The sequence below is a fragment of the Variovorax sp. GW821-FHT06D12 genome (assembly GCF_059419205.1).
In genome coordinates this window covers 1-57,393 of sequence record NZ_JBWKRI010000005.1, presented here as the reverse complement: position 1 = coordinate 57,393, position 57,393 = coordinate 1, and the positions used below count along the sequence as shown (strand labels likewise).

The following is a 57,393-nucleotide window of genomic DNA, read 5'->3' as shown; positions in this document are numbered from 1 at the left end:
CATGCGGAGGTGGTGGACTGGGTGCATATGGAGCGTCACCGTGTGCGTGACCGTGCTCTGCCGATCGCAGCGGCAGTCGGCGCCGCGCAGGTGGGTGAGGCCAACCAGCCAGCCGCGCCGAACCAGATTGCCGTGGCAATCTGATTCGATAGAGCTGCTTCATTTTTTCCCGCCCCGACTCACTGGGGGTGATGCTGAGACCAAGAGCCCCGGATCGGGGCTCTTTTGTTTTCAGGCCTGTGGCGCCTACTGCGCCCGCTTGAAGTCGAGGATGTTGTCCCCCGCCTTGGGTGCTTTGTCGTCGGGCGGCGAGAAGCTGAAAGCCTTCGGATCCCGTATCGACGTCATCTCGAACAGCGGGTTGATCCGTCCCAGCTTGGCGCCACCATCCCGCACCAGCGGAGCCCAGGCAAAGTTCGCAGTGAACTTGCTCGAGCGCGGCAGCAATGCGTCGAAGGGAATGGAAACGTAGATGCCCTTGTCGAAACTGCCTTCGCCGAACTGTGCGGCGGACACGTTGGTCTTGGTGGCCCACGCGCCGATCGTCACGCCGTTGTCGAAGCGGCGGCTGATGTCGAGGGTGACGCCACGATCGCCCGCCAAGTATTGGCCCGCACTGATCCTGGCCTGCACGCCGTTCCAGCCCGTGTCCCAATAGAGCGTGGCGTGGCCGGTGTTGACCTTGTAGTCGCGCAGGCCGAGGTCTTGGGCAAAGTCGCGCTGGCGCACGTGGTTGAGGTCGATGCCGAAAGCGAACTTGCTGCGCCACGGACGATAGAGCCACTCGGCACCCACGCCGGCGAACATCGACTCGAGGGCGCCGCCGTAGACGCTGTAGTACTGGTCTTCGTTCAGGCGGCCCACGTGGGTCAGCTGAAACACCGGCATCGTCAACCGCTTGGTCGTTGCGTACTCGCGTTGGTAGGTTCGCACGCGGGGAAGGTTGCTGGGCGCCGTGTAGGTGAACTTGTCGAAGTTGTCGAGCAGGCGCCAGTTCAGCGCGGCGTTCACCCAGGTGCTCGGCGTGAAGCGGTACTCCGCAGTGGCAGAGACGCCGAGCTGATAGAGCAGGAAGGCATCAGGGCCGCCGAGGATCTGCGAGAAGCTCGGAGTCAGGCCGAAAGTGAGTCTTTCCGTGCGCCGCTCCCATGGCGCCATGGCCGGCGTCTCGCCGGACGATGCGGTGGCGGTTGCATCAGTGGGTGTGCGCTGCGGCGATGTCGGCACGTAGAGCCCGTCTTCGGTCCGGCCGCGAGGCGGGGCGTAGTCGCGCTGGTCCGTGGCGCGCAGTTCTGCGGGGGTCTGTGCCTGGTAGTGCGCCGTCACCCACTCGCTGCGATCGACGACTTGCGTGTGCAGTGCCAGTCCGCGCTCGTTGTAGTGAAGCACGAAGTGCTTGATCGACGCCGGGGCATCGCGATGCATGACGGCAATGACCTGCTGCACGCGGGCCTCGCGGTACACCGTGTGGCTCTCGGTGATCCAGACGTGCGCGCTGTCGCCTTGCGGCGCGATGCGCTGCACGGTCCATTCGGTGCGTGCCTGGATCTCCGCAGCGGTGGAGGCCCATCCAGGTGGATTGGCTGGAGCCTCCGGCGTGAAGCGGGGCGGCGGCGGATCTGCGGGCTTGCTGGCTCGCATGCTCGCCATGTTGGTGGACAGGGTCAGGCCCACCATCACCTTGTTGCCGCGTTCCAGGCCGGCGGTGAAGGCGACGCCGGGTGAGTAGCGATATTCCAGTCCAATGTTGAAAGGTGAGCGCTGAACTTGGTTGTTCTGCTGGGGCTCGTTCTTGTAGTTGTTGCCTTCGTACTCGAGCTTGACGGTCAGGGGATCCCAGGGCGTGCGCCATTCGACGCCGCCGAATAAGGAAGCTGGCCCTCGAAAGAAGGCCTTGAAATTTGCTTCGCCGCCCGTTGCTGAGCTCACCGTACGCGTTCTGAAGCGATTGCTTAGGGCGAGCAAGGGGTTGCGGATGTTTCCGCTGTTGCCCAGGTATCCCCAGCCGATGCCGAGGCTGAAGTCGAGATCGCCGTAGCGCTTGTTGGCGACCAGGTATTCGGCCGAAAAGAGGCCGGTACCGCCAAGGTCGCGAAAGCCCAGTGCAACCTGAGGCACATACGCGGATTCGCGCAGCAGCCGCAGCTTCACGTCGATGCTCTTGTCCTTATTGCTCTGGCCCGTGGTGCTGGCGGCATACGCGCGGTTGCTGATGGAGGTGTAGCGAAAGCCTGCCTCCATCCAGTCCAGTGGCTGGAACATCACGTTCAGTCGCGTATAGGGCGACACGTGGCTGATCGAGGTGCGGAAATCACCGGCCTCGCCCATGCGTGCCGTCGGCGTCTGGAGCAGGCCGGTTTCGCCCCAGTCGTTGCTGCTTGTGCGAGGCGCCTTGTATTGCGGGGCCGAGGCATCGGGGCGCACCGAGATGACGCTCTCCGGCGGAACTGACGGCGGAATGGGCGTATTGATTGTGGCGGCCGGCTTGGCAACTGCAAGCGCGGCAGTGGTGGTGCCCAGAGCCGCTGTCTGCGGCGAAGGGCCCTGGGTCGCCAGGAACTTGATGATGCCTTCCGATGCGTCGACCAGTTCGGTCATGCCGCGCGGCGCTGCCCAGATCCATGCACCGGGCGCCGGCTCATCGGAGGGGTGGCCGTTCCAGGGGGCGATGCCCACGCGGGACGTTCGGCCGTCGGGCTGCGCCACCCATGCCCAATCGTGAGTCGTGTTGGGGGCGCAGGCGATGACGTAGTCCCAAGCGGTCCGGCCGGCCTCGTGCGCCACGTGGCACAACTCGCCATTGGGGCGGACAACCGCGATGGTTTTCAATTGCGGGGAGGGCGCAATGAGCTGCTGGCCGGCCGACAGCACGGGGTCTTGATCCGGGTGCGCCTGCAGCCAGCGGGGGTCCACGATGCCCAGCGCCACGCGGCCGGTGATCGGCAGGTTCTGCAGCCATGTGATGAGCTTCAGCCGATCGAGTTGCTCGGGGCGCGGTGCGCGCCTGCTGGCTGCTTCAAGTCGCACGAGCAGGGTGTTCTTCAGAAACTGTTGAGCCAACCGTTCCTGCGGCACGCGCCATGCCAGTCCGGGCGTTGCGGCGCCTTCCGGCTGACGCAGCAACCAAGTGCTCAGTCGCTCACCGGGGCGCACCTCGGCATCATTTGCGGGCTCGACGGTCGCCGTGTTCTGAGACGGCTCCGCCAACGCACCAAGACTCGCCATCAACGCGCAGGCAAGGGCCGTTCGACGGGGCCAATGCGGGGGGCTGATGGCTCGCAGGAGGAGGGGGCTCATGTACCAGCGCGCGCCGCGGTGCCGGCTGCTGGTGCGGGGGGTGTCCACTGTTCGAAGCTCATGCAGAGGTCGCGGGAAATACATTGCTCCGAATACACGACCTGAGGGGCGCCAGAAGCAAATGAAACGCCGAAGCGGGCGGGAGGAACGGAGGCTGTCGCAGGGCGAGACACGCTGCGTTCTTCATACCAGCGCAAGGCGCTTGCGGGCACGCCGGCGAGAGCGCTGTCGGTGGGCGGCGCGATCGATGTGCGCGCGATGTCGTCGCGAATGCCGAAGCGATAGCCCGGCATCAGGTCGCGTTCGCGCGCGTAGGTCTGCGTGGTGTTGGCAGTGTGGGCTTGCCAGGGGGGTGGGTTGGCAAGTCGAACGTCGCGCCAGTCCATGGACAGCCCGGTCGTGCCGACCAGTTGACCATTCAGAAGTCGGACGACTTCGCCCGTGCCGCTGTACCAAACCTCGACGGGCCCTTCGGCGCGCTGATCGATATAGCCGAGCACCATGTACAGGACGCGCCCATCGACGGTGGCCCGCAGGTACCGATAGCTGGGATTGAAATTGGGCTGGGTTGCTGCAGACTCGCCGCGATACAGCAGTCGAGCTGAATCCAGCATGGCTGAAGTTCCGGAGGAGCAACCGCCAACGCCCAAGAAAAACGTTGCCAAAAGGCAACGTTCTAAGAGTCGCGTGGCGGAAGCAACGCGCGGACTTTTCAGCGAATGCCCTCCTTTCAGGAGGGCAACCAGCATTAACGCGTGCCGGTGGTGCCCGTGCCGGTGGTGCCCGTGCCAGGGACGAAGAAGCCGCCGCCGCCGTTGCCGTTGTTGCTGCTGCCGAGGGTCAGCATCAGTGCGCCGGTGCCTGCAACAGCGCCCCATTGAACGGGGGTCAGGCCGCCAAGGCCAGCAGCGGTTGCACTCGGAGCGCCGGCGGGGCCCGGCGTAAATGCGCGATTGTTGCTTGCGGGCGCAGGGGTAACCTGCGTTTGGGCAAAAGCCGACGAGATTGCCAGGGTGGCAAGGGCGACGGTAGCAACCAGTTTGTTCGTCTTCACAGTGATCCTCTCAAAGGGTTTTTATGCTCTTGACTTGAGGTTAGCAGCATCAGAAGTGTGCCGCAACTAATTTGGCCCGGAGGATGAGGCGTTTGCCACGGCATCCTTGTAACTGCGTATTGCCCCGATTCTTACGGGTGAGTGTGACGGGGACATGTGTATCTCAATGCTACGTAACGTTCCGCCCAAGATGGCCGTAACGACGGCGACTGACGCGAAGCTCCAGCGGCAAGGCCCCAGTCGCTACTGCTGCATTTTTCAATGAAATCAACGCACTGACCGAGCCATCGTTGCGATGGGCCGCCGGGCCGACTCCCAGGCATTGTTCCTGCAGTACCCCGAAACGAAAGTTGACATTCAAGGTAGGCCGCGGGGCACAACAAGGGGATATGCGTGGTTCGATTGTCTGAAGGTGGGGTATCGAAGGGTGTGCGAGTGTGCGGGCGCGCGGCCGGTGGCGTGATCGGAGGCGTCTGCTCATGATGAATCACCTGTCCGCCAGCAGCGCACACTCGGCGCCGGCACTCACCGGCCGGTACGCCGCCTTGGGCTGTGCCTTCTTCGGTGCCCTGATCGTCGAGGGCGACCTGGCCCTGGCCGATCGCATGCGACGCCTCCTTTGCGACCTGGCCCCGGGACGCCGCGTCGTGATCGCCTCCACGCACGCGGAGGCGATCCGCCTGCTGGCCGCGCTGCCCTACGACCTGGTGCTGGTCGACATGCACCTCACTGATGACGGCGGTGTCGCGCTCCTGTCGCACCTGCGGCGTACCTACCCGCAGATCGACGCCATCGCCATGTCGAAGGACGACGACCGCCTGCTGGTCGAGGCCGCGATCTCGTCAGGAGCCTCCGGCTATCTGCTGACGAGCGCCGACGATGCCGAACTCTCTTTCTTGCTGCGCTCGATCGAGCGCGGCGGTTCGCCGATGGACGCACGCGTCGCGCGTCGCGTCCTCGGCCTGATTGCGGCGTCCGCGAAACCGGAGGGTGTCGAGTCCGCGCTGCGCGACGGCGACACGGTCTCGCCCCCGATGCCTGCTCCCGGGCTGCTGTCACCTCGGGAGCTCAATGTGCTGCGCCTGATCGCGCAAGGCTGGAGCAATCGGCAGATTGCCGAAGCGATCTGCCTCTCGATCAACACGGTCGAGTTCCACGCCAAGCGGATCTACCGCAAGCTGGCCGTCAAGTCGCGCACCCAGGCCGTTCGGCAGGCAACCCAGTACGGACTGCTGAGCTGAGCGCCGAGGGCCGTCGCGTGCTGTCGCGCACGTGCTGCGGCGCCGTGCGCACGCGCGGCAATCATTGAAAAACCCTTTTGCGCCCCGCTACAATCTCGGGTTGACCTTGCTGTGGCAAAGGTCAGCCCCTGCTCCAGCGAAGAAGACTTAGAGGATCCCCATGAGTGACATGACCTCCGGCTCGCCCCGGATCGACACAAGCAAGCGGACGTGGTTGATCGCATCCAGCTGTGCCGGCGTAGCGGGCGGCGTGGCCACCGCAATCCCTTTTGTGAGCACATTCCAGCCGTCCGAAAAGGCCAAGGCCGCGGGCGCCGCGGTCGAAGTGGACATCTCGGCCCTCAAGGTCGGCGAAAAGATCACCGTCGAATGGCGCGGCAAGCCCGTCTGGATCCTCAAGCGCAGCCCTGATCAGGTTGCCGAACTCGCCAAGCTCGATGGCCAGCTCGCCGATCCGCTCTCCAAGCGTCACCCCGACGAATTCACGCCCAAGTACGCACAGAACGGCCATCGTTCGATCAAGCCCGATGTGCTGGTCGTGGTCGGCATCTGCACCCACCTCGGCTGCTCGCCGGTCGACCGCCTGCAGGCCGGTCCGCAACCCTCGCTGCCGAACGACTGGGAGGGCGGCTTCCTCTGCCCTTGCCACGGTTCCACGTTCGACCTCGCCGGTCGCGTCTTCAAGAACAAGCCCGCTCCTGACAACCTCCCTGTGCCTCCGCACATGTACCTGTCCGACACGCGCCTGCTCATCGGCGACGACAGCAAGAAGGCCTGAGGGAGACCACGAACATGGCTGAATTTCACGAAGTTTCCCCCAACGCTCCCGCCGGCGAGAAGCTGCTCAACTGGGTCGACAACCGCTTCCCGCTGACCAAGCTCTGGAACGACCAGTGGGGCAAGTACTACGCACCGAAGAATTTCAACTTCTGGTACATCTTCGGCTCGCTCGCGATGCTGGTCCTCGTGATCCAGATCGTGACCGGCATCTTCCTCGTCATGCACTACAAGCCCGACGCGAACCAGGCGTTCGCATCGGTCGAGTACATCATGCGCGACGTGCCCTGGGGCTGGTTGATCCGCTACATCCACTCGACGGGCGCCTCGGCGTTCTTCATCGTGGTGTACCTGCACATGTTCCGCGGCCTCATGTACGGCAGCTACCGCAAGCCGCGCGAGCTGATCTGGGTGTTCGGTTGCGCGATCTTCCTGTGCCTGATGGCCGAAGCCTTCATGGGCTACCTGCTGCCCTGGGGCCAGATGTCCTACTGGGGCGCTCAGGTGATCGTGAACCTGTTCGCTGCCATCCCGTTCATCGGTCCTGACCTGGCCCTGTTGATCCGCGGCGACTACGTCGTGAGCGACGCCACGCTGAACCGCTTCTTCAGCTTCCACGTCATCGCCGTGCCGCTGGTGCTGCTCGGCCTCGTGGTGGCCCACCTGATCGCGCTGCACGAAGTGGGTTCGAACAACCCCGACGGCATCGAGATCAAGGCCAAGCGCGGTCCCGACGGCCATCCGCTCGACGGCATCCCGTCGCACCCGTACTACACGGTGCACGACATCTTCGGCGTGGTGGTGTTCCTCACGATCTTCTCGGCCGTGATCTTCTTCGCGCCCGAAGCCGGTGGGTACTTCCTGGAATACAACAACTTCATCCCGGCCGACTCGCTGAAGACGCCGAACCACATCGCTCCGGTCTGGTACTTCACGCCGTTCTATTCGATGCTGCGCGCCACCACCGACGACATGGTCAACGTGTTCGCGCTGATCATCGCGGCCGCTGCCGTCTGGAACTTCATCAAGGGCAAGTCGGGCATGGGCCTCAAGATCGCCGCCGTGGTCGTGGCCGCCGTCGTGATCTTCCTGCTCAAGACCTTCGACGCCAAGTTCTGGGGCGTGGTCATCATGGGCGGCTCGGTCATCATCCTGTTCTTCCTGCCGTGGCTCGACCACAGCGAAGTCAAGTCGATCCGCTACCGCCCGAGCTGGCACAAGTATGTCTACGGCGTGTTCGTGTTCCTGTTCCTGATCCTGGGTTACCTCGGCATCCAGGCGCCCGGCGTCTGGGGCAACCTGGTCATCGGCTCGTTCGCCCTGGACATCGCCCAGACCATCTCGCAGATCGGCACGCTCTTCTACTTCGGCTTCTTCCTGCTGATGCCGTGGTGGAGCCGCAAGGGCGAATTCAAGACCGTGCCCGAGCGCGTGGTCTTCGCCGCCCATTGATGCGCGCGCAAGTGCAAGAGAGCTTGAGAGAAACACGATGAAGAAAAGAATTTCCGGCTGGCTCGCTGTCATGGGTCTGGCACTGGGCCTGACCTTCTCCGCGGCCGCATCCGCCGAATCGGGCGGTCTGGCGTGGGACAAGTCGCCCAACAAGACCACCGACGTGGCGGCCCTGCAGAACGGCGCCAAGCTGTTCGTCAACTACTGCCTCAACTGCCACTCGGCCGCCTTCATGCGCTACAACCGCCTGCAGGACATCGGCATCAGCGAGCAGCAGATCAAGGACAACCTTCTGTTCACGACCGACAAGGTCGGCGAGACCATGAAGGCCAACATCGACGCGCGCCAGGCCAAGGAATGGTTCGGCACCACGCCGCCCGACCTGACGCTGGTCGCCCGTTCGCGCGCCGGCCACGGCGGCACGGGCCCCGACTACCTGTACACCTTCCTGCGCAGCTTCTACCGCGACGACACCAAGGCCACCGGCTGGAACAACCTGCTGTTCCCGAGCGTCGCCATGCCGAACCCGCTGTGGGAACTGCAGGGCGAGCGCCTGCCGGTGCACGCCAAGGTCGAGCAGCACGGTCATGCCACCGACGTGTTCACGGGCAAGTGGGAGCAAGTGACCCCCGGCACGCTGACCCCGGTGCAGTTCGACAGCGCAGTGGGCGACCTCGTCGGCTACCTGCAGTGGATGGCCGAGCCGGCACAGAACACCCGCGTGCGTATCGGCGTGTGGGTGCTGCTGTTCCTGGCCATGTCGGTGGTTTTCGTATGGCGACTGAACGCCTCGTACTGGAAAGACGTCAAGTAATTCCGTTCACGCCGATCGGGCGCCTCGTGCGTCCGGTCCCACAGAGTGGGTTGCCCAGGCGACCCACTCTTTTTGATTTTTAGGAGTCTCTCGCCATGATGGTCTTGTATTCAGGAACGACCTGCCCCTTCTCCCACCGCTGCCGCTTCGTGTTGTTCGAAAAGGGCATGGACTTCGAGATCCGTGACGTCGATCTCTACAACAAGCCCGAAGACATCAGCGTGATGAACCCGTACGGCCAGGTGCCGATCCTGGTCGAGCGCGACCTGATCCTGTACGAGTCGAACATCATCAACGAGTACATCGACGAGCGCTTCCCGCATCCGCAACTGATGCCCGGCGACCCGGTCGACCGCGCCCGCGTGCGCCTGTTCCTGCTCAACTTCGAGAAGGAACTGTTCGTGCACGTCGCCACGCTCGAGAACCGCACCGCCAAGGGTAACGAGAAGGCGCTCGAAAAGGCCCGCTCGCACATCCGCGACCGCCTCACGCAGCTCGCGCCCGTGTTCCTCAAGAACAAGTACATGCTGGGCGACAACTTCTCGATGCTCGACGTGGCCATCGCGCCGCTGCTCTGGCGCCTCGACTACTACGGCATCGACCTGAGCAAGAACGCGGCACCGCTGCTGAAGTACGCCGAGCGCATCTTCTCGCGCCCGGCCTACATCGAAGCACTGACGCCTTCCGAAAAGGTCATGCGAAAGTAAGTAAGCTGCGTGCTTGCTTCCTTCGTTCTTCGCCGCCTTTCATGATCAACGCGCTCGAGTCCTCTTCCACCCGCCCGTACCTCATCCGGGCGCTGTACGAGTGGTGCACCGACAACGGGTTCACGCCCTATGTCGCGGTGCTGGTCGACGACACCGTCCAGGTGCCGCGCGAGTACGTGAAGAACGGCGAGATCGTGCTGAACATCAGCTTCGACGCGACCAGCTCGCTGAAGCTGGGCAACGACTTCATCGAGTTCAAGGCCCGCTTCGCCGGCACGGCGCGCGAGATCAGCGTGCCGGTCGGCCGCGTGATCGCGATCTACGCCCGTGAGAACGGACAGGGCATGGCGTTCCCGGCCCCCGTGCCGACCGCCACCACGTCCGACGATGGCGATGACGCCACCACGGCCGCTGCTTCGCCGAACAGCGCGCCGCGCATGCCGCTGCGCGATGCCTCGCGCGGCACCGAGGGCGACGCCAGCAAGGTGTTCCACCTGGTGACGGGCGAAGAGGGCGACGAGACGGTCGACGCCGGCTCGGCGCCTTCCGACCCGACCGACGAGCCACCGCGCCCGCCGGCCGGTGGCGGTGCCCGGCCGTCGCTCAAGCGCGTCAAGTGACGACGCGGTCGGCCCCAAAGCCGGCCGCTTAGAATCGTCGCCAGCACTGCTTTCTTTCAGCCGCTTTAGCTCAATTGGTAGAGCACCCGCCTTGTAAGCGGAAGGTCGTCAGTTCGATTCCGACAAGCGGCACCAATCAAAAAAGCCCGACAACGTCCTGCGTTGCCGGGCTTTTTCTTTGTCTCCCTCGACCTGTCCGGCGGTCCGGGCCGGCCGCAGAAGGCGACGGAACGCCGCGGATCAGCCCACGTCCACCGTCACCCGCAGGAACGTCGCGGCGATCAGGCAGGTGTTGGGGTACTGGCTCTGGTTCTGGCTCTGGAACAGCGTCACCAGCTCCGTGCGCAGTTCGTCGGTGCGCCCCGCCTGGGCTGCCGCGTCGAAGGCGTTCATGGTCGGGCCATAGAACTGCCGGAACGTGTCGACGAATTCCGCCGCCGAGCCTTTGAAGTCGAAGATGTAGCTGTCGCGTTCCCAGCTGATGGCCTCCGAGGCAACGCCCGCCGCGCCGAAGCGCTCGATGATGTTCGGGGTCGAGCCCCAGCCCATCGGGCTCACGAAACCCTCGGGCGGCGGGGGCGCATACGACGAACTGATCCTCAGAATCTGCGCCACCAGCGTCGGGTCGTTCGGGATCCAGTTGCCCATGAGGATGCGCCCGCCCGGGCGCGTGACACGCACCATCTCCCGTGCGACGTCGAAGGGCTTGGGCGCGAACATGGCGCCGAACATGCTGATGACGAGGTCGAAGGACTTGTTCTCCAGCCGCAGCTCGCAGGCGTCCCCTTCCTCGAACCGGCAGCTGGCCGACAGCCCGGCCTGGGCCGCCCGCCGGTTGCCCGCGGCGACCAGGTTGGCTGCGATGTCGACGCCCAGCACCTGCGCGCCGAGCTTGGCGGCCGGGATGGCGGTGTTGCCGTCGCCGCAGCCGAGGTCCAGCACCTTCATGCCGGGCGTGATGCGGGCGTGCCGCACGACGTCTTCCCCGCTCTCGCGCATGCTCTCGGCGATGCGGGTGAAGTCGCCCTTTTCCCAGAGGGCCTTGTTCGGGTTCATGACTTCACCTTCTCGATCATGTGGTCGATCACGTGCGTGTGCTCGTGTTGCGGGCTGAACATCACGATCTCCGCGTCGGCGTCGACCTTGACGTTGTGGCCGGGCGGCCAATAGAACAGGTCGTTGGTCTTCACGGTCTCCTGTTCCCCGGCGTCGTCGGTGGTGGTGATCTGGCCCTTGAGCACGAACCCCCAGTGCGGGCACTGGCAGGAGTTGTGGTTGTTCAGGCCCTGGAAGAGCGGCGTCGTGTCGACGCCCGCTGACAGCGTGAAGTACTCGCCGCTGATCCTGCTGTAGCCGGTCGCGTCGCCGAAATTCAAACGCTGCCGGATCAGGGCACCGGGAATTTCCATCTTCACGTCGACGGCGTCTTTTGCGATATGCATGAGGTACTCCTTGAGGGTCCGCGGGCGCGAGGGTGATGCGTCTATTCGTTGCACCCGCCAGATTCGATAGACGGCATACTGATGCTCCACGCTTGGCGTTCCTGAAACGTTCCCGGCCCGTGCCGGGGGAAAGGAATCGCGATGTCGCCCCCACCGACTCCGCCGTCCGAAGCCGTGTCCATCCGGCTGCTGGGCCCGTTCCACCTGAGCGTGGCCGGCGATGACCCGCAGATTCCACCAGTGCCGCTGACCCGGCGCGCCGCCGAGCTGCTGCAGCTGCTGGCGCTGCAGCCCGGACGCAGCCTGGCGAACGAGCAGGTGGTGGAGGCCCTGTGGCCGCACCTGGACCCCGACGCGGGCAGCGCCAACCTGCGCAAGGCCGCACACCACGCGCGCCAGTTCATCGGCCAGCCCGACGCCCTGGTGCTGCGAGGCGGCCGCGTTTTCCTGCTGCCCGACCATGCGGTGGCGTGCGACGCCGACCAGTTCGAGCGCGCAGCGGACGAGGCCCTGCACGGCGGCGATCCGCAGGCCTGCAAGGCGGCCGCGCAGCTCTATGGTGGCGAGCTCCTGCCGGACGCCCGCTACGAAGCCTGGACCGAGGCGCCGCGCCAGCGGTTGCGCGACAAGTTCCTGCGGCTGCTGCGCCAGACCGGCGACCTGGAACGGCTGGTGCGCGAAGACCCCACCGACGAGGCGGCGCATGTGCAGCTGATGCGCGAGGAACTGGCGGCCGGGCGACGCTCTTCGGCGCTGCGCTGGTACGGCCACCTGCGCGACCATCTGCAGCAGACCCTCGACCTGCGCCCCGGTCCGCCGGCCGAGGCGCTGTACCGCGAATGCGTGGCGGGCCTGGAAGGCGCCGCGCCGCGTTTCGTCGGCCGTGCCATGGAGCTGGTGCGTGTCCTGGGGTGGCTGCGCGCCAGCCTCGCGGGCCGTCCGGGGGGCGCGGTGGTGCGCGCGCCGGCGGGCATGGGCAAGACCGCGTTCTGCCGCCGCGTCGCCGAAGAAGCGCGGGGCCTGGGCTGGCAGGTGCGCTCGTTGCAGGCCGGCGACTGGACCCGGCCCTACGGCATCGCGGCCGACCTGGTGGAGCCCTTGCTCGGCGAACTGCCCGACGCGGCGCAGGCCATCGGTGCGCACGCCCAGGCCGTGCTGGTGCAGATGACCGCCTCGGGTGACGTGAAGCCGCTGGCCCTGCCGCTCGGGCGCCACCAGATGGTGGGCGCCGTGCGCCGGCTGCTGCTGGCCACCGCCGCGCAAAAGCCGGTGCTGCTCATCGTCGACGACGCGCACGCGGCGGACGACGCGAGCGCCCAGGCGCTGACGCAACTGGCGGCAAGCGGCCCCCCGGTGTTCGTGCTGCTTGCATGCCGGCACGCGCTGCCGCCCCTGCTGGACCGGAACACCTCGCGCCTGCAGCGTGCCGGCCAGCTGGAAGCCCTTGAACTGGGCCCACTGTCCGAGGAGGAAGCGGCACTGCTCGCGGCCCGCTCGGCCGACGCACCGATGACGGCCGAGGCCGCCACCGCCATCGCGCGTCGTGCCGAAGGCCTGCCGTTTGCCGTGGTCGAGCTCGCGCGCGGTGCGGCCGCGTCGGACGGCGCCACGGCGGTGATGTCCCGCAGCCTGTCGTCGGCCCTGGCCGAACGCCTGTGCGACCTGGACCCCGGCACGACGGAGGCCCTGCGCCGGTTGGCGCTGTCGGCCGAAGATTTCGACGTGGCCACGGCCGTGGCGCTGGCTGCCGATGAAGGCCACGACGCCTTGGCGCGGCTCGACCAGGCGTTGGCCGCGGGCGTGCTGGTGGTGGCCGACGGCCGCTACCGCTTCCGCCATGCCCTCGTGCGGGACGCGCTGGCCGAAGGCATCCCGCCGCACCGGCGTGTGCTGCTGCATCGCGACGTGGCGGCGCGGCTCGCGCAAGGCGGTGCGGCACCGGGCTTGGTGGGCCATCACTGGCTCGCCGCGGGCGATGCCGAGCAGGCCATGCCGTGTGCGCTGGCGGCTGCACGCCAGGCCTTTCGCCTCGGCGCCTACGAGGACGTGTTGCGCCATGTCGAGCCGCTGCTCGCGCACCGGGCGACGCAGCCGGAAGCCCTGGCGCTGCGTGCCGAGTCCCTGGACGCCCTGGGCCGGCCGGGCACGCTGGCCGCCTACGATGCGGCCGCCGCCGTCGCGCCAGACGCGCTGTCCCACGAACTGCGCGCCAAGCGGGCCTTGGCCCAAGTGAAGATGAGCGACCCGCCCGGTGCCCTGCAGTACCTGAAGGATGTGCACCCCACCACGGTGGCGGGGCGCCTCGCCGAAGCGCTGGCTTACAGCGGCGCGGCGGCCCTGGGCTTCGGGGACCCCGCCGAAGGCACGCGCCGGTCGGCCGAAGTGCGCCGGATCGCCCTGGAGACGGGCGACGAAGGCACGCTCGTGATCGCCTCCTGGTCGCAGGCCGCGGCGGCGCACGCGCGCGGCGACCTGCACGGCAGCGTGTGGGCCGACCTGAAGGAGACGAGCCACCTGCCGCAGCTGGCGGTGCGCGTGTTCGACGGCCACCTGTGCATCACGCAGCGCTTCCTGTACGGCTCGCGGCCGTATGCCGAAGTCATCGCGTTCGCCGATGCGCTGGCCACGGAAGCGCAGCGGCTGGGCGCGGCGCGCGGACATGCGTTCGCGGTCACGCTGCGCGGCGAGGCCTGGCTGCTCAGCGGCCAGCTCGACGCCGCCGAGCAGGACCTGGTGGCCGGCGGGCGCATGCACCGCGCGATCGGCGGCGCGACCGGCGAAGCGCTGTCGCTGCAGCGCCGCTCCGAACTGGCGATCTACCGTGGGCAGATGGACCGGGCGCGCGGCCTGCTCGACGAAGCGCTCGATGTCGCGCGCCAGTCCGACGTCGGCTTCCACCTGCTGGACCGCATCTACGGCACCCGCATCGCGATGGCCACGCAGCCCGATGCCGCGCTGGGCGTGCTGGAGGAGGCCGAGGCCAACGTGCGCGGCCCGCTGGAAAGCTGCCCCGGCTGCCGCATCACCTTCGCCATCCCGGCCACCATCGCGGCCGCGAGAGCGCACGAACTGGACCTGGCGGCCAGCCACCAGCAGCAATCCGAATACCTGGCCAACGTGGTGATGAAACTGCCGGCTTGGTACGCGTCGCTGCACGAGGCGCAGGCTCACATCGAACGGGCCTCGGGCCGTGTCGCTGCCGCGCGCGAAGGCTTCGCCGCGGCGGCGCGGGAGTTCCACGCCTGCGGCCATGCGCTGGACGCCGCACGCTGCCGGGAGTTGGCCAGCTAGGAAGTCCGCGCGGCACCGGCGTGACGAGCGGACAGCGAGACGCTGCACCGCATGAGCCAGGCCGGTCTCACGCCTTGCGCACGAATTCCGACTTCAGCTTCATCGCGCCAATGCCATCGATCTTGCAGTCGATGTCGTGATCGCCATCGATCAGGCGGATGTTCTTCGCCTTGGTGCCGACCTTCACGACCAGCGACGAGCCCTTGACCTTGAGGTCCTTGATGACGGTGACGGTGTCGCCGTCGTTCAGCACGTTGCCGACCGAATCCTTGATGACCCGCTCCTCATCGGCCGCGCTTTCGGCGGCAGCGCCCGAGGCGGACCATTCGTGAGCGCATTCGGGGCAGACAAGGTTGAGGCCGTCTTCGTAGGTGAATTCCGAATGGCATTGGGGGCAAGGGGGCAGGGTGCTCACGGCGGTAGGTAGGGTCCGTATCGGTTGAAGGACGTGGATACTAGCCTGCCCTCATGGACGCAGGTCCTGTTCCTGTTGGCCGCAGCGGCTCAATCCAAGGTGTCGAAGAGCCGGAAGATCCACGACAGCTGGTACGCCAGCGTGCCCGCAACAAAGGCCGTGTGAAAGCGCGGTTTGGCGGAGCGCGCCGCCGCGATGCACAGGCCCACGAGGATGGGCGTGCGGATGAGGTACTCCATCGCAAAGCGGGCGAAGTGCGCCTCGCCCTTGATCAGCGTGTCGACCACGTCGAGCAGGTAGGTGGCGGCCAGCAAGCCGAAGAACCACGCGCGGCGGGCGTAGAAGTAGTCGCGGTAGCTCGCGTAGTCCTGCATGCTGTCGGGAAAGAGCAGCGCGCACAGCAAGAAGAGCAGGATCGCGTAGCTGACGATGAAGGCGTAGGTGCCGAAGGTCCAGCTGTCGATCTGGTACAGCCCGAACTCCCACCACCAGAAATGCACCAGCGCCAGCAGCACTGAGGCGACCCAGGCCAGGTGCACGGCGTAGAGCCGGTACTGCGTCGGGTGCTGCACGATGCGCGCGACGCCCGACAGCAACCGGGTCACGCCCAAGCCGATGACCATGCCCATCACGACACGGATGTGCGGAAAGATGTCGTGGGCCGAGATGGCTTCTTGCTGCATGCGAGAGTGCCCGGTCGAATGGATGGACGCCCAGTCTAGGCCGCCCGCGTCACACCTCTGCGCCTTCGACCAGAAAGCGCAACCGTCGCACCCCTTGCCACTCGTCCGCATCGAGCCGGAACGCCAGCTTCACGCGCGGTGGCAGCGGCTCGGTGTGGCTGAACCAGATCGCGTCGATGGGCTGGCCCTGGTGCTTGAGCTTGAGCGCCAGGTGCTTCTCGCCCACCAGCCGCTGCGACACCACCTCGACCTCCTCGCTGAAGGTGGGCGGTGCGAAGCCCTGGCCCCAGACTTCGCGGTGCAGCGTGTCGACGAGGTCGATGCGCATGTACTCGCGCGCGATCGGCCCGTCGGTCTCGATCTGGCGCGTGAGTGCGGCTTCGGCCAGCCATTCGCCGGCCACCTGGGCCAGCGCGCGCTCGAAGACGGGAAAGTGTTCGCGCGCCACGGTGCAGCCCGCGGCCATCGCGTGGCCGCCGAAGCGCAGCAGCACGCCGGGGTGGCGCTTGGCCACGAGGTCGAGCGCGTCGCGCAGGTGAAAGCCCGGGATCGATCGGCCCGAGCCCTTCAGCTCCTGCTCCTTGCCCGGCGCCGCGCTGGCCGCGAAGACGAAGGTCGGGCGATGGAAGCGGTCCTTGATGCGCGAGGCCACGATGCCCACCACGCCTTCGTGGAAGTCCGCGCCGAACACGCTGATGGCCGGCGGCGGCGCTTCCACGCCTTCGCCATTGGCCGCGAACAGCGACTCGGCCAGCAGCAGCGCCTGGTCGCGCATGCCGCCCTCGATGTCGCGCCGCTCGCGGTTGATGCCGTCGAGCATGCGCGCGAGTTCGTCGGCGCGGCCCGCGTCGTCGGTCAGCAGGCACTCGATGCCCAGCGTCATGTCGGCCAGCCGCCCGGCCGCGTTGATGCGCGGGCCGAGGGCAAAGCCGAAGTCGAAAGTGGTCGCGGCCGAGGCGGTGCGCCCCGCCGCCTTGAACAGTGCCGCCACGCCGGCCGGCATCGCGCCCGCGCGGATGCGGCGTAGGCCCTGCGCCACGAGGCGGCGGTTGTTGGCGTCGAGCTTCACTACGTCGGCCACGGTGCCGAGCGCGACCAGCGGCAGCAGCGCATCGAGCTTGGGCTGCGTGGCGGTGTCGAACACGCCGCGCGTGCGCAGTTCGGAGCGCAGCGCGAGCAGCACGTAGAACATCACGCCGACGCCGGCGATGCTCTTGCTCTCGAACTCGCAGCCGGGCTGGTTGGGGTTGACCATCACGTCGGCCAGGGGCAGCTCGGGGCCGGGCAGGTGGTGGTCGGTCACCAGCACCTGCAGGCCGCGCGCCTTGGCGGCGGCCACGCCCTCGACGCTGGCAATGCCGTTGTCGACGGTGATCAGCATGTCGGCGCCGGCCGCGGCCACGCGCTCGGCGATGGGCGGCGTCAGGCCGTAGCCGTCCACCACGCGGTCGGGCACGAGGTAGCTCACGTGCTTGCCGCCCAGCAGGCGCAGGCCGCGCACGCCGACCGCGCAGGCAGTGGCGCCGTCGCAGTCGTAGTCGGCCACGATGCACAGGCGCTTGTCCTGCGCGATGGCGTCGGCCAGCAGCACGGCGGCTTCGCGCGTGCCGCGCAGCGTGTCGGGCGGCAGCAGGCGCGCGAGCCCGTCGTCGAGCTCGTCCTTGCCGCGCACGCCACGCGCGGCAAAGAGGCGCGCCAGCAGCGGGTGCACGCCGGCCTGTTCCAGCGCCCAGACGGTGCGCGGCGGGATGTCCCGGGCAATGATCTTCATAGGGACTCCAGCACCTGCGTGGCGCGGTTGCGGTCGAACAGGCCCTTGGCCCAGCGGGCGAGGCCGCGCGGCTGCACGGTGAAAAGCTGCGCGCCGCGGTCGCCGCACAGCGAGAGCGCCACGTCGGCGCCGCGCGTGAGGTCGGCGAGCAGGCCGGCGACGGCGCCGGCGTCCAGCGCCTGCCAGGCGGCGGCCCAGGCCAGGCCGTCGTCGCGCAGCGCGGCGTCGCGCAGCGCGAGGTCGACAACCGGCGTGCGCGCAAGGGGCGGCGAGGGCAGGTCGCCGTCCTTCAGGACGCCGGTGCCGCTGAGCCAGAACGAATTGATCGGTGGCACGCCGCGCGCGGTGCGCTCGTCGTTCACGCGCTGCGTGTACAGCAGCATCTGCATCTCGTTCTGCAGCCGGCGCAGCGGCCGCGAGGCGTCGCCCAGCGGCGACCACTGCGAAATGGGGTACCCCACCGCGCGGTCGATGGAGGCCGTGGCCAGTCCATCGAAGATGGGGGCGCGGGCGAGCCAGCGGCCTGGCGTGTCGGAGGGGTGCAGCGCGATGCCGTCTTCCTCGAAGAACGGCTGCGCCACGGCCAGCAGGGCCATCGACTCGGCGGCGTCGATCTCGATGCCGCTCGGGTCGCCCAGCGCCACGTCGTCGATGCCGACCTGCCAGTTGCACAGCGTCACCTGGCCCCAGGCCTCGTGATCGCCGGGCGCGGCCAGGCCGGTCTTGCGGGCTTCGAGCGCGGCCCAGGGAATGCAGCCGTCGTCGGCGGGGGGCAGGCCGAGCGCGCGGGCCAGCGCGCGTTCGTGCGGCGGGGAGCGGGTGCTGTCGTCCTGCGTGTCGGTGTTGGCGAGCGTCAGGCGCAGCAGCAGGGTTTCGAGGTTCGGCAGCCGCAGGGTCGCGAGCGCCGCGCGGCAAGCCGGGGAACCGCGGCCGGCAAAGGGAATCAACAGATGACGTGGGAGAGGTTCGGCCATTTCCCTATTGTCCGGGATGCCACAATTCCACCGTATGACCTACCCCCTCGCTCCTCACCCCGAGTATTTGCCGCCCCCCGTGGGTGCGCCCATGCCCCTTGAGGCCACGGGGCGAGGCCGCTGATGCGATTCCCCTACGAACTGCAGCTCGGCTGGCGCTACACGCGCGCGGGCCGGGCCACGCGACGCAACGGCTTCATCTCCTTCATCTCCGGCGTGTCGATGCTCGGCATTGCCCTGGGCGTGGCGGCGCTGATCATCGTGCTCAGCGTGATGAACGGCTTCCAGAAGGAAGTGCGCGACCGCATGCTCAGCGTGGTCTCGCACATCGAGATCTTCTCGCGCGACGGCCAGGCCCTGCAGGACATCGACGCCATCATGGCCGACGCCCGCAAGAACCCCGAGGTGGTCGGCGCGGCGCCGTTCATCAACACGCAGGCGCTGATCGCCCGCGGCGAAGACATGAAGGGCGCCATCGTGCGCGGCATCGACCCCGCGCTCGAGCCCGAGGTCACCGACACCGGCGGCATCGCCAAGGGCGGCACCTTCGACAAGCTGGTGCCGGGCGAGTTCGGCATCGTGCTGGGCATCGAGCTGGCACGCTCCATGTTCGTGCAGCCTGGCGACCAGGTCACGCTGGTGGCGCCGGGCGGACAGGTCACGCCGGCCGGCGTGGTGCCGCGCCTGAAGCAGTTCACCGTGGTCGGCGTGTTCGACTCGGGCCACTACGAGTACGACTCGGCGCTGGCGATGGTGCACGAGAAAGACGCCGCCAAGGTGTTCCGCCTCGAAGGCCCGACCGGCATCCGCCTCAAGCTGAAAGACCTGCACGAGGCGCGCGAGGTGGCCGACCAGCTCGCCGTCACGCTGCCGGGCCAGTTCCTCATCCGCGACTGGACGCGCCAGAACAAGACCTGGTTCGCGGCCGTGCAGGTCGAGAAACGCATGATGTTCATCATCCTCACGCTGATCGTCGCGGTGGCGGCCTTCAACCTCGTCTCGACGCTGGTGATGACCGTGACCGACAAGCGCGCCGACATCGCCATCCTGCGCACGCTGGGCAGCTCGCCGCGCAGCATCATGGCCATCTTCGTGGTGCAGGGCGCCATGGTGGGCGTGATCGGCACCGTGGGCGGCCTGCTGCTGGGCCTGGGCATCGCCTACAACATCGACGTGATCGTGCCCTTCCTGGAGCAGCTCTTCCACGCCAGCTTCCTGCCCAAGGACATCTACCTGATCAGCAAGATGCCGAGCGACCCGCAGCAAAGCGACATCATGCCGATCGCGGTCATTTCCCTCATCCTGGCCTTCCTGGCCACGCTGTATCCGAGCTGGCGCGCCAGCCGCGTCAATCCTGCCGAGGCCCTGCGCTATGAGTGATGTCGTCCTGAAGGCCCGCGGCCTCACCAAGCGCTTCCACGAAGGCCGCATCGACCTCACCGTGCTGCACGGTGTCGACCTCGACGTGCACGCCGGCGAAACGCTGGCCATCGTCGGCGCGTCCGGCTCCGGCAAGAGCACGCTGCTGCACCTGATGGGCGGGCTCGACGCACCCACCGCGGGCAAGGTCGAACTGCTCGGCAAGGACATCGCGCATGCCGACCCCGCCGAGCAGGGCCGGTTGCGCAACCAGCACCTGGGCTTCGTCTACCAGTTCCATCACCTGCTGCCCGAGTTCAGTGCGCTCGACAACGTCGCGATGCCGCTGAAGATCCGCCGCGTCGAGGCCGGCGAAGCGTCGCAGGCCGCGGCCAAGATCCTTGCGAGCGTGGGCCTGGGCGAACGCCTGCACCACCGGCCGGCCGAGCTGTCGGGCGGCGAGCGCCAGCGCGTGGCCATTGCGCGCGCGCTGGTCACGCAGCCGGCCTGCGTGCTGGCCGACGAGCCCACCGGCAACCTCGACCGCAGCACGGCCGACGCCGTGTTCGCGCTGATGCTCGATCTCGCGCACCGGCACCGCACGGCCTTCGTGATGGTCACGCACGACCAGGACCTGGCCAAGCGCTGCGACCGCGTGCTGCAGCTGGTGGCGGGGCGGCTGGCGGGCTGAGCGTCGGTCAGCCGCTCGAGGGGCGTCCTCGGGCTTCCTGCGGCACACGGGATGCGCGCCACGCGCCAGGGCGCCGGAAGGTCTGACGTTGCAACGAGACCGTCACACGCCGGTGACAGCATGCAAGTTTCCCGACTGGCGTGCGCTCCTTGCCGACTCGACTTTTTTCCCTGCCATGGCTTTCGCATCCTCACGGCGAGCGTGACGATGCGCGCGGCATCGTTGCGCCGCGAGGGTGAGCGAGGTGCACCCTGGGTTCGCGGGCTCGGCAGGCCGCAGCGTCGCACTCTGCGCGCTCGCGCTGTCGTGGCTGGCCGGCACGGCCTGGGCGAGCGACGGATCTGCATCACCGCTGCGTGAGGGCGAGGCCCCGGCCGGCGCGGTTCCAGGCACGGGTGACGCCGCACTGGCGTTCGACATTCCCTCGCTTCCCTTGGCCGATGCGCTCAAGCGCTATGCCGCTGTCACGCGGCAGCCTGCACTCTTTCGCAGCGAAATCCTGGCCGGGCTGACGTCCTCCGCGGTGCGCGGGCTTTACGCCCCCGACACCGCGCTTGAACTGTTGCTGGAAGGCACGGGCCTGGTGGCCGAAAAGGTCCGCACGGGTTCGGCCGTCACGCTCGCGCTGAGGCCGGCGCAGGCCCGGGCGGAGGCCCCGCGCGCGGCCAGCCTTGGAAGCCTGGCGGGCTACCCCAGCCTGCTGCAGGCGCGGGTCTGGGAAGCGTTGTGCGGCAATGTGCGCACGCGGCCGGGAACGTACCGGTCCTTGCTGCGCTTCGAGGTGGACGAGGGGGGCCAGCTTCGCCGGCCGCGCCTGCTCGGCCTGACCGGCGACGCGGCCCGCGACGCCGAGATGCTGGAGGTTCTGCGGGGCGTGCGCCTCGCGCATGCGCCGCCGCCGGACCTGCCGCAGCCCTTGACGCTGCTCATCCTGCCCACCGATGCGCGCGGCGGAACGCGCTGCCGCGAGGCGGCCGGCCGCTCGCCGTCCTGACCTGTCCATGGCCGAAGACGTCCGCCCCGTGCTCATGGACTACCTGTCCAGGCACTACGACGCCCTCAAGCGCCAGCTGGGCCGCGCGTTGCGCAATGCAGACCTGGCCGAGGACGCGCTGCACGACACCTGGCTGCGCGTGAACGACCAGGGCGGAAGCGAAGCAGGGCCGATCCAGCGGCCGGGCGGCTATCTCGTGCGCATGGCGTTCAACATTGCGCTGGACATCCAGCGTCGCCAGAGCCGCAACCTGCCTTTCGAAGAAATCGATGCGCTGATGGAACTGGCCGACACGGCGCCGGGACCCGCGCGGATCGCCGAGGCGCGTTCGCAGCTGGACGCCGTGATCCAGTTGCTGGACCGCATGCCGGCGCGGCGGCGCGAGGTCGTCGTGCTCGTGCACATGGAGGGACTGACGCAGCCCGAAGTGGCCCGGCGCCTGGGCATTTCCCTGCGCACCGTCGAATACGAACTCAAGCATGCGCACGATTACCTGAGTGCCCGGATGGCCCATGACAAAAAATAGTTGCGGGATCGGCGCGGCCCGTTCGTCGTACGGAGTGAAGAATCGAATCACCCTGGCGCTCGCAGCGGGCCGAGGCCCAGAAGAAGGGTCGCGGCCGTGATGCACGACCCCCTGACGGCACCGGTCGACGATCCTGCCCTCGCGGCCGACACGACGCGGCACGAGGCCTGGGAGTGGCTGCGGCTGTTGCATTCGGGTGCCGTCAAGCCGCAGGACGCGCAGCGCTTCAAGCACTGGCTGGCGCGCAGCCCGGCGCACGCGGCGGTCTTCAAGGAGGCCAAGTCGCAATGGGCCGTGCTCGGTCAGGCCTCTGCCGGCGTGCTTCGCACCAATGCCGATGCGGCGGCGTTTCATGCGCGCCACCAGCCCCGACCGGTGCTCGCGCGCCGCGCCTTCCTCGGAGCGGCAGCGGGCGCGGCGGCCATGGCCGGTGTCGCGGGCGTGGCGGTGTTCCATCCGTCCGCGGGCTTGTGGCCCGCGCCGGCGGGATCGGGTGCCGACTACCGCACCGCCACCGGCGAGCAGCTGGAGGTGGGCCTCACCGAGCGGGTGCAGGTCACCCTGAACACCCAGACCCGCATCCGGCGCCGCACGGTGGACGGCCGGACGACCGGCGTCGACCTGCTCGAGGGCGAGGCCGCGTTCGATCTGTCGTCGGCCAGCGGCGCACGGCCCTTCGGCGTCGTGGCCGGGGCGGGCCGCAGCCTGGCCGAGTCGGGGCGTTTCGAGGTCCGCTACCTGGACGCCAAGGTGTGCGTGACCTGCATCGAAGGCGCGGTGCGCGTGGAGCACCCCGCGGGCGTGCGTGAGCTGCGCGCGCGCCAGCAGACGGTGTACGACGGCACGTCGGTGAGCAGCGTGGCGCTGGTCGGCGCCGCCAACCTGTCGGCCTGGCGCAAGGGCGAGCTGGTGTTCACGCAGGCCCGGTTGTCCGACGTGCTCGACGAGATCAACCGCTACCGGCGCGGCCGCGTGGTGCTGATGAACACGGCCGCGCGCAGCCGCCTGGTGACCGGGAGCTTCTACATCGCATCGCTCGACCTGGCGCTGGTGCAGCTGCAGCATGCCTTCGATCTCGACGCCCGTTCGTTGCCGGGCGGGTTGACCGTTCTCAGCTGAATCGGGCGGCCGTGGTGCGCGGCCTGAAAAATAAGTTGCGGGGTCGTGGGGCGCCCGTTCGTCGTAGTGCATCGACTCAACTTTCCGGCGGAAACGACTCATGAGCACACGCGGGCCCCTCACACCGATCCACGCAACGAAGGCGCACAACCGGCGGCAGGCGCGGCGCTTTCGCATGGCGCCGATCGCGCGCGCCATTGCCATGACGCTGGCGGCCAACGGCGCCCTGGTGCTGGATGCCCAGGCCCAGCAGGCCTTCAGCGGCGCCTGGTTCGCCAACAAGAGCGCGGTGCAGAACACCGCCTCGGCGACGGGCCGCCTGCCCAACGGCATGCCGGCATCGATGCTGACCAACCCGCTGGAGCAGCGCAAGGCCGGCGAACAGTTGCAGCGCTCCATGGGCAACCTGAACATGGCGGCGCGTTCCATTGCCGCGCAACAGGCGGCGCAGGCGGCCGCACGCGAGGCCGCATCGAACGGGGACTCGGACATCCCCGACGGCCTGGCCGACGGCGGGCTCAAGGTCGATACCCACAGCCTCACCGCAGGCTGGCTCAATGCCAGGGCGCCGGTGCAGACCGCCGCGGGCGGCCGCACCGTGGTCGGCATCGAGCAGACCGACGAGAAGGCGATCCTGAACTGGGAGAGCTTCAACGTGGGCAAGAACACCACGGTGAAGTTCGACCAGTCGAAGGGTCGCAACGTGAAGGACGGCACCAACAGCTGGATCGCGCTGAACCGCATCAACGACCCGAGCGGCAGGCCCAGCCAGATCGCCGGGCAGATCCAGGCTGACGGGTCGGTGTACCTGATCAACCGCAACGGCATCGTCTTCAATGGATCGAGCCAGGTGAACACGCGCAGCTTGGTCGCCAGCTCGCTGCGCCTGACCGACCAGCAATTCAAGCTGGGCATCAACAACGCGCAGCTGATGGAGCACCAGAGCGCTGAGTACCCTATTCCGCAATTCGGGGAATTCACCGCGCAGAAGCCTTGGGTTTACAGCCAGGTCGGCGGCTATGTTCCGGGCAACGGTGTTGTGCCGGACCGCCTCGGTGAGGTCGATCGATTTAACCCCGGCTTGCCGCCCGGTGCCGTCACGGTCGCGGCAGGCGCAGGGCTGGATGTGAGCAGCGGCGGCAAGATCATGCTCTTCGCGCCCAAGGTGAGCAATGCCGGGCGCCTCTTTGCGCCGGACGGCCAGGTCATCCTGGCGGCCGGCGAAAACGTCTACCTCAAAACCCCCTCGGCGCAGGACCTGAATCCGGTGCGCGGGCTGGACGTTGCCGTGTCGGCAGTTCCGGGTTGGGCATTGAATAGTTCGTTTTTGAATGCCGCGCTTGGTTTGTCGCAGGTCCCCTATCCATACGCCATCGGCGTGCGCGATGTCGTGATGCCGGAAATGGCCGCGCGCGCGAAGGCGGTGGGTTACGAAGTGGTCAACAACGGCGTCGTGCAGGCCGACCGGGGCAACATCACCCTGCAGGCACAGGACGTTCGCCAGAACGGCGTGTTGCTGTCCACCACCGCTTTGAACAACCGCAATGGTTCCATCCAGTTGCGTGCCTGGGGTTTGGCGACACGCGAGTATGGCAGCGACATTGACCGGTTTTACAACTGGTCGGCAGGCACCCTGACGCTGGGCAGTGGCAGCGTGACGCAAATCATGCCGGACGCCACCGACACCAGCGAGATCGAAGCGTCCGCGCTGGGCACCCGCTACCAGCCGGGCTGGATCGGCATGTACGGCAAGCTGATCGACATCCAGTCGAAAGCCGGCGTGCTGGCACCCGCAGGCAAGATCAACATCGAAACGGCGGCCAACCCGTTGTTCAGGGGCGCGCTGCAGAGTGCGGGAGACGACAGCCGGATATACCTCGACAGCGATGCCTTCCTCAGCGTGGCGGGTCTGCGCGACATGCTGGTGCCGATGTCGCGCAACTTCGTCGAGGCGGAGTTGCGCATCAACGAGTTGCGCGATTCACCGCTGCTGCTGAACTCCTGGTTGCGCGGCCAGAAAGTGATTGTCGACCGCCGGGAAAACGGCGTGTTCGGCAACGGACCGATGGCGGGGGTGAAGTGGGTCCAGAGGACGGACGGCAACGGCCAGATGGTCTACATGCCAGGCGAGTGGGCAGGCACCCCACTGGCGGATGTGACCGGCTGGATAGGCGTGGGCAAGACCGACCTTCGGGAGCTGTCGGCCGACGCCGGCAGCATCATGCTGCGTGCCGGCGGCGCCGTCATCACGCGTGCCGGCTCGCTGCTCGACATCTCCGGCGGTTCGGTGCGCTATTCGGACGGCATGAACACCGCCACAAAACTTGCGGGCGCCAATGGCGGCATCTACACGATGAGCAGCGCCATGCCCGACATGGAATACACGGGGCTTGCCGGCCGGTTCGCGCAAACGCATGCGCGTTGGGGCGTGAACACGACCTGGCGCAGCGCGTTGATAGGCGGCGACTTCAAAGAAGCCGGGTACACCGAAGGCCGCAAGGCTGGCGCGGTCCAGATATTCGCCGGTGACGCCATGGTGCTCGAAGGCGATATGTGGGGCGGTGTCATCACGGGTGATCGTCAACAAAATAAACCGGCCAGCAACAAAGGGGGGCAGTTGGTGCTGGGTGGCGGCAGGGTGGAGGACAAAGCCTGGTCGCCAGGCACCCTCATCGTCAGCCATGATCCCAAACGCCCGGGCAATGCATTCAACGCCGGTACCGCTCTGGGCTCGGACTTCTACGTTCCCCTGGACCCCGTCACTCCGAGGTCAAAGAAATTAACTTTTCTGTCCGACGACATGCTTGGTAGTTCGGGCATGGGGCAGGTTAATTTCTTCATCATCAACGGCGACGTTGAGCTGGCCACGGGCGCCAAACTCGAGTTCTCGCCCGCAACCTCGTTTGTCGTTACCGGTGGTGAAAATTCGACCGGCACCATCCGTGTCAACGGCATGGTCCGGTCGGCAGGCGGTTCCATATCCCTTGATTCGCTCTACGGACAACTGGAGATTGGCGCGCAGGGCCGCCTGGATGTTTCCGGCCAATGGATCAATGCCTGGCGTGACGGCAGGTCCTCCGGGCCTTGGGCCATGGACGGCGGTGCCATCACCCTCAAGGCCGGCAAAATCCTTGCCGACAAGAACGCCGTGTTGGATGTTTCCGGTGGCGGCCGCATCGATATCGGCAAGAAGGGCTTGCCTGCATTGCGTGTGGGCAACGCCGGCTCCCTCAGCTTGACGGGCGTTACGCCGGACATGGATCTGGGGTCATTGAACCTGCGTGCGTATGCAGCGGGTTCAGCCGGCAGCCTGTTCCTTGAAACGCCTTCATCCGTGCAAGTGGGCGGTGCAAGCAACGATCCCGCGGTCGTGGCCTTGCCCGCCAACCTGTTTGGCGACCGCGGTTTTGGCACCGTGTCAGTCGCGGTCCGCGGCAACGGCGGCATCGTGGTGCCTGACGGTGCGACCGTGACGCAGCAGGCGGTCGGTATCGATTTGAATTCTTCTTTTGCCTACCACGACGTGGCGACCGGCACGAGCCTTGCCAGGGTAGCGCCGATTGCCGTGCTGAGCCCGCAGGAGCGTCTCGAGCGCAGGCCGGGCGGACTGACCCTGGGCACGGAAGCCGGCGACATCCATGTCGGGTCGGGTGCATCCATCGTGACCGATACCGGCGGCAAGTTGACATTGGCTGCAGGTGGCGCAGGTGCGCTGACGATACGGGGTCGCCTGGAAGCGCCTGCGGGACGGATTGACCTGAGCGGCAAGACCGTCAGGCTGGAGCCGGATGCGCAGTTGCTGGCACGCGGCGTCCCTGCGATTGACCTGGACAAAACCGGGCACCTTCAAGGCAAGGTGTTGTCGGGTGGTGTCGTCGATATTCGTGCCGCGGATGTGCAGCTGGCGGCGGGTTCGCTGATCGACGTGTCGGGCGCGAGCGGGGAGATTGAACAGGCGCAGGCAGGTGGTGCATTCGGACGGGTCAGCTACAAAAAGCTGGGGCTGGCCAGTGACGGCGGTGCAATCAACATTCGTGGCGAAGGGCTGGTTGCTTCCACGTTGGTCGGGAAGGCCGGGGGGACGGGCGCGCAAGGCGGCTCCGTGTTGATCCAGCAAGTGGCCGCCGGTGCGAGCACCAATCTGGCCGACAAGCTTCTGCAGTCCTTTTGCCAGATCGATTCGTCCTTCTGTACACCGGAAAGCGTCGTCGGGGTCGATTTTGCGCTTCTGCTGGGATACAGCCCCGGCGAAAAAGCACCCATGGTCATCACCCAGGCGGTGCTTGACCATCTGGGCTCGGCATCCAGGAATTCGTTGGTCGTTTCCAATACGGCGTCTTCCGGCGCAGGGCAGGGTGGGCCCGGAATTGACTACGCTGCGCTTGGAATGAGCGACGAGGTCGTGGATTTGTTCAAGAACGAACTCTTCATCGACCTGCGTGCCTTGACCCCGTCGAGTTCATTGCTGGTGGCGCGTCCGAAATCTTTTGCCGAAGGTGGTTTTGCCAACCTCGCTCTGGCCTCCCAGGGTGGTTCGATTGAACTGGGTGATGTGCGGCTTTCCGCGAACCGGAGCATCACGGTCGACGGCACGCTGCGCCATGCCGTCGGGGAATCCGGACACGCAAGCCTGGCGGCGGCCTATATCGGGCTCAAACAAACTGCTTCCCTCATTGCGCCGGCTGCCACGGCCAATCGCACGGGAAGTTTGACCTTGAACGCGGACGTGATTGATGTCGTGGGTGGCGTCAATGGACCTGGGTCCACCTTCGGGCCTGCGAGCATTCGCAGCTTTGCGAAAACGTCATTGAATGCGTCGGAACTCCGCTTCAGCGCGAAGAACGCCGCAGTGGATCCAGGCATGGCGGCGGATGCCGTCACGGCAACACTGGATGTGGACGGTGCATTGGCCATCACCGCCGGCCTGGTTTACCCGTCCGTCGCCGTGAACGCAAAAATCCTGTCCGGTGAATCCATCACCGTGGGGCGTTCCGGAAATTCTTCCGTGCTGCCTTTGTCGGCAGGAGGGACGTTGCGGTTGGAGGCGCCGGTGATTGAACAGAACGGCGTGCTGCGGGCCCCGTTCGGGCAGATCGAACTGGTTGCCGGTGATCGTTTGACGCTGGGCACTGGCAGTATCACGTCGGTCTCGGGTGCGGGCCTGACGGTGCCCTACGGGACGCTGTCGAACAACGAGCACTGGAACGACCCGACGAAGGCGAGCGATGACGCCAATCCCTCGAACGGTTCGTTGACGTCGCCGCCCGAGAAGCGGATCACGATGAAGTCGCCGAATGTCGACCTCGCCAAAGGCGCGGTCATCGACATCGGCGGCGGCGGTGATCTGTACGCCTGGGAATTTGTTCCCGGCCCGGGCGGCTCGAACGATTTGCTGACGCGGCCCGGCATGTATGCCGTCCTGCCGGGCCAGCAGGCCACTGCGCCCGTCAGCGGTGTGGAGGCTGGCAGCCGAATCTGGCTGGCCGGTGGCCCCGGCCTGGCGGCCGGCTGGTACACCTTGCTGCCTGCGCGCTACGCCCTGCTGCCCGGCGCCTTTGCCGTGCAGGCCACCGGCAAAGCCTGGGCGGGCGAGGCCGCGCCCGGCTTCGCCACGCGCGACGGCAGCATCATCATGCAAGGCAAGAACAGCAACGCCTACGGCCACAGCGAAGATGCGCAAGCCTCTGTCTGGCGCGTCATGTCCGGCAGCACCCTGCGCAAATACAGCGAATACAACGAAGCCTTCGCCAACGACTTCTTCTCATCGGACGCCTTCAAGCTCACGCAATACCGCTTGACTGGGCAGGACGTTGTGACCCCGCGCCTGCCGCGCGACGGCGGCGCTGTCGTGTTCGAAGCCACCACGCGCCTGACGCTGGACGGCACGCTGCTGTCGCAGGCCGACAAGGGCGGGCGCGGCGGCTTGGTCGACATCGCCGGCAAGAAGATCGCCATCGTCGGTGCCGGCCGGGACGCAGGCACGCTGCAGGCAGACGGCTACCTCACGATCGATGCCGCCAGCCTCTCGAACTTCGGTGCCGGCAGCTTGCTGGTTGGCGGCACGCGCAAGGGAGACCTGTTGGGCACGCAGCTCGACGTGACGGCCACTGACATCGTGGTGAGAAACGGCACCGGCTCCGAATTGTTCGCCCCGGAGATCATCCTGGCCGCCACCGACAAGGTCGCGGTGGACGCCGGCAGCCTCGTCAGCGCCAAGGGCACGGGCGCCAGCAGCAGCGGCAACCTGATCATGAAGCCGCAGCAGGCTGCGGTCTACGACAGCAAAGGCACACCCGACACCGCCGACGATGTTCTGGTGACGCCGGTCAAAGACTGGGGTGCGTTGATTCGCGTGGCCAATGGCGAGGCGATCAAGGTCGTCCGCCAGAATGTGGACACCACGCAAGGCGGTGTGGTCACCATCGGTGCCGGTGCAGTCCTGAACGGTGGCGAATCCCTGCTGATCGACGCCACGCGCACCACGGAGCTTGCAGCATCGGCGCAGATCTCAGGCGTTGACCTCTCGGTGGCCGCCGGCCGCATTGGCTTCGGCGGCAGCGGCAGCGGCATGGTGCTGGACAGCGCCGGTCTGGCCCAGTTGGCCAACTCAAAACACCTGACCCTGCGCAGCTACTCGAGCTTTGACTTCCACCAACCGGTCGATCTCGGTGCGGCGGGCCTGGCTTCGTTGACCTTCGACGGCGCAGCCTTCACCGGTCATGGCGGCGACATCGTCATCAAGGGCGACACGATTGCGCTGGAGAACAGCGGCGCCAACCTGGCCGCAACAGGCAACGGTACCGGCAACTTCACGCTGGACGCCACCACCCTGGTCCTGGGGGCGGGCCAGAAGAACTTCGCCGGCTTCAATCGCATTGCCTTGGGTGGCCGTGATCAGATCGTCGGTACTGGCAAAGGCGGCATCGACACCGGCGCCATCGCGCTGACCTTGAACACCCCGCTGCTCACGGGCCGCGGCGGTGCCGCACAAAGCATCACCACCACCGGTGCATTGCAAGTCCTGGCAACAGCAGGGGGTGATTCAGCCCCACAAGATCTGCAGGACAGCCTCGGTTCACGCCTGAGCCTGTCTGGCGCCAGCATTGTGTTCGGTGGCCGCGCTGTTGCGCTTGGCGGCAGCGTCGACATGACGGCGACTGCCGGCAGCCTGACCCTGGGCGATGGCGCGCAGATCGATGTCGGCGGCTTTGCCAAACAGTTCTTCGACGTGGCCGCGTATGCCGATGCGGGAAACATCAAGCTCTCGGCTGTGGGCGGCGACGTCCGGCTCGATAGCGGCAGCACTCTGAATCTTGCTGCTCACAAGGACGGCGGCAACGCCGGCGCCTTGAATGTTGCGGCCGCCAATGGCGGCACCGTCGTGCTGGACGGCACGATCAATGCACGAGCGGGCACGGGCGGCAAAGCCGGTGCCTTCTCGCTCGATATTGCCGAGCTGGCGGACTTCGCCGGCTTCAGCCAGCGTCTGAATGTTGCGGGCTTCAACCGCTCACGGCAGTTCCGCATTCGCCAGGGCGATATCACGCTGGACGGCACCACCACGGTGGAAGACTTCGGCCTGACCACCGACCAAGGCAGGATCACGATTGCCGGCACCGTCGATGCAAGGGCCGCTTACGGCGGCGCCATCCGCATCACCGGCGGCAATGGGGTGACGATGAATGCCGGCGCGCAGCTGTTGGCGGGCGCCACCGGTGAGCTTGGCAGCGGCCGCGTCACCCTTGAAGCGGCAGGCGGGCAACTGGACCTGCAGGGCGGCGCCATCAACGTGGCCGGCAACGAAGGCGGCAAGGTCAGGCTGCGTGCGCAGCAAAATGCCGCCCACAACGACCTCAACGCCACCGCCGTCAACGTCAGCATCGCCGGTGCGCGCTCGGCGGTGCTCGAAGGCGTTGCCACCTACAACAGCAGCACGGTCGACTCCGTCAAGGCCGCTGCAATTGCCGATGCCAACCAGTTCAGCGCTGCGGCGCCCGCTGTGGCGGCACGCCTGGGCACCAGCCTGGCCGTCATGCCCGGCATCACGATCGAAAGCGCCGGCGACCTGGCCATGAACAGCGACTGGAACCTGCGCAGCGACTTTGCCAGCGCAAGGGAAGGCACGCTCACGCTGAGGGCTGGTGGCAACCTGGTCGTCAATGGTCACTTGAGTGACGGCTTTGACACCGCCGACCGCGCAGGCAAGCTGCAGGAAGGCGCTTCGTGGAACCTGCGCTTGGTCGCAGGCGCCGACCTGGACTCGGCCCACACGCTGGCGGTCAAGCCGCTGGCGGCGCAAACCGCGGGCAGCGGCAGCATCACCGTCGGCACGGCCGACACCAACCCGGACGCCGCCATAGACAACGGCGCAGGCAAGCTGGTTCGCACCGGCACCGGTGACCTCGAGGTGCGTGCGGGCAGAGACCTGACGCTGGCGCACAAGGAGTCGGTGATCTACACGGCTGGACGCAAGGACATGACGGCCTGGAGCGACTTCACAACGGCCAATGCGGCCGCGATCTACGGCACTGACGGCGGCAACCTGGACATCAGTGCGCAGGGCAGCGTCGTGGCGCAGCCGGCCGGCCAGCGATTTACGGAGTGGTTGAACCGGCAGGGTGCCCTCAACCCGCAGGGCTACTTCGGTGAATACGAGAGTGGTGAGTACGGTACCCGGCCGGACGGTACCTGGGGCCCTCTGACGCTGCCGCCCGAGCAATCGAGTTGGTGGATCAACTACGGCGCGTTCAAGCAGGGTGTGGGCGCGTTGGGCGGCGGCAACGTCACCGTCAACGCCGGCGGTGACCTGGGCAACCTGGTGGTGGTGTTGCCGACGACCATGCGCATGCGCGGCGGCCGCTCGGCCACCGAAGCGATGGCCATGGAAACGCGCAATGGCGGCACCATGACCGTCGAGGCCGGCGGCGCGATACGCGGGGGGCAGTACTACGTGGCACGAGGCGCCGGCGATATCAAGGCCGGTGAAACAGCGGTCGGCAACACGGTATCGGTTATATGGAACGAAGGGGCCGTTGATAGCCGTACCTACACCTTTTCTGTGGCACCGGTATTGGCTTTGGGCGATGCCACCATGAAAGTGCGTACGGCGGGCGACTTGCGCGTGCAGACGGTGGTGGACCCTCTCCTTGTCCGCCATGGTGACGACGGGAGCGGTGCAGGTGCCTTGCCGAAACTGGATTACGGCGCTTACATGAGCGGCTACACGGATCGCACGGCACTCAAGCTGGTGTCCACCGGCGGAAATATCACGTTTGTCAATCAGCCCGAATTCATATTCCACGACCTGTCCCTGAGCTCCGGCTACACCGGCCAGAACAACCTGATCGGCGCGGCTGGCAACCGTTTCCCGGCGCGCACAGCTGCTTTTGCCATGAACGGCAGCCTTGAAATACAAGGGCCTTTGTGGGTCATGCCAGCCGCGACGAATGATGTGCAATTTATTGCGCAAGGTGACATACGCTTTGCGACACAGAATCGCGAAGCTCTTTTTCAGTTGGGCAGTCGCGGGGACCTGGAAGCGCAGCTGGCCATGCCCCGTGCCACCCCCGGAATGTTGCCTTCCGCGTTCTTGCCCAGCGCTGGGGCCACGGGTTCTGAGGCTATGGAAAGGTTGCTTGCCAACCAGATGTGGTCCCATGTAATAGCCACCTCACTCAACAACCCGGATGTGTTGCCCTTGGCAAGCGACTTTGAACCGAGCCGCATTTATGCCGGACAGGGTTCCATCCTGGGGCTTGACCTGACGACCAATGAGCAAACCTGGGTGCGGGCCGGGACCGATATCCGCGGCGTGCGTGTCAATGCGCGAAATGTGCGTGCCAGCGACGTGACCTTGCTGGAGGCGGGCAACGATTTCCTGGCCATGGCGAACGTGCGTGCTGCAACGCTGAACATGCCCGAGGATACGGGCAGCATTGCGATACAAGGGCCCGGCACCCTGGTGCTGTCCGCCGGGCGTGACGTCTATGCCGACAACCTGAAGGTCCAGACCCTGGGCAACCAGCAATATGACCTGAACAACCGCCCCATGGCCGGCACCCAGATCAAGGGCCTGCCCGAGCAGGGTGCCTCGATCACGGTGATGGCGGGCATGAACGGCGCGGTGGGCTACGGCGCGTTCGCCAGCGCCTACCTCGACCCGTCGAAGGTGGCATCCATGCCTTCGTACCTTCAAAGCGCCGGCGCCGACGGCAGCGTGCTCCCGGCCTACCTGACCGATCGGGTCGAGACCCGCCCGGGCGGGCAGGAAAAAACCGTGCGCCGCGGCCTCGTCTCGTTCATGTCGGACATGACCGGCGAAAAGCTGGAGCCGCTCGAAGCCTGGGCGCGCTTCCAGAAATTGCCCCAGCTTGCGCAGCAGCAGTTCCTGCGGCAGGTGTACCTGCTCGAACTGCGCGAAGCCGGGCGCGACCAGAACGAACCGGGCACCGGCGGGCTGCCGCGCAACGGCGGCTACAACCGCGGCTACGCGGCCATCAAGACGCTGTTCCCGGGCGACGACTGGAAGGGCGACGTGGCGGCCAACAAGCTCATGCTGCGCACGATGGCCGGCGGCGACATCGACGTGCTCACGCCCGGCGGGGGCCTGCAGGTGGCGGCGCTGGGCGCCACGGTGCCGGCCGGCTATGGCCTGGTGACGCTGGCCTCGGGGCACATCGGCATCTTCGCGAAGGACGACGTGACGGTGAACCAGTCGCGCATCCTGTCCTTCGTGCCCGAGGTCACCAAGCAGGGCAGCGACCAGATCATCTGGGCCACCGACGGCGACATCGATGCGGGCCGCGGCTCCAAGACGCTGCGCGTGCCGTCGGCACCCGAGGTGGTCACCGATCTGGACGGAAATACAACCATCCGCGAGAAGTCGGACATGAGCGGCAGCGGCATCGGCACCGTGGGCGACGGCGACGTCGACCTGGTCGCGCCGCGCGGCACCGTGAACGCCGGCGATGCGGGCTTGCGCGTGGCGGGCAACCTGAACATTGCGGCGCTGCAGGTGCTCAACGCGGACAACATCCAGGTCAAGGGCGAGACCAAGGGCCTGCCGGTGATCGCGTCGGTGAACATCGGCGCGCTCACCAATGCGAGCGCTGCCGCTGCGCAAGCGACGGCCGCGGCGCAGGACGCGGTGCAGCGCGAGCGCGCGGCCGCGCGGCAGGCGCTGGCGTCGGTCTTCACGGTGCGCGTGCTCGGCTTCGGCAACGAGCCCGCACAAGAGGGGCGCGACGCGCCGGCGCCGCGGTCGGGACTGCAATCCGGGGCGCAGGTCGACTACGACCCGCAGAACCCCGTGCAGGTGGTGGGCATGGGCCGCAAGATCGACCCCAGGCACTGGGCCGCCCTGAGCAGCGACGAGCGTCGTCGCCTGCAGCAGGACCGCTAGGCGGGCAGGGGCGGCATGTCATGGCACCCAGTGTCCTTTGCGAACAGGAAGCACCGGCGCGCGACGAGGCGGCCGATGCGCTGCGGGACGAAGCGCAGCGTCGCCTGGCGCTGCAGGTTTTTCTCTGCGCCAACTACGAAGGGTTGCGGCGCAAGCTGACCCGCCATCTCGGGTGCGCCGAGATGGCCAGCGAATGCCTGCACGACGCCTGGCTGCGGCTGGGCCACCTGCGGGTGGGCGCGCCCGTGGAAAACCCCAGCGCCTACGTCTATCGCGTGGCCTGCAACCTGGCCATGGACCGGTTGCGCAGCGAGGGGGCATGGCGCTATGTGGACGACCCGCACACCGCCGTCGAGTCGGCCATCGACCACGCGCCCGGGCCCGAGGACATGGCCGAGGTGCGCGCCGAAGTCGGTTCGGTCGACCGCGCGATGCAGGGCCTGCCGCGGCGTCACCGGGCGGTGCTCGAGGCCTTGCGCATCGAGGAGAAGACGCGCCAGGAGGTGGCCTCCCACTACGGGCTGTCGCTGCGCAACGTGGATACCGTCCTGCGCCAGGCGCTGGACCATTGCGGCGCGATGACGGGCCGGCCGGTGCTGGCCGGCGTCGGTACACCCCGAAGGGCCGTGGTGTCGCCCCGGATGGCCGCCTGAGCGGCAAGTGGCACCGTGGCACCACGGTGCTGCTTGCCACGGCAGGCGCAATGTCACGAAACTGTGGGCTTGTTCGTCAAGACAGTTCAACCACAGGAGCTTTCTTCATGCAGCCCATGTTTTCAACACTGGAAACCGACGACGACACACCGCCCGCGGCCACGGCCGAGCCGCGCAATTCCTACCTCGAGGAGAAAGCGTTCAAGTCGCGCACGCTGCTGATCTTCGGCAGCATCACCGACAGCGTGGCCGCCGACGTCACGCGCCGGCTCATCGCGCTCGATGCCGACAGCGGCGACAAACCCATCGACATCCTCGTGAGTTCGCCCGGCGGGCACCTGGAGTCGGGCGACGCGATCCACGACGTGGTGCGCTTCATCAGCGCGCCGGTGCACATGATCGGCACCGGCTGGGTGGGCAGCGCGGCCACGCACCTGTTCCTGGCGGCGCCGCGCGAGCGCCGCGTGTGCCTGCCCAACACGCGCTTCCTGATCCACCAGCCCAGCGGCGGCGCGGGCGGTCAGGCGACCGACATCGCGATCCAGGCGCAGGAAATCATCAAGGCCCGCCAGCGCATCGCGCACGAGATCGCGCGCGAAACCGGCAAGCCCATCGACGTGGTGCTGGCCGACATCGAGCGCGACCGCTGGCTGTCGGCCACGGAGGCCGTCGAGTACGGGCTGGTCTCGCGCATCGTGCAGCGCAAGACCGAGTTGCGACCGGCCTGATCAGGCCTTGGGCTTGTAGGCGACGACGTCGATCTCGACCTTCGCATCGACCATGAGGCGCGCCTCGGTGGTCGAGCGCGCCGGCTTGTTTTCACCGAAGTAGCTCATGTAGACGCGGTTGAAGGCACCAAAGTCGCGCGCGTCGTGCAGCCAGACGGTGCTCTTGCACACGTCGTCGAGCGTGGCGCCGGCCAGCGCGAGCACGGTCTTCAGGTTCTCCATCACCTGGCGCGTCTGCACCTCGATGCCGCCGGCCACGATCTCGCCCTGCGCGTTGGCGGGCACCTGGCCCGACACGTAGACGAAATCGCCCGCGCGCACGGCGGGGGAGAAGGGGCGGGCCTGGCGGTCGGAAGCGATGGGCGGGGCGCCGAGGTATTCGAGGGGCATGGGAACTCCTGGGAGTGACAAGGTTGAGGGGCGGGTGAGGGCCGCAGTATCCGTCTGAATTGAAAGACTTTTTCAGAATAACCCCTCAACAAGGGTTAACACGGATGATTTGGCATGAAGTCTGCTTCAGAGTTCGGCCTAGAAAGAAAATTTCTTTCATAAATCAGTCCGCCCCATGAAGGAGTTCTCCATGTCTCACGCCGGTCTTGTCCAGCGCCTGCCCCGCCTGTCGAAGCGCAGCCTGCTGGGAGCTTCCCTGCTCGCGATGCTGTGTGCCGCACTGCCTCACCCCAGCGCCCACGCGCAGGGCCCGCGCAACTTCGCCACGCTGGCGATGGTGGCCGAGCCGCAGACGCTCGACCCGATGGCCTCCACGGCCGATCTGGTCGGAACCATCATGCAGCACGTGTACGAAACGCTGTACACCTTCGACGCCAAGTGGAACGTGGTGCCGATGCTGGCCGAGGGCATGCCCAAGATCTCGGCTGACGGCAAGACCTACGCCATCACGCTGCGCAAGGGCGTGGCGCTGCACAACGGGCGCGAACTCACGGCCGACGACGTGGTCGCCAGCCTGCAGCGCTGGATGGACCAGTCGCCGCGCGGCAAGGCCGTGGGCAAGGAGATCGAGAGCCTCAAGGCCAAGGGTCCGCTGGGCGTGGAGATCGTGCTGAAGGCGCCGTATGCGCCGCTGCTGTCGCAGCTGGCGCTGCCCAGCGGCATGGCGGCCATCATGGCCAAGGACTCGATCGCTTCGCCGCTGAAGGATTTCGTCGGCACCGGCCCCTACAAGTTCAAGGAGCGCCGCCCCGACCAGTTCGTGCTGCTCACGCGCTTCGACAAGTACGCCGCGCGCAAGGAGCCCGCGAGCGGCTACGGCGGCAAGCGCGAAGCCGCCATCGAAGAGCTGCGCTTCGTGCCCGTGCCCAACGCCAGCACCCGCGTCGAAGGCGCGCTGGCCGGCCAGTACGACTTCGCCGACCTGCTGCCGGTGGAAGCCCTGCCGCGCCTGGAGAAGGCCGGCGGCAAGACGCTGCCGATCATGACGCCGTCGTTCGGCTTCCCCTACCTCGTGCTCAACACCAAGGAAGGCGTGGCCGCGAGCCAGCCGGTGCGCCAGGCGATCCAGACCGCGCTGGGCCAGGGCGAGATGCTCGCGGCCGGCTTCGGCGACACGCGCTTCTTCGTGGCCGAGGCCAACCACTTCCCCAAGGGCTCGCCCTTCTACTCGGCGGCCGGCGCCGACCACTACAACCAGCGCAACGCCACCAAGGCGAAGGACGCCGCGGCCAAGGCCGGCTACAAGGGCGAGCCGATCCGCGTGCTCACCAGCCGCCAGTACGACTTCCACTACAACATGTCGCTGCTGATGGCCGAGCAGCTCAAGCGCGCCGGCTTCAAGGTCGATCTCAACGTGGTCGACTGGGCCACGCTGGTGCAACGCCGCAACGACCCGAAGCTGTGGGACATCTACGTGACCCACTCGGGCCAGTTCCCCGAGCCCATGCTCTCGCCGCCGCAACTGGGCGACGGCGCGCCCGGCTGGTGGGATTCGCCCGCCAAGAAGGCCGCACTGAGCGCCTTCAACACCGAGAGCGACCCGGCCAAGCGCGGCGCGCTGTGGGGCAAGGTGCAGCAGGTGGTGTACGACGAAGTGCCCTACATCAACGTCGGCAAGTTCAACGGCCTCTCGGCCAAGAGCCCGGCGCTGGACAACTACCAGCCCGCGACCTGGCCGTTCTTCTGGAACGCGAAGATCAAGTAAGGCCGCAAGCACCGCCATGCCGTCGCGTCGTCAACTTCTGCAAGTCAGCGCACTGGCCTCCGGCCTCGGCGCCCTCGGACTCAAACCATCCATGGCCACTCCCGCTCAAGCCACCACTTCGGGCCCCGTGTACGCCTACGTCGGCACCTACAGCGACGGCGGCAAGCCGTGGCGCGGCGGGCGCGGCCTGGGCGTGCACCAGTTCGTGGTGGACGGCGCGACCGGCGCGCTCAAGCCCATCCCCGGTGCACCACCGGCCGTGGCCAGCGCGGGCAGCGATGCCAAGCTGCGCAACCCTGCCTCGCTCGCACGTCACCCGACGCTGCCGATGCTCTACGCCGCCAACGAATTTGAGGCCGGCTCCGTCTCGGCCTTCCGCATCGGCGCGAACGGCGCGCTGTCGTTCGTGGCCGAGATGCCCTGCGGCGGCAAGGACCCGGCGCACCTGAGCGTGCATCCCGACGGCCGCTACGTGTTCACCGCCAACTACGCCAGCGGCGACGTCAGCGTGATTGCGCTGCGCACCGACGGAAGCTTCGACACCGACCGCGCCGCCGTCGTCTACAAGGACGTCGCAGCCTGCGGCGCCGCCACGCCCTGCAAGCCCGGCGCCGACGTGGTGCCGCTGGCCGCGCGTTCGCACGAAGGCTTTGCCACCAGCGACCACGACGGCCCGCACGCCCACATGGTGCAGGCCGACCCGGCCGGCAACTTCGTGCTCGTGGCCGACCTGGGGCTCGACCGCGTCATCTCGTACCGCTTCGACCGCGCCACCGGCGTGCTGAGCCAGCCGAGCACAGTGGCCGTGTCCGAGAGCTCGGGCGCGCGCCACTTCGCCTTCCATCCGAACGGCAAGTGGGTCTACCTCGTCAACGAAGAGGCCTCGACCATCGCCTTCCTGCGCTACGACGGCGCCACCGGCGTGCTCACGCTGGTGAGCGAGACCTCGGCGCTGCCCGCCGGCTTCAAGGGCACCAGCTACGCCTCGGGCATCCGCATGCTGCCGGGCGGCACGCACTTCGTGTCGCTCAACCGGCTGCACGATTCGATCTCGATCTTCAAGGTCGATGCGCGCACCGGCGCGCCCACGCTCGTGCGCGAGGAGTGGACGCGCGGCAACTACCCGCGCAGCTGCACGCTCGAGCCGAGCGGGCGCTTTCTCTACGTGTGCCACAACAAGCAGGGCGACAACGTGACCATCTTCCGCGTGAAGAAGAACGGCGACGTGCAGTTCACCGGCCAGTACGTGGCCGTCGGCAGCGCCGCCGCCATCGAGTTCTCGTCATGATCAAGAGCGCATCGCTTCGCTACATCGCCTCGCGCGCGGGCGGCATGCTCATCGTGCTGGCGCTGGTGGCCGTGCTGGTCTTCGTGCTCACGCGTGCCGCCTCGGGCGACCCCATCTCGGTACTGCTGGGCGACCAGGCCACCGCCGCCGACATCGCCCGCGTGCAGAAGGACTACGGCCTCGATAAACCCCTGCCCGTGCAGTTCGGCTACTGGCTGCGCGAAGTGCTGCAGGGCAACCTGGGCACATCGATCTTCCTGCAGCGCCCGGTCACGCAGGCACTGTGGGAACGCGCAGAACCGACCACCTTGCTCGCGCTGCTGGCCGTGGCCATCGCCGCGCTCATCGGCGTGCCCTGCGGCATCGTCTCGGCCGTGTTTCGCGGCCGCGTGGTCGACCAGTTCTTCACCGGCATCGCGATGCTGGGCGCCAGCATCCCCAGCTTCTGGCTGGGCATCGTGCTGATCCAGATCTTCGCGGTGTCCTTCGGCTGGTTCCCGGTGTCGGGCTACGGCGCGCCCGATGCACCCTTTGCCGAGAGATTGCACGCGCTGGTGCTGCCGGCCACCGTGCTGGGCCTCTTGAACTCCGCACTCATCATCCGCTTCACGCGCGCCTCGATGCTCGACGTGCTGGGCGAAGACTACGTGCGCACCGCGCGCTCCAAGGGCCTGAGCGAGAAGGTCGTCGTCTTGAAGCACGCGCTGCGCAATGCGCTGGTGCCCATCGTCACCGTGATCGGCCTCACGGTCGCACTCATGATCGGCGGCGCTGTCATCACCGAGACCGTGTTCGGCCTGCCGGGCGTGGGCAACTTGGTGGTCAACGCCGTGCTGCGGCGCGACTACCCCGTGATTCAAGGTGCACTGCTCGTGATCGCCGCGATCTACGTGCTCATCAATTTCTCGATCGACCTGCTGTATGCGGTGGTCGATCCGCGCGTGAAGGTCTGAACGATGCGCATGCCTCGAATGCTCCGCCAGCTGATGCACCGCCGCATCGTGATGGTGTCCGCCCTGGTGCTGCTGGTGATTGCCATCATGGCCATCGGCGCGCCGCTGGTTGCCTCGGCCGACCCCAACGACACCGCGGTGCTGCAGCGCCTGAAGGCGCCCAGCGCCGAACACCTGCTCGGAACCGACGAACTCGGGCGCGACATGTACGCACGCATCGTGCACGGCGCGCGTTACTCGCTGGCCATCGCCGCGCTCACGGCGCTGGGTGCGGTCATCGCCGGCACGGTGCTGGGTTTGATGGCGGGGTTCTTCCGCCGCCTCGACGCACCTTTGATGCGTGTAGTCGACGCCATGATGTCCTTCCCCGACATCCTGCTGGCCATCGCGCTGGTGGCCATCCTCGGGCCTTCTTTGATGAACACCGTGCTCGCGCTGGTGCTGGTCTACACGCCGCGCGTGGCGCGGGTGGTGCGAGCCTCGACGCTGGTCGTGCGCGAACTTCTCTTCGTCGAAGCCGTGCGGGCCCTGGGCGTGCGCACCTCGCGCATCCTGTGGCGCCACATCCTGCCGAACCTGATGTCGCCGATCCTCGTGCAGGTGTCGTTCATCTTCGCCTACGCGATCCTGGCCGAGGCGGGTTTGTCGTTCCTCGGGGTCGGCGTGCCGCCCGAGATTCCCACCTGGGGCACCATGGTCGCGGGCAGCCAGCAGTACGCGCACCAGGCTTTCTGGGTGGTGCTGTTCCCGGGGCTGGCGATCATCTTCACGGCGCTGTCGCTGCAGCTGCTGGGCGATGGTGTGCGCGACCTGCTCGATCCGAAGCTCAAGAAGACGGCATGAAAGCACTCCCCCAGGCTTGCCCACTTCGTGTGGCCTCCTACCCCCTCGCCGGGGGCGATACCAGCAGCCCGGCGAAGCCGGTTCTGCGGTATCCCACGTGAAAGGCCTACCTGATATGAACATGGCTTCCAGTTCCCCACGCCTCACGGTCACCAACCTGAGCACCAGCTTCCCCACCGAGGACGGATTGATCCGCTCGGTGGCCGACGTGAGCTTTGCCATCCAGCCCGGCAAGACCACCGCGCTGGTCGGCGAGTCGGGCTCGGGCAAGTCGGTCACCAGCCTCACGCTGATGCGCCTGCTGCCCAAGACCGCCAACGCGCAGGTCAGCGGATCGGCCTCTTTCGTCACGCGCGAAGGCAAGACGCTGGACCTGCTGCAGATCGGCGAGCGCGAGATGCGCTCCCTGCGCGGCAACCAGCTGTCGATGATCTTCCAGGAGCCCATGACCAGCCTGAACCCGGTCTTCACCATCGGCGAGCAGATTGCCGAGAGCGTGCGCCTGCACAAGGGGCTGGACCGCAAGGCGGCATTGGCCCATGCACTGCGCATGCTGGAACTGGTCGAGATTCCGGCCGCCGCCCAACGCATCCACGAGTACCCGCACCAGCTGTCGGGCGGCATGCGCCAGCGCGTGATGATCGCGCTGGCCATGGCCTGCGACCCGACGCTGCTGATTGCCGACGAGCCGACCACCGCGCTGGACGTGACCATCCAGGCGCAGATCCTGGAATTGATGCGCCGGCTGCAGGCCGAGACCGGCATGAGCATCCTGTTCATCACGCACAACCTGGGCGTGGTGGCGCACCATGCCGACGACGTGGTGGTCATGTACTCGGGCCGCGTGGTCGAGCGTGCGCCGGTGCGGCCGTTGTTTGCGCAGCCCGAGCACCCGTACACGCAGGGCCTGCTGGCCTGCCTGCCGGGCAAGGCGCGCCAGCCGGGCCAGCCCAAGCCCAAGCGGCTGTTCGCCATTCGCGGGCAGGTGTCGAGCCCATTGGCCCCGCCGCCCGGTTGCGCCTTCGAGCCGCGCTGCGACCAGGCGCTGGCGAGTTGCAAGGATGCGATGCCGCCCCTGATCGATATCCGGCAGGACCGCCAGGCGCGCTGCGTGCGCGTGCAGCCCGACCAACCGCTCGCGAGGGCTGCATGATGACCACCGCTGTTTCTTCCTCGCCCCTCATCGAAGTCCGCGGGCTTAAAAAATACTTCGGCAGCAGCGAGCGCCCCGTGCGCGCGGTGGACGACGTGTCCTTCGCCATCCACCCCGGCGAGACGCTGGGCCTGGTCGGCGAATCGGGCTCAGGCAAGAGCACCATCGGGCGCACCGTGCTGCGCCTGGTCGAGCGCACCGAGGGCCAGGTGCTGTACCGGGGCGACGACATCGGAGATCTTTCGGGCGAGCGCATGCGCAAGCTGCGCAGCAAGCTGCAGATCATTTTTCAGGACCCGTACGCCAGCCTGAACCCGAAGATGCGCATCAGCGCCATCCTCGGTGAGGCGTTGTCCACGCACGGGCTGCACAAGGGCGCAGCGGCGCGCGACAAGCGCATTGCCGAGCTGCTGGAGACCGTGGGCCTGCGCCCCGAGCATGCGAGCCGCTTTCCGCACGAGTTCTCGGGCGGCCAGCGACAGCGCATCGGCGTGGCCCGCGCGCTGGCCGTGGAGCCCGAGTTCATCGTGGCCGACGAGCCGCTGTCGGCGCTGGACGTGTCGATCCAGTCGCAGGTCATCAACCTGCTGGCCGACCTGCGCGAACGCCTCGGGCTGACGATGCTTTTCATCTCGCACGACCTGGATGTGGTCGAGTACCTGTGCGACCGCGTGGTGGTGCTCTACCTGGGCAAGGTGATGGAAGTCGCCACCACCGAGGAGCTGTTCGCGAACCCCTCGCACCCCTACACCCAGGCGCTGCTGGCCGCGAGCCCGAAGCCCGATCCCGAGCTGGCCACCGAGCGCATCGCACTGAAGGGCGACATTCCCAGCCCGATCTCGCCGCCCTCGGGCTGCGTGTTCCGCACGCGTTGCCCGCATGCCATCGAGGCCTGTGCGCAGACGGTACCCAGCCTCGACGAGATTTCCCCCGCACACTACAGCGCCTGCATCCGCAAAGAACTGCTCTCCAACATCGCCGTTGCACGACCATGACCGATACCGCTTCTGCTACCCAAGACTTCATCGACCCGCTGCTCAGCGACCGTTTCAAGGGCTACCCGCGCACCCAGCCGCCGCGCCTGCGCAGTGAAGTCGGCGCCGCCGGCTGGAACGTGCTGGCCGGTGACCTGCCGCTGCCGCTGGCCGTGCTCAAGCGCGAGGCGCTGGAACACAACCTCCAATGGATGCAGGCGCGCGTGCGCGAATGGGGCATCGACCTGGCGCCGCACGGCAAGACCACCATGTCGCCGCAGCTGTTCCAGCGCCAGTTGGACGCCGGCGCCTGGGGCCTGACCTTTGCTACCGTCACGCAGCTGGCCGTGGGCGTGGCCGCCGGCGCGCGCCGCACGCTGATCGCCAACCAGGTCGTGAGCGACGAAGACCTCGCGGGCATCCAGCTGCTGCTGGCCGACCATGCGGACCTGCGCGTCGTGTTCCTGATCGATTCGATCGCGCAGCTGGCGCTGATCGAAGACTGGTCGAAGCGCCATCCTGCGAGCGTGCCTTTCGAGGTCATGCTCGAGATCGGCGTGCAGGGTGCGCGCACCGGCTGCCGCACGCACGACGAAGCCATTGCGCTCGCCACCCGGGTGCGCGCCAGCGACGCGGCCAAGCTCGTGGGCATCGAGACCTATGAAGGGCAGGGCGCCACCGGCGAAAGCGGGCCCGACACGGCCTACGCCACCACGCTGATGGACCGTGTGGAAGCCGTGGCCCGCCACTGCGACACGCACCAGTTGTTCGAGACCGACGAGGTGCTGGTCTCGGCCGGTGGCTCGGCCATCTTCGATCTGGTGGCGGGGCGGCTCAAGCCTGCATTGGGTTCACCGGTGCGCGGCCTGCTGCGCTCGGGCTGCTACGTCACGCACGACCACGGCTTCTACAAGCGCATGGTGAGCGTGGTCGACGAACGCCTGGGCTGCGAATGCGGCGAGGGCCTGACGCCGGCGATGGAAGTCTGGGCCAACGTGCAGTCGCGGCCCGAGCCGGGGCTGGCGATCCTGTCGGTCGGCAAGCGCGACATCTCCTTCGACCTGTCGATGCCCGTGCCAATCGCACGCGCGGCGCGCGGCGTGTTGCAGCCCCAGGGCGTGCCCGCCGGCTGGAAGATCACCGCGCTGAACGACCAGCACGCCTATCTGCGCTGGGATGAGAGCGAAGAGGCCGATGCACCCAAGGTCGGCGATCGCGTGGGCCTGGGCATCTCGCACCCCTGCACCACCTTCGACAAGTGGCACTGGATGCCCGTGGTCGAGAACGACTACCGCGTGAGCGACGCCGTCGCCATGCACTTCTGAAAACGCACCGATGACGCCCTCCTTGCTCCAGAGAATCGCCGAGGCGCGTGGCGATGCGCCGGCCACGCGGCGCGCGATTCTCGACCTGATCCTCGAAGACCCCGACCGCGCGCTCGAAGAGAGCTTCGAGCAGCTGGCCGAGCGCTCGCGCAGCTCGGTGCCCACCATCATGCGCACCTGCCGCGACCTCGGCTTTGCCGGGCTGCGCGAGTTCAAGCTCGCGCTCGCGCAGGAGCTGGCGCTCGGCGGTTCGCCGCTGCACCGCCGCGTCAACATCGAAGACGCCGCCGACGAAGTGGTCAGCAAGATCGCGCGCAGCGCCGCGGCTTCGGTCTCGGGCGTGCGCGGCCAGCTCGACATGCAGGTGCTCGACGGCGCCGTGCGCGCCATCGCGGCCGCACCGCACGTCGACCTGTACGGCGCAGGTGCCACCTCGTGGTTCATGGCGAACGACCTGCAGGCGCGGCTGTTCCGCCTCGGCCTGTCGGCCAACGCCTGGGCCGACTACCACCTGCAGCAGGTGGCCGGCGCGGCGCAGCGTCCGGGTGGCGTGGTCATCGCCATCTCGCACGTGGGCGGCATGCCCTCGCTGCTCGACGCGGTCGACATCGCGCGCGGGCAGGGCGCGAAGGTGGTCGCGCTCACGCGGCCGGGCACGGCGCTCGCGGCCAAGGCCGACTTCCTCATCGGCCTGTCGGTGCCCGACGACGCGGTGATGCACGTGGGCATCGACGCCTACCTCACGCACCTCACCGTCATCGAGATCCTCACCGTGCTGGTGGCGCAGCACCGCGGCGAGCCCGCCGTGCAGCGCCTGCAGCGCGCACGCGAGGCTTTCCAGCGCCACGGCATCGACGCCACCACGCACCCGCTGCAGAGCTGGGACGGTGGCGGCATCAACGCAAAAAAGGGAGATGGCGAATCATGAGCACCGCACCCGCTGTGCTGCTCGAAGCCGGCCTCGTGGTCGACGGCTCGGGCGGCCCTTCGTGGCCCGGCGACGTGCTGTTGCAGGGCGACCGCATCCTGGCGCTGGGCGACGGCCTGCGCACGCGCCTGCCTGCCGGGTTGAACATCGCAGACGTCGACGTGGTCGACTGCCGCGGCAAGGTGATCGCGCCCGGCTTCATCGACGCGCACACGCATGACGACGCCATCGTGCTGCGCGACCCGCTGTGCCTGCCCAAGGTGTCGCAGGGCATCACGACCGTGGTCACGGGCAACTGCGGCATCTCGCTGGCGCCGTACCGCACACCGCAGTCGAAGCCGCCGCTCACGCTGCTGGGCGCAGATTCGTTCAAGCACGCGACCATGGCGGAGTACCGCGCCGCGGTCGATGCGGTGCAGCCTGCACTCAACGTGGCGGCGCTGGTGGGCCACACCACGCTGCGCTTCGCTGCGATGCAGGCGCTCGACCGGCCTGCCGACGGCGACGAACTGGCGCGCATGGAAACGCTGCTCGACGACTGCATGGCTTCGGGCGCGCACGGCATGTCGTCGGGCCTGTTCTACGAAGAAGCCTTTGCGGCGCCGGCCGAGGAAGTCACCGCGCTCGCGCGCGTCGTGGCGCGCCATGGCGGGGTGTACGCGACGCACCTGCGCAGCGAGATGCAGCAGATCATCGAGGCGCTGCACGAGGCCGGCGACACGGCCTTCAGCGCGGGCGTGCCGCTGGTGATCTCGCACCACAAGTGCGCCGGTCCCGCGAACTGGGGCCGCACGAAGGAGACGCTGCCGCTGATCGAGGCGCTGTCGCAGCGCCAGGAGATCGCGATGGACGTGTATCCCTACGTGGCCGGCTCCACCGTGCTGCGCGAGGATCTGGTCGACGGCGTGATCGACGTGCTGCTGACCTGGTCCGACCCGCACCCCGAGATGACCGGCCGCCTCATCTCCGACATCGCGCGCGAGTGGGGCACCACCGAGCAGGAAGCCTGCCTGCGGCTGAAGCCCGGCGGTGCGTGCTATTTCCAGATGCAGGAAGAAGACGTGGAGCGCGTCATTGCGCACCCGCTGACCATGATCGGCAGCGACGGCCTGCCGCACGACCGCCATCCACATCCCCGCCTGTGGGGCGCGTTTCCGCGTGTGTTCGCGCGCTACTGGCGCCAGCGCAAGCTCTTCACGCTGGAGCAGGCGGTGCACAAGATGACCGGCATGACGGCGCGCAACCTGCGCATCGCGGATCGTGGCCTGCTGCGCGTCGGCACGATGGCCGACGTGGTGGTGTTCGACCCGGAGACCATCACCGACACCGCCACCTACGACAAGCCGCATGGCGTGAGCCTCGGCGTCGAGCGCGTGTTCGTGAACGGCGTGCTGGCCTACCGCGGCGGCGAAGGCGAAGCGAAGGTGCTGGCGCGCGCGGGGCGGATGCTCACGCGCGGACGCTAGGCGTCAATCAAGCAAATACCAGGCAGACGGGCGCGGGCACCTGCGCCACTTGCACCGGCTGGTCCAGCGTGCCGCTGGCCGGATCGATGCGCAGGCGCAAGAGGGTGTCACCCTTCTGGCTGAGCGCGTAGAGGTGGCTGCCGCCCGGCGCCATCGCCAGCGCACGCGGAAAGCGCAGGCCTTCGCCCCAGTGCTGCAGCGGTGTCAGTGCGCCGTTGCTCGGGTCGATGCGGAACGCGGCGATGCTGTCGGCCATCGGGTGGTCCGACTTCAAGCGGCGGTTGCTCGCGTAGAGAAACTGCCCCGACGGATGCATCACCAGCGCCGCCGCGTTCTTCTGGCCGGTGTAGCCCTCGGGCACGGTCGAGACGCGCTGGCGCTGTTCCCCGACCTTGCCGCTCGCCGCGTCGTAGCCGAAGCCCGCGACCGTGGCGTCGAGTTCGTTCACCACGTACAGGAAGCGCTGCGACGGATGCAGTGCCAGGTGGCGTGGGCCGCTGCCGGGCGCGACGGCCGTGCGGCCGAGCAGGGCCAGCTGGCCGTCGGCGAGCGTGAACGCGTTGATGCGGTCGGTGCCCAGGTCGGTGGCGAGCAGGCGCTTGCCCGTGCCGTCGAACAGCACCATGTGCGGATGCGGCGATTCCTGCCGCTGCGCGTCGGGGCCGGTGCCGGTTTCCTTCTCGATGCCCGAGACCTTGCCGAGCCTGCCGTCCGCCTCGATGGGCAGCACGTTGTAAGCACCGCCGCCGTACAGCGCCACGGCCAGCGCGCGGCCGTCGGGCGACACGGCCAGGTGCGCGGGGACCACGCCCGAGAGCGAGAGCGGCTGGCGGTTGAGCAGCGTCAGCCGACCGTCGTTCGCATCGATCGCATAGGCCTCGGCCGTGCCGGTGGGCAGGCCCTGGTAGGTGTCGATCTCGTTGATCGCGTAGAGGAAGCGCCGGCTCGGGTGCACCGCGAGGAACGAGGGGTTCGCGCTCGCGACGGTCTGCACCGGCGTCCAGCTGCCGTCCCGGATCGCGAGCACGTAGATGCCCTTCGATGCCGGGCCGCCGGCGGTACCGCCCGGTGCGTCGCTGGTGTAGGTGCCGACGTAGGCGAAGCGGGGCGCGGGCGCGGTGCTGGCGGTGGTTGCGGCCGCGCCGGTGTCGGGCGTCTGTGCGCCGGCGGGGACCATCGGGGTCAGTGCGCCGAGCGCGGAGGCGCCGCCGATCCACTGCATGACGGCGCGGCGGTCCTGGCCGAAGCGGTTGGGGCTGTGTGGCATGGAAATCCTTCCTCTCGTTCAGGGCCGCACCGACATGGCGTGGTGAAAGATGTTGTTCGGGTCGTAGCGCCGCTTCACTTTCCGAAGGAAGGCGTAGAGGCCCTGGTCCCCGTAGTAGAGCTGCGGCCAGAACGGGTGCGCCAGCATGTCGTTGTCCGGGTAGTTGATGTAGCAGCCCTCGTAGCGCTCGCCGGGGTAGGGCGTACCGGCAAAGCGTTCGGGCACGTCGGGCGTGCCGTACACGTCGCGGTAGAAATCGCCGATCCAGCGCAGGTGGCCCGCATCGTCCGCCGCACTGCGCCAGTAGGTCTGGTACTGCAGCTTCATGATCGACGCGCGCTGCGGCACGGCGGTGTCGTCGATGCGCTCGGGCTTGTTGATCGCCCCGCCATAGGAGTCGACCTGCACCAGCGACTGGCTCAGGTCGATGCCGGGCATCGTGCGCGTGAGGTGCGTGTAGATGCGCTGCGCCTCGCGCGCGGTGAAGTTGCGCTTCATGTAGGCCGACTTGTACTTGCCGCGCTGGTTCTCGCCCGAGCCGTTGAGGTATTGCGTGGCCGTGAGCCAGTCGTAGCGCGTCACGGTGTGCGGCTTGGAACACAGCAGCTGCCCCGTGTCTTGCCGCGGCGCCGGGCCCACGCCGGGCGCGCGGCCTTTCAGCGGCACGGGCGTGCAGGCGCGAAAGCGCTCGAGAAAGTCGTGCAGCACCGTGAGGTCGTTGCAGGTGCCGTCGGGGTTGCAGAACTGCGTGAGCATCACGATCTGGCCCGACGAGCGGTGCGTGAGCTTGAGCAGCGAGAACATGCCCCAGGTGTCGGGCGAGGTGCCGCGCGTGGCCCAGTAGTCGCCGTAGATGGCGAGCAGCTGGGCGAAGCGCGCGGGCGTCATGCTGGCCCAGTCGAACGCGACCACCGCGAGCGCCACCTCGCGCGGCGCGGTCGGCAGGGTGTCGAACACATAGCTGGTGATCGCGCCGAAGTTGCCGCCGCCCGCGCCGCGGCAGGCACGGAACAGATCCGGGTCGCGCGTCGCATCCACGGTGCGCGGCACGACCTTGCCGCGCGCATCGACCGTGAGGATGTCCACCGCCGAAAGCCAGTCGACCGTGAGGCCCTGCAGGCGCGAGAGCAGGCCGTAGCCGCCGCCGCAGATGTGTCCGCCCGCGCCCACCGAATAGCAGGAGCCGCCGGGCAGCGTGACGTTGTGCTGCTTGTACAGCTCGAGGTAGCCGTTCCAGTTCTGCGTGCCGGGCGCGACGCGGTAGCGGCCGTCGCCCTTGCGCTCGGCACTGGCCTGCGTGAGCAGGCTCAGGTCGAGGATCGCACCGCCGGGGTTGTTGGAGACGAAGTCTTCATAGCAGTGCCCGCCGCTGCGCACCGTGGGCCGCCGGCCCGCATCGACGATGCGCTGCAGCGCGGCGGCGGCATCGTCCGCGTTCTCCACCAGCTCGATGCGCGACGCCGCGTCAGACTCCGCGGAAGGCCATCGCAGGTTGAAGCCTTTCTTCAGGGTGTTGTAGCGCGAATCCTGGCGTGTCACGGTGATGGTCATGGGCACTTTCTGAAGGACGCCGAGCGACGGCGGTAAGACGAAAGAAGGACGCGAAACCTGGGGCGTGTCTTACGCGCGGGTATTCATTTGCAAGGCCGGCCGGAAATGGAAGCGTTATGTCTTATCTCCAGCAGGCCGTGCGGAATGCCGCGCGATGGCGCTCATCTTGCCGTCAATTTCGAGCGCGACGCACCCCCTCGAAAGCATGTGGGTTTCGCGTCACGAACGCCGCGTTCGATGCGCAGCAAGGGCGCGCAGACAGCGCCTGCGATCTCAGCGTGCGCCTGCGGCGGCTTCGTCTTCCGGCTGCGCCTGGAACATGCGCGTGAAGTCGCAGCACGCCTGCGCCAGCATCACGATCGACGAGGTGAGCGCGCTGCGGTGCTCGCCCTTGTGCATGGCCACGTAGCGCACCACGGGCAGCGCGGGCGTCACGTCGAGCACCTCGAGCATGCCGGCATCGACCAGCGGCGCGAGGCATTCGCGCGGCAGGTAGCTCACGCCCAGGCCCGACACGGTGAGGCCCGTGAGCGCCACGAGGTTGCTCACCACGATCGCGTTGGCGGGCTGCACGCCCTGGTCCTTCATCCAGGCGTCGTAGGCGCGGCCGGTGCCCGAGTTGTTGCCCTGCACCAGCATGCGGTGGCGCGCCAGGTCGTGCAGGCGCACGGTGCCGCCGGCCTGCACGACGCCGGGCTTGCACATCCACGCGCTCTTCACCCGGCCGATGACCTTGCTCTGCATGCGCGAGTCGGCAAAGGTGTGGGGCACGATGACCACGTCGAGCTCGTCGGCCAGGAGCTTGTCGCGCAGCTGCAGGCTGTCGTCCACGTCGGGCTCGAGGATCACCTTGGGGTAGTGCTGCTGGATCAGGCCGACCAGGCGCGGCAGCCACGTCATCGCGGTGAGTTCGGTCACGCCCAGGCGGATGCGCCGCTCCACCACGCCGGGCTTGCCGAACTGCTCGACCGCGGCGTCGCGCTGGTCGAGCAGCTTCCTGGCGAGCACGAACATCTCCTCGCCCTTCTCGGTGAGGCGCGCCGTGCGCTGGCTGCGGTCGAAGAGTTCGGTGTCGAACAGCTGCTCCAGCTCGTGCACGCGCTTGGAAATGGCCGACTGCGAGGTGTGCAGCTGGTTGGCCGCCTGCGCGAAGCCGCCCAGCCGGGCGATCCAGTACAGGGCTTCGAGTTGCTTGAAGGTCATCACGGCGGGCGGCTCCTGAACAAAAGAACGCTTTTCTTCATGCGATTCGATCACAAAAAATCGCTTTTAGAAATTCATCGGGACGCAGAAGATGCGCGCCAGGCCACCGTCATTGCAACCCAAGGAACACACCATGGACTTCAAACTGCCTCTTGCTTCGGCACTCGCCCTTGTCTTTGCCTGCGGCGCCGCCAGCGCACAGGACGCCGGCACGCTGCGCAAGATCAAGGACAGCGGCACGATCCAGATCGGCGCGCGCGACAGCCAGATCCCGTTCTCGTACAAGCTCAGCGCCGACAGCGCGCCCATCGGCTTCACCAACGACATCTGCCTGAAGATCGTCGACGCGGTGAAGGCCAAGCTGGGCCTGCCGAAGATCGAGGTGCGCTACACCATGCTCAACTCGACCAACCGCATCCCGCTGCTGCAGAACGGCACCGTGGACCTCGACTGCGCGACCACCACCAACACCACGCAGCGCCAGGCGCAGGTCGACTTCGCGCCCAGCCACTTCGTCACCAACATCACGGCCGCCGTGAAGAAGAGCTCGGGCATCAACGCGCTGCCCGACCTCAACGGCAAGAACGTGGCCACCGTCTCTGGCAGCACCTCGATCCAGCTGCTGCGCGGTGCGCGCAAGAGCGGCACCATCGAGGTGAACGAGATCGCGGGCAAGGACACCTCCGACGGCTTCCTGCTGCTGTCCACCGGCCGCGCCGATGCCTACGTGCTCGACGACGTGCAGCTGGCCGGCATGATCGCCAGCGCCACCAACCCGGGCGACTACAAGATCCTCAAGGAGTCGCTGCGCCAGGAGCCCTACGGCATCATGCTGCGCAAGGACGACCCCGAGTTCAAGGCGCTGGTCGACGAGACGGTCAACGGCCTCATGAAGTCGGGCGCCATCGAGCAGCTGTACACCAAGTGGTTCCTCTCGCCGATCCCGCCGCGCAACGCGAACCTGAACTTCCCGATGACGGATGCGGTGCGCGAGATCTACAAGAACCCCAACAACAAGGGCGTCTGACACCATGGCAACCACACGCGCGGACCTGCCGAAAGGCGAGCTCCTTTCCGATGCGCTGATGCGCCAGGTGCGCGAGCGCTTCCTGGGCATCGAACGCGACCACCACGGCCGCGAGCGTCTGTACTTCGACAACGCCGGCGGCTCGTTCCGGCTCAAGGCCGCGGTCGAGCGCTTCGCGCAGGTCGACGCCATTCCCGACAACGCCGAGCGCATCCACGCCACCGCCGTCGAGCTGCAGGCGATGCAGGCGCGCGGCGCCGACGACCTGCGCACCATCCTCAACGCCACCGGCGGCAGCGTGTACCCCTCGCTCACCGCCTCGGGCGCGATGTTCGACATGGTGCGCGCGGTGGCCGAGAACGTGCCGGGCACGAACATGGTCACGACCGCGCTCGAGCACCCGTCGGCCTTCGACGCCATGCGCCTGTATGCGGAGCGCCTCGGGCGCGAGCTGCGCGTGGCCAAGAGCAACCCCGTCACCGGCGGCGTCGACGTGGACGCCATCGTGGGGCTGGTCGACGAAAACACCTGCCTGCTCAACGTGATCCACGCGTCGAACATCTCGGGCGCCAAGCTCGACATGGCGGCCATCGTGCGGCGCGCGCGCGAGATCAAGCCCGACCTGTACATCCTCGTCGATGCCGTGCAGCACGCGCCGCACGGCGTCATCGACCTGCAGCAGACGCCGGTGGACGGCATCAACCTCGCGCCCTACAAGTTCTTCGGCTGCCGCGGCTCGGGCTTCTCGTGGATGTCGGAGCGCGCGGCTGCATTGCCGCACCACAAGCTGGCCGGCAAGAAGCCCGGCCACTGGGAGCTGGGCAGCTCGGCGCCGTGGCAGTTCGCGGTGCTCACCGAGATCGTCGACTACGTGGGCTGGCTCGGCGGCCATTTCACCGAGGCGACCGACCGCCGCGCGCGCTTCGTGGCGGGCATCGAGCGCATCGAGCTGCACGAGCGCGCGCTGCTGGCGACGCTGCTCGACGGCACCGCGCAGACGCCGGGCCTGCGCGCGCTCGACGGCGTGCAGGTGTTCCTCGATCACGAAGACTTGACGCAGCGCGACCTGATTTTGGGCATCGGCTTCGACGGCCTTGATTGCACACAGGCCGTGGTGGAGTACGGCCAGCGCGGCGTCACCGTGTACGAGCGCGTGGCCAGCAGCATCTACTCGAAGCGGATGCTCGAGTCCTTCGGGCTCGAAGGCACCGTGCGCGTGTCGCCGCTGCACTGCCACACGGTGGGCGAGATGGAAGCTTTCCTGCGCGTGACGCGCGAGATCGCGGACGCTTTCACGCCCGCGGTCAACGCGGCATAGGCCGCGCCAGCGCCGCGCAGGCCGGCGTGTCGTTCGCCTGCCGCAGGTAGGCGAGCAGGTCGGCGCGCTCCTGCGGGTCGGGCACGCCGTCGTAGGTCATGCTGCTGCCCGGCACCATCGCGAGCGGGGCGCTGAGGAAGCGGTCGAGCGTCTTGTCGTTCCACACGATGCGCGACTTCTTCATCGCCTCCGAGTACGCGAAGCCCGGCACGCTGCCGGCGAGCCGGCCGAACAGGCCGCAGTGACGCGGCCCGACCCGGTCGGTGGCCAGCGCGTGGCAGGCCTGGCAGCGCGCGTAGACCTGTTCGCCGCGCACCGCGTCGGGCGTTGCGGCACCTGCGCAGGCCCACGCGGCCAGCAGGCCCGCTGCGAGCCCGCGCGCCGCACGGCTCACGACACGAACGCCGAAGGCACCGGCGCCTCGCCGAGCGCCTGGCGCAGCACGGCCCAGTGCATCGCCTCGTCGCCGAGGATGCTGGCCGCGGCCTTCGACAGCTCGCGGTTGCCGAACAGCGGCACCGCGCCCAGGTAGGCGCTCACGGCGCCTTGTTCAAGCTTCGCGGCGAAGCGCAGCACGTCGGCCTGCGACTTGAGCTGCTCCACCGGGAAGTCGTAGCGCGCCTTGGCCGCGACGGCCTTGCCGCCGAGCTTCGCGATGGTCTTGGCCAGCACGTCCGCATGTTCCTTGTGGTGGCCCTGGAAGGTCACGGCGAGGTCGAGCACAGGCTTCTCGAGCAGCTTGCTTTCCGCGCCGAGCTGGTAGGCCGCAATGGCTTCGAGCTCGGCGCCGAGCGCGGTGTTGAGGATCTGCACGTCGTTGCCGGTGGCACCGCCGCTCTTCGCGGCGAGCGCGTCGCGTCCCGCCAGCAGCGCCACGGCGGTGCCCGACAGCATCAGGCCGGAGTGGCCGAGAAAGGCACGCCGCGCGGCGGCCGGGGTGGGCATCAGGAAAAAGGACATGGTGGGGTCTCCTCGGGGGTGGTGGTTGTGGGAAGCCATCAGGGCAGCGCCGCCAGCACGCGCGCGACGATGCGGTCGCAGCGCGCGCCGTCGAACGCGAAGGCGTCGCCCGTCGCCAGGTCGATGTCGCGCGACAGGCTGTCGCGCAGCAGGCTGCGGGCGCGAAAGAAGCGCAGCCGCACCGTGGCCTCGGGCAACTGCAGCGCCTCGGCGGTTTCGCCGACGCTCAGTTCCTGCACCGCGCGCAGCACGAACACGGTGCGGTAGGCGTCGGGCAGCCGGTCGATGCGGCGCTCCATGAGTCGGCGAAGGTCTTCCCGCATGGCGAGGCGCTCCGGTTGGCGGTCGGGGTCGTCGGCGAGTTGGGTGTCGGGGGCGTCGTCGTCGTCCCCCGCAGTCGCGCCGCCGTCGAGCGGAATCACCTGCGCGCCGCGGCGGCGCAGGCGGCCCAGCGCCTCGTTGATGACGATGCGCACCAGCCAGGTCGAGAGCTTCGCCTCGTCACGGAAGCCGCCGATGGCGCGCCAGGCGCGCAGGTAGGCGTCCTGCAGCGCGTCTTCGGTGTCGGCGTCGCTGTGCAGGATGCTGCGCGCGGTGCGAAACAGCAGCTGGTTGTGGCGCCGCATGATGCGCGCGAAGGCCTGCGTGTCGCCCTGCGCGGCGCGTGCGGCCAGTTCGGCATCGGACGCGTTCGCGTCGGCATTAGTAGGGAGGGGCAGGGCGGTGGGCGGCATGCGGTGAGTTCCTTCTGCCCATTGGATGGCGCATCCCTGCGCCGTGTTGCAACTTTCTCAGGCGTCTTCCTGCGGCCCGCGCGGGGCCTGTTGCGCGCTCACGCGTGCGATGTTCTGCTGGTGCGACACCAGCATGGCCGTCAGCTCGCCGTGGATGTGCGCGTCGACGATGCGCGGCAGCAGCGCCTGCAGCTTGCGCACCACCCAGCCCTGGCCGCGGTTGAGCAGCGCCAGGCGCGCACCCAGTGCCGGCACGGCCATCGCGCGCTCGTAGAAGGCGCCGGTGCGCGTGCTGGGCGTGGCGGCCAGCGACTGGATCGCGTCGATCAGCACGCCGCACCAGCGCACCTCGTCGCGATGGATGTCGGTCACCAGGCGCTGCAGCGCGGGGTCGGCGGTCTCGGCGGCGCTGCGCAGCGTGATGCGCGCGCCGGCGCGCTCGGCTTCGAGCAGTTCGTTCAGCGCGGCGAGCAGTGCGTCGCGGTCGCCGGCTTCGCGGTAGGCCGCGTCGAGCTCGTCGGCGTAGCAGACCGGCGAGGACACCTCCACACGCTCGGGAAAACGCAGCCCCTGCGCGCGCAGCGCGGCGGGCGTGTCGGCGAAGGGCGCAGCAGCATCGTTGGGCGGGGCGGCGTGGGGCATGGGCGGCAGGGGGCGCATGGGGCGGGGCTCCTGGAAACGTGTGCCTGCCCATGGTGAACCGATGCTTCTCCCCAAGCCAATGAATGTTCATTGCAAATGAGTGCAAAAAAACTAATATGAATCCGATGGACATCGGCCTCGCCCGCACCTTTCTCGAAGTCGCGGCCACCGGCAGCTTCGTGGCCGCGGCCGAGCGGCTGCACCTGACGCAGACCGCCGTCAGCGCGCGCATCCGCCTGCTCGAAGACCAGCTTGGGCGGCGCCTGTTCGTGCGCAACAAGGCCGGCGCGCGGCTCACCGCGTCGGGCGAGCGCTTCGTGGCCCACGCGACCACGCTGGTGCAGGTGTGGGAGCGCGCACGCCAGCATGTGGCGCTGCCGCCGGGGATCGAAGAAGGCGTGAGCGTGGGCAGCGAGCCCAGCCTGTGGCATCCGCTGCTGGCCGACTGGCTGATCTGGATGCACCGCGTCTGCCCCGAGATCGCGCTGCGCGCCGAGGTCGACAGCGCGCAGCGCCTGCTCGACGCTGTGCAGGGCGGCGCGCTCGACCTGGCCGTGCTCTACAACCCGCCGCAGCGCGCCGGCCTCGTCGCCGAATTGCTGGCCGAGGAGCGGCTGGTGATGGTCACCACCGACCCCGACGGCCGGCTCGACCGTGCGCGCTACGTGTCGGTCGACTGGGGCCCGGCCTTCGCGGCCAACCACGAGGCGGCGTTTCCGGAGCTGGCCCATGCGCCGGTGTCGATCTCGCTCGGGCCGCTGGCGCTCACCTACCTGCTCGCCGTGGGCGGCGCGGGCTACTTCCGCATCGGCGTCGCGCGGCCCTTCCTGGCCGACGGCCGGCTGCGGCTGGTGGAGGGCGCGCCGGAGTTCTCGCATTCGGCCCACGCTGTGTATGCGCCGCAGCGCGAGAACGAGACGCTGGCGCGCGTGCGCGCCGGGCTGCGGCTGGTCGCGGCGGCGGAAGAGGGGTGCCAGGGCGGCGGCGTGCATTCGCCGGCTTGAGGCGCCGTCCTGCATCGCCGGGTGCTACTTTCAGGTACTTACGCTCGGGCCACCGGGACTCCGACAATCGGACGCATGCCACCCCGCGCAACGCGGGGAAGAAAAATAAGTTCGGGGAGTTTCATGTCCAACCACGGCAGCGTGCCCTTGCGCATGCGTTCGTCGTCACCATCCGCTGACCGCAGTGCCCTGTGGGCCGAGCTGAGCCAGACGGCGCGGCTGTATCGCCTCGAAGCGTCGAGTGCTTCGTCGTCCTCCAACAGTGCCGCCCGCGAGAGCATCGACGCCCTGCGCGTGGAGGGCTGGGTGCAGCGCGAGGCGGTGTCGCAGCTGTTCGAGCTGCGCATCGTGTGCCTGAGCCTGCGTGCGGACCTGGCGCTGTCTTCGCTGATCGACCAGCCGCTGACGCTGGTCACCGTGCTGGCCAATGGTTCTCTCGCACGACGTACGGGCTTGATCCGCGCCGTCGAATCGCTGGGCGCCGACGGCGGCCTGGCGCGCTACCGCCTGACCTTGGTGCCCTGGCTCTGGCTGGCCACCCAGCAAGGGCGCAGCCAGGTCTTCCAGCAACGCAGCGTCGCCGACATCATCGA

The 57,393-nt window shown here is 67.8% G+C and carries 45 protein-coding genes and 1 tRNA gene (1 of these 46 only partly in view); 30 read left to right on the top strand and 16 right to left on the bottom strand.

Going from position 1 to position 57,393, the window contains the following annotated elements; all coding sequences use genetic code 11:
• Positions 1–144: the final stretch of a polysaccharide biosynthesis protein gene (locus AC07SQ_RS16565; protein WP_495272463.1), read on the top strand. It extends 1,860 nt beyond the left edge of the window; only the last 144 of its 2,004 coding nucleotides appear in the window; the start codon falls outside the window, past its left edge; the stop codon is at positions 142–144.
• Positions 145–246: 102 nt separating this feature from the next.
• Here the strand turns inward: AC07SQ_RS16565 and AC07SQ_RS16560 are convergent, their stop codons facing one another.
• Positions 247–3,297, bottom strand: coding sequence for a YjbH domain-containing protein (locus tag AC07SQ_RS16560; protein WP_495272464.1), 3,051 nt, complete (start codon positions 3,295–3,297; stop codon positions 247–249).
• Positions 3,294–3,911, bottom strand: coding sequence for a YjbF family lipoprotein (locus AC07SQ_RS16555; protein ID WP_495272465.1), 618 nt, complete (start codon positions 3,909–3,911; stop codon positions 3,294–3,296). Before AC07SQ_RS16555 ends, AC07SQ_RS16560 begins: the two co-directional genes overlap by 4 nt.
• A gap of 919 nt (positions 3,912–4,830) precedes the next feature.
• Here AC07SQ_RS16555 and AC07SQ_RS16550 point away from each other — a divergent pair.
• The 7 genes from AC07SQ_RS16550 to AC07SQ_RS16520 all read left to right on the top strand — a co-directional run bounded on the left by AC07SQ_RS16550 (position 4,831) and on the right by AC07SQ_RS16520 (position 10,097).
• A complete protein-coding gene (locus AC07SQ_RS16550; protein ID WP_495272466.1) occupies positions 4,831–5,592 on the top strand; it encodes a response regulator transcription factor in 762 nt (253 codons plus the stop codon).
• 160 nt (positions 5,593–5,752) lie between these two features.
• Positions 5,753–6,370, top strand: coding sequence for a ubiquinol-cytochrome c reductase iron-sulfur subunit (gene petA / locus AC07SQ_RS16545; RefSeq protein WP_062473677.1), 618 nt, complete (start codon positions 5,753–5,755; stop codon positions 6,368–6,370).
• Between the two features lie 14 nt (positions 6,371–6,384).
• Entirely contained in the window at positions 6,385–7,821 is a 1,437-nt protein-coding gene (locus AC07SQ_RS16540; RefSeq protein ID WP_354347879.1) for a cytochrome b, read from the top strand.
• 37 nt (positions 7,822–7,858) lie between these two features.
• Complete coding sequence (locus tag AC07SQ_RS16535; protein WP_062473681.1) at positions 7,859–8,635, top strand: cytochrome c1; 777 nt, start codon at positions 7,859–7,861, stop codon at positions 8,633–8,635.
• 95 nt (positions 8,636–8,730) lie between these two features.
• Complete coding sequence (locus AC07SQ_RS16530) at positions 8,731–9,342, top strand: glutathione S-transferase N-terminal domain-containing protein (protein WP_062473683.1); 612 nt, start codon at positions 8,731–8,733, stop codon at positions 9,340–9,342.
• A 41-nt stretch (positions 9,343–9,383) separates the two neighbouring features.
• On the top strand, positions 9,384–9,962 hold the full coding sequence (locus tag AC07SQ_RS16525; RefSeq protein WP_062473685.1) for a ClpXP protease specificity-enhancing factor: 579 nt from the start codon (positions 9,384–9,386) through the stop codon (positions 9,960–9,962).
• Between the two features lie 59 nt (positions 9,963–10,021).
• Positions 10,022–10,097 (top strand) — tRNA-Thr (locus AC07SQ_RS16520).
• Positions 10,098–10,202: 105 nt separating this feature from the next.
• Here AC07SQ_RS16520 and AC07SQ_RS16515 read toward each other — a convergent pair.
• On the bottom strand, positions 10,203–11,018 hold the full coding sequence (locus AC07SQ_RS16515; protein ID WP_495272467.1) for a class I SAM-dependent methyltransferase: 816 nt from the start codon (positions 11,016–11,018) through the stop codon (positions 10,203–10,205).
• Complete coding sequence (locus AC07SQ_RS16510) at positions 11,015–11,404, bottom strand: cupin domain-containing protein (RefSeq protein ID WP_495272468.1); 390 nt, start codon at positions 11,402–11,404, stop codon at positions 11,015–11,017. The genes AC07SQ_RS16515 and AC07SQ_RS16510 overlap by 4 nt, the downstream gene beginning before the upstream one ends.
• Before the next feature lie 141 nt (positions 11,405–11,545).
• Here AC07SQ_RS16510 and AC07SQ_RS16505 point away from each other — a divergent pair, with 141 nt between their 5' ends.
• Positions 11,546–14,695, top strand: a complete 3,150-nt coding sequence (locus AC07SQ_RS16505) for an ATP-binding protein (RefSeq protein WP_495272469.1) — start codon at positions 11,546–11,548, stop codon at positions 14,693–14,695.
• Between the two features lie 67 nt (positions 14,696–14,762).
• Here the strand turns inward: AC07SQ_RS16505 and AC07SQ_RS16500 are convergent, their stop codons facing one another.
• From AC07SQ_RS16500 to AC07SQ_RS16485, 4 genes are all read right to left on the bottom strand, one after another.
• Entirely contained in the window at positions 14,763–15,110 is a 348-nt protein-coding gene (locus AC07SQ_RS16500; protein WP_495272470.1) for a zinc ribbon domain-containing protein YjdM, read from the bottom strand.
• Between the two features lie 89 nt (positions 15,111–15,199).
• Entirely contained in the window at positions 15,200–15,793 is a 594-nt protein-coding gene (locus tag AC07SQ_RS16495; RefSeq protein ID WP_495272471.1) for a hypothetical protein, read from the bottom strand.
• Between the two features lie 49 nt (positions 15,794–15,842).
• On the bottom strand, positions 15,843–17,564 hold the full coding sequence (gene recJ, locus AC07SQ_RS16490) for a single-stranded-DNA-specific exonuclease RecJ (RefSeq protein ID WP_495272472.1): 1,722 nt from the start codon (positions 17,562–17,564) through the stop codon (positions 15,843–15,845).
• Positions 17,561–18,538, bottom strand: a complete 978-nt coding sequence (locus AC07SQ_RS16485) for a hypothetical protein (RefSeq protein WP_495272473.1) — start codon at positions 18,536–18,538, stop codon at positions 17,561–17,563. The genes recJ and AC07SQ_RS16485 overlap by 4 nt, the downstream gene beginning before the upstream one ends.
• A gap of 123 nt (positions 18,539–18,661) precedes the next feature.
• Between AC07SQ_RS16485 and AC07SQ_RS16480 the strand changes: the two genes are divergently transcribed.
• From AC07SQ_RS16480 to AC07SQ_RS16445, 8 genes are all read left to right on the top strand, one after another.
• Positions 18,662–19,918, top strand: a complete 1,257-nt coding sequence (locus tag AC07SQ_RS16480) for a lipoprotein-releasing ABC transporter permease subunit (RefSeq protein ID WP_495272474.1) — start codon at positions 18,662–18,664, stop codon at positions 19,916–19,918.
• Positions 19,911–20,588, top strand: coding sequence for a lipoprotein-releasing ABC transporter ATP-binding protein LolD (lolD, locus tag AC07SQ_RS16475; RefSeq protein WP_492686137.1), 678 nt, complete (start codon positions 19,911–19,913; stop codon positions 20,586–20,588). The genes AC07SQ_RS16480 and lolD overlap by 8 nt, the downstream gene beginning before the upstream one ends.
• A 235-nt stretch (positions 20,589–20,823) precedes the next feature.
• Positions 20,824–21,582: a TonB-dependent outer membrane receptor gene (locus tag AC07SQ_RS16470; protein ID WP_495272475.1), complete on the top strand. Its 759-nt coding sequence runs from the start codon at positions 20,824–20,826 to the stop codon at positions 21,580–21,582.
• A 7-nt stretch (positions 21,583–21,589) separates the two neighbouring features.
• Positions 21,590–22,108 carry an RNA polymerase sigma factor gene (locus tag AC07SQ_RS16465; RefSeq protein ID WP_495272476.1) on the top strand — a complete coding sequence of 173 codons (519 nt, stop codon included), beginning with the start codon at positions 21,590–21,592 and terminating at the stop codon, positions 22,106–22,108.
• A gap of 99 nt (positions 22,109–22,207) precedes the next feature.
• Positions 22,208–23,227 carry a FecR family protein gene (locus AC07SQ_RS16460; protein ID WP_495272477.1) on the top strand — a complete coding sequence of 340 codons (1,020 nt, stop codon included), beginning with the start codon at positions 22,208–22,210 and terminating at the stop codon, positions 23,225–23,227.
• A gap of 100 nt (positions 23,228–23,327) precedes the next feature.
• Positions 23,328–34,628, top strand: coding sequence for a filamentous hemagglutinin family protein (locus AC07SQ_RS16455; protein ID WP_495272478.1), 11,301 nt, complete (start codon positions 23,328–23,330; stop codon positions 34,626–34,628).
• A 20-nt stretch (positions 34,629–34,648) separates the two neighbouring features.
• The gene (locus tag AC07SQ_RS16450) at positions 34,649–35,281 is read left to right on the top strand and encodes a sigma-70 family RNA polymerase sigma factor (protein ID WP_492679750.1); all 633 of its coding nucleotides are present in this window, start codon (positions 34,649–34,651) and stop codon (positions 35,279–35,281) included.
• A 107-nt stretch (positions 35,282–35,388) separates the two neighbouring features.
• A complete protein-coding gene (locus AC07SQ_RS16445; RefSeq protein WP_070059889.1) occupies positions 35,389–36,009 on the top strand; it encodes an ATP-dependent Clp protease proteolytic subunit in 621 nt (206 codons plus the stop codon).
• Here the strand turns inward: AC07SQ_RS16445 and AC07SQ_RS16440 are convergent, their stop codons facing one another.
• Positions 36,010–36,399: a RidA family protein gene (locus tag AC07SQ_RS16440; protein WP_062473709.1), complete on the bottom strand. Its 390-nt coding sequence runs from the start codon at positions 36,397–36,399 to the stop codon at positions 36,010–36,012. It abuts the gene before it with no gap.
• A 190-nt stretch (positions 36,400–36,589) separates the two neighbouring features.
• On the opposite strand from AC07SQ_RS16440, the gene AC07SQ_RS16435 reads away from it, so the two are divergent.
• The 9 genes from AC07SQ_RS16435 to AC07SQ_RS16395 all read left to right on the top strand — a co-directional run bounded on the left by AC07SQ_RS16435 (position 36,590) and on the right by AC07SQ_RS16395 (position 47,094).
• Positions 36,590–38,164 (top strand): ABC transporter substrate-binding protein, encoded by a 1,575-nt coding sequence (locus AC07SQ_RS16435; protein ID WP_495272479.1) that lies wholly within the window; start codon positions 36,590–36,592, stop codon positions 38,162–38,164.
• Positions 38,165–38,255: 91 nt separating this feature from the next.
• The gene (locus tag AC07SQ_RS16430) at positions 38,256–39,452 is read left to right on the top strand and encodes a lactonase family protein (protein WP_495272480.1); all 1,197 of its coding nucleotides are present in this window, start codon (positions 38,256–38,258) and stop codon (positions 39,450–39,452) included.
• Positions 39,449–40,405: an ABC transporter permease gene (locus tag AC07SQ_RS16425; protein ID WP_095743846.1), complete on the top strand. Its 957-nt coding sequence runs from the start codon at positions 39,449–39,451 to the stop codon at positions 40,403–40,405. The genes AC07SQ_RS16430 and AC07SQ_RS16425 overlap by 4 nt, the downstream gene beginning before the upstream one ends.
• Positions 40,406–40,408: 3 nt before the next feature.
• Positions 40,409–41,248 (top strand): ABC transporter permease, encoded by an 840-nt coding sequence (locus AC07SQ_RS16420; protein WP_495272481.1) that lies wholly within the window; start codon positions 40,409–40,411, stop codon positions 41,246–41,248.
• A 115-nt stretch (positions 41,249–41,363) separates the two neighbouring features.
• Complete coding sequence (locus tag AC07SQ_RS16415; protein ID WP_495272482.1) at positions 41,364–42,401, top strand: ABC transporter ATP-binding protein; 1,038 nt, start codon at positions 41,364–41,366, stop codon at positions 42,399–42,401.
• Complete coding sequence (locus AC07SQ_RS16410; RefSeq protein ID WP_495272483.1) at positions 42,401–43,396, top strand: ABC transporter ATP-binding protein; 996 nt, start codon at positions 42,401–42,403, stop codon at positions 43,394–43,396. The genes AC07SQ_RS16415 and AC07SQ_RS16410 overlap by 1 nt, the downstream gene beginning before the upstream one ends.
• The gene (locus AC07SQ_RS16405) at positions 43,393–44,700 is read left to right on the top strand and encodes an amino acid deaminase (RefSeq protein ID WP_495272484.1); all 1,308 of its coding nucleotides are present in this window, start codon (positions 43,393–43,395) and stop codon (positions 44,698–44,700) included. Before AC07SQ_RS16410 ends, AC07SQ_RS16405 begins: the two co-directional genes overlap by 4 nt.
• 10 nt (positions 44,701–44,710) lie before the next feature.
• The gene (locus tag AC07SQ_RS16400; protein ID WP_070064119.1) at positions 44,711–45,628 is read left to right on the top strand and encodes a MurR/RpiR family transcriptional regulator; all 918 of its coding nucleotides are present in this window, start codon (positions 44,711–44,713) and stop codon (positions 45,626–45,628) included.
• On the top strand, positions 45,625–47,094 hold the full coding sequence (locus tag AC07SQ_RS16395) for an N-acyl-D-amino-acid deacylase family protein (protein ID WP_495272485.1): 1,470 nt from the start codon (positions 45,625–45,627) through the stop codon (positions 47,092–47,094). The genes AC07SQ_RS16400 and AC07SQ_RS16395 overlap by 4 nt, the downstream gene beginning before the upstream one ends.
• A gap of 7 nt (positions 47,095–47,101) precedes the next feature.
• On the opposite strand, the gene AC07SQ_RS16390 is transcribed toward AC07SQ_RS16395, so the two are convergent.
• The 3 genes from AC07SQ_RS16390 to AC07SQ_RS16380 all read right to left on the bottom strand — a co-directional run bounded on the left by AC07SQ_RS16390 (position 47,102) and on the right by AC07SQ_RS16380 (position 51,115).
• Positions 47,102–48,361, bottom strand: a complete 1,260-nt coding sequence (locus AC07SQ_RS16390; RefSeq protein WP_495272486.1) for a lactonase family protein — start codon at positions 48,359–48,361, stop codon at positions 47,102–47,104.
• Positions 48,362–48,379: 18 nt separating this feature from the next.
• Positions 48,380–49,912: an FAD-binding oxidoreductase gene (locus tag AC07SQ_RS16385; RefSeq protein WP_495272487.1), complete on the bottom strand. Its 1,533-nt coding sequence runs from the start codon at positions 49,910–49,912 to the stop codon at positions 48,380–48,382.
• A gap of 273 nt (positions 49,913–50,185) precedes the next feature.
• Positions 50,186–51,115 carry a LysR family transcriptional regulator gene (locus AC07SQ_RS16380; protein ID WP_493194664.1) on the bottom strand — a complete coding sequence of 310 codons (930 nt, stop codon included), beginning with the start codon at positions 51,113–51,115 and terminating at the stop codon, positions 50,186–50,188.
• A gap of 133 nt (positions 51,116–51,248) precedes the next feature.
• On the opposite strand from AC07SQ_RS16380, the gene AC07SQ_RS16375 reads away from it, so the two are divergent.
• Both AC07SQ_RS16375 and AC07SQ_RS16370 read left to right on the top strand, forming a co-directional pair.
• Positions 51,249–52,142, top strand: a complete 894-nt coding sequence (locus AC07SQ_RS16375; protein WP_495272488.1) for a transporter substrate-binding domain-containing protein — start codon at positions 51,249–51,251, stop codon at positions 52,140–52,142.
• Positions 52,143–52,146: 4 nt separating this feature from the next.
• Entirely contained in the window at positions 52,147–53,460 is a 1,314-nt protein-coding gene (locus AC07SQ_RS16370; RefSeq protein ID WP_495272489.1) for an aminotransferase class V-fold PLP-dependent enzyme, read from the top strand.
• On the opposite strand, the gene AC07SQ_RS16365 is transcribed toward AC07SQ_RS16370, so the two are convergent.
• From AC07SQ_RS16365 to AC07SQ_RS16350, 4 genes are read right to left on the bottom strand one after another with little or no spacing between them, the layout of a single operon-like run.
• Positions 53,447–53,821, bottom strand: a complete 375-nt coding sequence (locus AC07SQ_RS16365; RefSeq protein WP_495272504.1) for a c-type cytochrome — start codon at positions 53,819–53,821, stop codon at positions 53,447–53,449. The two genes, AC07SQ_RS16370 and AC07SQ_RS16365, sit on opposite strands and share 14 nt — an antisense overlap.
• A gap of 29 nt (positions 53,822–53,850) precedes the next feature.
• Complete coding sequence (locus AC07SQ_RS16360) at positions 53,851–54,420, bottom strand: ferritin-like domain-containing protein (RefSeq protein WP_495272490.1); 570 nt, start codon at positions 54,418–54,420, stop codon at positions 53,851–53,853.
• 38 nt (positions 54,421–54,458) lie between these two features.
• Positions 54,459–55,154 (bottom strand): RNA polymerase sigma factor, encoded by a 696-nt coding sequence (locus tag AC07SQ_RS16355; protein WP_495272491.1) that lies wholly within the window; start codon positions 55,152–55,154, stop codon positions 54,459–54,461.
• A gap of 57 nt (positions 55,155–55,211) precedes the next feature.
• A complete protein-coding gene (locus AC07SQ_RS16350; RefSeq protein WP_495276201.1) occupies positions 55,212–55,814 on the bottom strand; it encodes a DUF6306 domain-containing protein in 603 nt (200 codons plus the stop codon).
• A gap of 107 nt (positions 55,815–55,921) precedes the next feature.
• On the opposite strand from AC07SQ_RS16350, the gene AC07SQ_RS16345 reads away from it, so the two are divergent.
• Both AC07SQ_RS16345 and AC07SQ_RS16340 read left to right on the top strand, forming a co-directional pair.
• Complete coding sequence (locus tag AC07SQ_RS16345) at positions 55,922–56,800, top strand: LysR family transcriptional regulator (protein WP_495272505.1); 879 nt, start codon at positions 55,922–55,924, stop codon at positions 56,798–56,800.
• Between the two features lie 123 nt (positions 56,801–56,923).
• On the top strand, positions 56,924–57,393 hold a 470-nt coding region (locus AC07SQ_RS16340; protein WP_495272493.1), incomplete at its 3' end, for a contractile injection system protein, VgrG/Pvc8 family.

What these genes read in the sequence shown, in the direction of transcription:
- AC07SQ_RS16560 (WP_495272464.1), bottom strand. Translation starts at nt 3,297, where the DNA reads ATGAGCCCCCTCCTCCTGCGAGCCATCAGCCCCCCGCATTGGCCCCGT.
- AC07SQ_RS16555 (WP_495272465.1), bottom strand. Translation starts at nt 3,911, where the DNA reads ATGCTGGATTCAGCTCGACTGCTGTATCGCGGCGAGTCTGCAGCAACC.
- AC07SQ_RS16550 (WP_495272466.1), top strand. Translation starts at nt 4,831, where the DNA reads ATGATGAATCACCTGTCCGCCAGCAGCGCACACTCGGCGCCGGCACTC.
- petA (WP_062473677.1), top strand. Translation starts at nt 5,753, where the DNA reads ATGAGTGACATGACCTCCGGCTCGCCCCGGATCGACACAAGCAAGCGG.
- AC07SQ_RS16540 (WP_354347879.1), top strand. Translation starts at nt 6,385, where the DNA reads ATGGCTGAATTTCACGAAGTTTCCCCCAACGCTCCCGCCGGCGAGAAG.
- AC07SQ_RS16535 (WP_062473681.1), top strand. Translation starts at nt 7,859, where the DNA reads ATGAAGAAAAGAATTTCCGGCTGGCTCGCTGTCATGGGTCTGGCACTG.
- AC07SQ_RS16530 (WP_062473683.1), top strand. Translation starts at nt 8,731, where the DNA reads ATGATGGTCTTGTATTCAGGAACGACCTGCCCCTTCTCCCACCGCTGC.
- AC07SQ_RS16525 (WP_062473685.1), top strand. Translation starts at nt 9,384, where the DNA reads ATGATCAACGCGCTCGAGTCCTCTTCCACCCGCCCGTACCTCATCCGG.
- AC07SQ_RS16515 (WP_495272467.1), bottom strand. Translation starts at nt 11,018, where the DNA reads ATGAACCCGAACAAGGCCCTCTGGGAAAAGGGCGACTTCACCCGCATC.
- AC07SQ_RS16510 (WP_495272468.1), bottom strand. Translation starts at nt 11,404, where the DNA reads ATGCATATCGCAAAAGACGCCGTCGACGTGAAGATGGAAATTCCCGGT.
- AC07SQ_RS16505 (WP_495272469.1), top strand. Translation starts at nt 11,546, where the DNA reads ATGTCGCCCCCACCGACTCCGCCGTCCGAAGCCGTGTCCATCCGGCTG.
- AC07SQ_RS16495 (WP_495272471.1), bottom strand. Translation starts at nt 15,793, where the DNA reads ATGCAGCAAGAAGCCATCTCGGCCCACGACATCTTTCCGCACATCCGT.
- recJ (WP_495272472.1), bottom strand. Translation starts at nt 17,564, where the DNA reads ATGAAGATCATTGCCCGGGACATCCCGCCGCGCACCGTCTGGGCGCTG.
- AC07SQ_RS16485 (WP_495272473.1), bottom strand. Translation starts at nt 18,538, where the DNA reads ATGGCCGAACCTCTCCCACGTCATCTGTTGATTCCCTTTGCCGGCCGC.
- AC07SQ_RS16480 (WP_495272474.1), top strand. Translation starts at nt 18,662, where the DNA reads ATGCGATTCCCCTACGAACTGCAGCTCGGCTGGCGCTACACGCGCGCG.
- lolD (WP_492686137.1), top strand. Translation starts at nt 19,911, where the DNA reads ATGAGTGATGTCGTCCTGAAGGCCCGCGGCCTCACCAAGCGCTTCCAC.
- AC07SQ_RS16465 (WP_495272476.1), top strand. Translation starts at nt 21,590, where the DNA reads ATGGCCGAAGACGTCCGCCCCGTGCTCATGGACTACCTGTCCAGGCAC.
- AC07SQ_RS16460 (WP_495272477.1), top strand. Translation starts at nt 22,208, where the DNA reads ATGCACGACCCCCTGACGGCACCGGTCGACGATCCTGCCCTCGCGGCC.
- AC07SQ_RS16455 (WP_495272478.1), top strand. Translation starts at nt 23,328, where the DNA reads ATGAGCACACGCGGGCCCCTCACACCGATCCACGCAACGAAGGCGCAC.
- AC07SQ_RS16450 (WP_492679750.1), top strand. Translation starts at nt 34,649, where the DNA reads ATGGCACCCAGTGTCCTTTGCGAACAGGAAGCACCGGCGCGCGACGAG.
- AC07SQ_RS16445 (WP_070059889.1), top strand. Translation starts at nt 35,389, where the DNA reads ATGCAGCCCATGTTTTCAACACTGGAAACCGACGACGACACACCGCCC.
- AC07SQ_RS16440 (WP_062473709.1), bottom strand. Translation starts at nt 36,399, where the DNA reads ATGCCCCTCGAATACCTCGGCGCCCCGCCCATCGCTTCCGACCGCCAG.
- AC07SQ_RS16435 (WP_495272479.1), top strand. Translation starts at nt 36,590, where the DNA reads ATGTCTCACGCCGGTCTTGTCCAGCGCCTGCCCCGCCTGTCGAAGCGC.
- AC07SQ_RS16430 (WP_495272480.1), top strand. Translation starts at nt 38,256, where the DNA reads ATGGCCACTCCCGCTCAAGCCACCACTTCGGGCCCCGTGTACGCCTAC.
- AC07SQ_RS16425 (WP_095743846.1), top strand. Translation starts at nt 39,449, where the DNA reads ATGATCAAGAGCGCATCGCTTCGCTACATCGCCTCGCGCGCGGGCGGC.
- AC07SQ_RS16420 (WP_495272481.1), top strand. Translation starts at nt 40,409, where the DNA reads ATGCGCATGCCTCGAATGCTCCGCCAGCTGATGCACCGCCGCATCGTG.
- AC07SQ_RS16415 (WP_495272482.1), top strand. Translation starts at nt 41,364, where the DNA reads ATGAACATGGCTTCCAGTTCCCCACGCCTCACGGTCACCAACCTGAGC.
- AC07SQ_RS16410 (WP_495272483.1), top strand. Translation starts at nt 42,401, where the DNA reads ATGACCACCGCTGTTTCTTCCTCGCCCCTCATCGAAGTCCGCGGGCTT.
- AC07SQ_RS16405 (WP_495272484.1), top strand. Translation starts at nt 43,393, where the DNA reads ATGACCGATACCGCTTCTGCTACCCAAGACTTCATCGACCCGCTGCTC.
- AC07SQ_RS16400 (WP_070064119.1), top strand. Translation starts at nt 44,711, where the DNA reads ATGACGCCCTCCTTGCTCCAGAGAATCGCCGAGGCGCGTGGCGATGCG.
- AC07SQ_RS16395 (WP_495272485.1), top strand. Translation starts at nt 45,625, where the DNA reads ATGAGCACCGCACCCGCTGTGCTGCTCGAAGCCGGCCTCGTGGTCGAC.
- AC07SQ_RS16390 (WP_495272486.1), bottom strand. Translation starts at nt 48,361, where the DNA reads ATGCCACACAGCCCCAACCGCTTCGGCCAGGACCGCCGCGCCGTCATG.
- AC07SQ_RS16385 (WP_495272487.1), bottom strand. Translation starts at nt 49,912, where the DNA reads ATGACCATCACCGTGACACGCCAGGATTCGCGCTACAACACCCTGAAG.
- AC07SQ_RS16380 (WP_493194664.1), bottom strand. Translation starts at nt 51,115, where the DNA reads ATGACCTTCAAGCAACTCGAAGCCCTGTACTGGATCGCCCGGCTGGGC.
- AC07SQ_RS16375 (WP_495272488.1), top strand. Translation starts at nt 51,249, where the DNA reads ATGGACTTCAAACTGCCTCTTGCTTCGGCACTCGCCCTTGTCTTTGCC.
- AC07SQ_RS16370 (WP_495272489.1), top strand. Translation starts at nt 52,147, where the DNA reads ATGGCAACCACACGCGCGGACCTGCCGAAAGGCGAGCTCCTTTCCGAT.
- AC07SQ_RS16360 (WP_495272490.1), bottom strand. Translation starts at nt 54,420, where the DNA reads ATGTCCTTTTTCCTGATGCCCACCCCGGCCGCCGCGCGGCGTGCCTTT.
- AC07SQ_RS16355 (WP_495272491.1), bottom strand. Translation starts at nt 55,154, where the DNA reads ATGCCGCCCACCGCCCTGCCCCTCCCTACTAATGCCGACGCGAACGCG.
- AC07SQ_RS16350 (WP_495276201.1), bottom strand. Translation starts at nt 55,814, where the DNA reads ATGCGCCCCCTGCCGCCCATGCCCCACGCCGCCCCGCCCAACGATGCT.
- AC07SQ_RS16345 (WP_495272505.1), top strand. Translation starts at nt 55,922, where the DNA reads ATGGACATCGGCCTCGCCCGCACCTTTCTCGAAGTCGCGGCCACCGGC.